Origin of the sequence: Paenibacillus sp. cl141a (assembly GCF_900109305.1) — a bacterium.
In the GTDB taxonomy this organism is placed as follows: domain Bacteria; phylum Bacillota; class Bacilli; order Paenibacillales; family Paenibacillaceae; genus Paenibacillus_AQ; species Paenibacillus_AQ lautus_A.
Genome location: NZ_FNZO01000002.1, coordinates 918,612 through 975,711 on the forward strand (window position 1 = coordinate 918,612; position 57,100 = coordinate 975,711).

Sequence of the window (57,100 nt, forward strand, 5' to 3'; positions counted from 1 at the left end):
TATGGATATTCGCCATAGATGGCGGTATTTTTAGGAGGTTGTTCATTTGAAAGGTACAGTTAAATGGTTTAACGCAGAAAAAGGTTACGGCTTCATTTCCGTTGAAGGTGGCGAGGATGTATTCGTACACTTCTCCGCAATTCAAGAAGAAGGCTTCAAGAGTTTGGAAGAAGGTCAAGCGGTTGAGTTCGACATCACAGAAGGTAACCGTGGTCCTCAAGCAGCCAACGTAACAAAACTGTAAGCTAACTCCCGATACGGAGATCTTATAGAATTACCAAGGCATGAAGCACAGTTCTCTACCGAGAACTGTGCTTTTTTGTGTTCCTTTGGGTCAAGCAGGTCTGGTCATGATCAATAAAAGGCAAGTACGGATCGATACCCGGTCCGTGCTTGCCTTTGTTGTTCTATATCGAGGGGTGTTTCGCGCAGTATTCTAGGCGCCGAATCCAGAGGCATGCATCTCCTCCGGCTTGGCGAAGAGGTGCCGGTAGATAAAGCCGAGGCAGGCAGCAAAGGACAGGAGGGCCGCAAGCAGGTAGAAGGTGGATCTACCCGCGGCTTCGAACAGCAAACCGCCGAAAGCTCCACTGAGAAGCCCTGAGACGCTGGACCAGAAAATAATGAAGAGCGCCATCCCGGTGGCCCGGTACTGCCACGGAATGATCCTGGTAATATAACGGACTGCGGTTACATAAAACACGCCGAAGGTAATGCTGTGAAGCGACTGGACGGCGAGCACCGACAACGGATCGGATGCCAGCGCCATGAGCAGGAAGCGGAGCGCAAACATCAGGCTTGCAAAGCCGAGCAGCGGCAGCTCCTTCATTTTGTCGCCATACTTGCTCAGCAGGAAAAAAATCGGGATCTCGCTGGCAGCCGAGATCATCAAGGACCACCCGATGAGACCCTCGCCCGCACCAAGCCCCGATAAGGTGAGCGTCAGAAAGGCTTCATTCATGCGGTGGGCGATGGCAAGACAGAAGGTGCAGCCGAAGAACCACAATATTTCTTTCGAACGCAATATTTTGAGCAGGGCTGCCAGTTCCACAGGCTCTGACTTGGCCGCGACCCCATCGCGGATAAGAAAGGAGCATATGAGCGTAAACACGCCGATTCCGATGCCGATCGACAGCGCAGCCGAAGCGCCCGCCGCACCAATGGCATATCCAATGCCAAGCGCGAAGAACGCGTAGCCGAGCGAGCCGAATACCCGGATGACGGTAAAGCTGCGCCCGTACCGCTGCGCCGTCTGGATGGCCATCGTATCCGCCAACGGATAGACCGGGTAGTAGAAGAAATAAAACAAGCTGATCGTAATCAAAACAACGCCGAAGCTTGCAACCTGCCATAGGATGAGCATCGTGACAAGCTGCCCGATAATCAGAATGTTCATGATGCGCTTGATGGTCCGGTATTTGTCGCTCGTGTAGCTCCAAATCATGTTGGAGAACATGGATATCAGCGGGCCGATGGCATACAGATAGCCGATCTGCGCGCTGCTGAAGCCGATTTCTTTGTAATAAAGCGGAAAATAAGAAATGACAAGGGCTGTCGTGCCGAATATCGTAAACATAAAGGCGCGGAGCCAATTTTGATCCGGTCTGGACGAAGCTGGAAGTTTCATGCTGGGGATCTCCGTTCTTTCATGAACCCGTGGACCGGTGGATGAAACGGCATTCGCGAAGTTCATGGTCTGTAGTTCAACTCCGACTAGTATATAACATATCGCTGATTGGAGATAGATGGATAATAGAATGCGTTAATGGCCCACCCCGTCAATGATTTGTGTTATTTGTGCAAAATGGGCGATCATATTATAATAGGTTTGATTTGGATAGGTATAAAAAGACAACCATGTGGAGGCAGAGTTCATTGAATAATCAAGAGCTAAGCCGTAAGGTTCCGCGCAGTCCGGTCGGACTGATGAGCCGGGTGTACAAATTCATACTCCCGGAAGTGCGGAGCGAATTGGAGAAGTGGCGCCGGGAGGCTGAGCAAATTCCGGATGAGGAGCTACGAAGGCAGGCACTGGCCAGTATAGATACCAAAAGATTTCACTGCCAGGGCGGTGCGGTGTATGCCGCAGCCAATTTGCCGGAAAAGCACGTTCTCATTCCATTGATTGTAGCTTACCAGACAATTAGCGATTATCTCGATAATTTATGTGACCGCAGTACTTCGCTGGATCCAGCGGATTTCAGACAGCTCCATCAGTCGATGCTGGATGCCGTTACACCTGAAATGGAGCCGGCTGATTATTACGCGCTCCGGTCCGAAAGGGAGGACGGAGGTTATCTTCTCCGCCTTGTTCAGACATGCCGCGATTGCATCGGGCAATTATCAGGATATGAAGCGGCAAAGCCCTACATAAGGGATTTGGCTGGGCTTTATACCGATTTGCAGGTATACAAGCACATCCATCCGGATAAGAGAGAAGCGGCATTGCTTGAATGGTGGTCCCGGCATGCACACCGGACACCGCATCTGCGGTGGAACGAGTTTGCGGCTGCAACGGGATCAACCTTGGGGGTGTTCATGCTGTTCTTGGCTGCAACCGATCCGTTTCTGGATGACGAGGATGCATCGTCCATTCATGCGTCTTATTTTCCGAATGTATGCAGTCTCCACATTATGCTGGATTATCTTATTGATCAAGACGAAGACAGGCTGGGCGGCGATCTGAACTTTTGTAATTATTACGAAGATGCCGATACGATGCTGAACCGTATAGCTTCCATTGTTGAGTGGGCCCGGAAGGATGTCAGAACGATCCCCTCGACCCCTTTTCATCGTATGATCATTGAGGGGTTACTGGCGTTATATTTATCCGATCCAAAAGTCAGCGAGCAGCAACTGGTTCGCACCGTATCCAAACGTTTGATGAAGAAGAGCCCGATGACCCGGATTTTTTTCTACGTCAACAGCCGATGGATTCGTAAGCATAAGCATGAGTGACATTGAAGGAGGAAAAGAGACATGGCAGAGGTTAAAAAAATTGCAGTTCTTACAAGTGGTGGCGATTCCCAAGGGATGAACGCGGCGCTGCGCGCCGTTGTACGGAGCGGTTTGTATTATGGACTAGAGGTATATGGGATTCAACGCGGTTACCAAGGTCTTCTGGAAAACGACATTATCAAAATGGACCTTCGCAGCGTAGGGGATATCATCCAGCGCGGAGGCACGATTCTTCGTTCTGCCCGTTGTGAGGAGTTCAAGACGGCGGAAGGGCAGCAGAAAGGCGCCGACATTCTGAATCAGCACGGCATCGACGGTTTGGTCGTCATCGGCGGAGACGGCTCGTACCAAGGCGCGAACAAGCTGAGCAAGCTCGGAATCAAAACGATGGGTCTTCCGGGCACGATTGATAATGATATTTCCTTTACCGACTATACGATCGGTTTTGATACAGCGGTCAGCGTCGTTGTAGACGCTGTAAACAAATTGCGCGATACGATGTCTTCCCATGCCCGCTCGTCGGTTGTAGAAGTTATGGGACGCCACTGCGGCGACATCGCCCTTCACGCGGGCCTGGCTTCTGGGGCGGAGACCATCCTGGTGCCGGAAGTGGAGTACAATCTCGATGAAGTGGCGACGCGCCTTCGCGAGAATTTTGCCAAAGGCAAGCGCCACAGCATCATTATCGTAGCGGAAGGCGTCGGACGCGGCGAGGATGTCGTCCACGATCTGAAAGAGTGCCATGCGTCAATCGATGCCCGCGTAACCGTGCTTGGTCATATCCAGCGCGGCGGAGCTCCGACTCCGTTTGACCGCAATTTGGCAAGCCGTCTCGGCGATTTTGCGGTTCGCAGCCTGATTGATGGCCAATCCGACAAAGGTTGCGGCATCATCAAAGGCGAACTGGTCCTTACGGATATTGACAAGGTCGTTAACACCAAGAAGGAGTTTGACCGGGATCTTTACGATCTGGCATTGCGATTGTCCCAATAAGTCCGTTTTGACGATAACGAAAAAGACCGTCTCCATGGCAGAGTCCATTCTGCTTGGAGACGGTCTTTTTTTAGTATAAATGTTAGACCATCCTTATGTCGCAATAACAACTTCCGCGATAAGCGGTCCGTTGTCTTATGATGCGGATAAGGACGTTGTCTTTGCCTGGCCAGCGAACTTGCGTTGGACTTTGACCAGACGCATAAGCATCAGGGCCGCGCCTACCCCAAGTCCCGTGATCAAACCGATCCAGTAGCCGAAGGCTTGCCAATCGGTATAGTTGGCGAGCACGTATCCTACAGGCAGGCCAATGACCCAGAACGATAGAAAAGCGAGCATAAAAGCGACGTTAACGTCTTTGTAGCCTCGCAGCGCTCCTTGGGTCGGCGTGGCGATCGCGTCCGAGATCTGGAAGAAAATCGCGAACAGCAGAAAATGCTGGATCAACGCAACGACCTCAGGCTCGTTGGAATATAAACCGGCAACCTGGCGGCCGGCCATAAACAGGACGACAGCGGTGATCAGCGACAGGATGACGGCCGTGCCGATGCCGAGCTTGGCGTACTTCCAGGCATCCTTCATCCGGCCCGAGCCGGCTTCAAAGCCCACAAGAATGGTTAAGCTCATGCATATGCTTAACGGCAGCATGTACAGTGTCGTAGCGAAATTCAAGGCAGCTTGATGTGCGGCAATGGTCGCCGTGTCAAAGCTGCTCATGAGCAAAGTCACCGCGGCGAAGACTGCGGTCTCGAGAAAAATCGAGAACCCGATCGGCACGCCGATTTTTAACAGGCCCTTCCAAGCGTTCAGGGATACTCCCCGAAGCTGCCTGAAAATACCGAATGGAGAGAACGGGTGATTTCTATGGATGATGACGATGGCGATCACCAGGACCGTCCAATAGGTAATGGCGGACGCCAGGCCGGCACCTACGCCTCCCAATCGGGGAAAGCCCCAGAAACCATAGATCAACAGGGCATTCAAGCCTACGTTCACCGGGAGGGTGATCAGCGTGATGACCATCGAAATTTTCGTTTGCCCGAGTGCATCGATGAAGCTGCGAAGCACGGTGTAGGCAAACAACGGAATGATGCCGATCGAGATGGCGGCGAGAAAATGGGAAGCAATCCGCCGAACCTCAGGCTCCAGGTTCATGGCACCAAGAATGCTCGGTACGACGGCATACCCGATCGCAAGGACGACGATGGCCAGTAAAACGGACAGCCAGAGCGCCTGGTTGACCTGATAGGCGACTTTTTGTTCCTGTCGTCCGCCGACGAGCTGCGAAACGATGGGGGTGATCCCCATGAGAATTCCGCTGAGTCCGGTTTGGACCGGAATCCAAATGCTTGTAGCGATGGCTACGCCTGCCAAGTCGACCGAGCTGAATTTTCCCGACATGTTGGTGTCAAAAAAAGTAATGGCCGATAAAGCAAGCTGCGTTACGAGAATGGGGATGAGAATGATTGCGAATTGTTTCAGCTTTCCCCGTGTTGTAGTGGTCGGTTGCATTGTGATTTGCCTTTCTTTCGTTGAAGTTTTATGATGCTGTCCCTAATATTGTAGAACCCTGCCCTGAGCGGGTACAATAACGGGCTTATTGAGCGGCAAGCCGTAACTCAACCAGCGATTGAATCGGGGTGCCTCAGCTTGCTTGTTCAGGGCCGGAAGTCCGGCCCTGATCTTCATCATAGCATTGGCTGTCAAGAGAGGGTTCAGCATCGTTCAAACGAAAGAAAGGGCCGGCCATATTGATGGCCGACCCTTACCAAACGGATGAGTGATTATTTATGAGTGACGCCTTCCGTATAACGGTTGGAAGCATTCCAGAGTAAATATTCATCGACGTTCGTGTCTTTGAGGGCGCGAATCTGCTCCTCGATTTCCTTTTTGCCGTATTTGGCATAATTTCCGCTTCCGAGCCAGCTGGCGGTAAAGTCCTGAATCCAAGGCCGGATGATCGGCTTCTGCTCTCCCAGCTCATCGAGCTTTTTGTGGGTATCTTCCATGGATCCCTTGATGGTCTGGTAAGGAGCCTTGTCCGGAACGGGGGAGCCGAACCAGCCCGCCGTGTAATGGCTCGGGTACACCATCGGACTGATGATATCGACGTTTTTGGAGATTTTGACGAAGTCCTGCCCGATGCCTTCTGCCGCAGGCACCGAGGCCGCATAGCCGAAGATGTCAACGGATACGCGGATGCCGAGCGGCGCGAGCTCTTCCCGGGCATACTGCACAAAATCGGATACCACGTCCACGCGCGATTGATCCGTTTTGGTATATTTCAGGGAATCGGCCCGTTTCTCGAAACCTTCCGGAAAACGAACATAATCGAACTGGATTTCCTTGAATCCGAGTTTGGCGGCTTCTTTGGCGATCTCGATGTTGTAATCCCATACCTCTTTGCTGTACGGGTTGACGAAGCTGTCGCCGCCGCCGTTGGTCCATACGGTGCCATCGCTTTTACGGAAGGAAAGCTCCGGGTTTTTCTTGGCAAGAATGGTATCCTTGAACACAACCACCCTGGCGATCGGATAGATATCGTGTTTCTCCAGCCGCTTCATCAGCTGCTTCATGTCTTTGATGAACGGCTGGGATTTGCCGAGCTCCTTCAGTTTAGGATTATCGGTCTTGTACGTTATGTATCCTTCATCATCCTTGATGTCGATGACCATGGCATTGAGATCGGTGTTGTCCAAAAGATCCACCAGCTGATTCATTCTCGAGCCGCCTGCGCTATAAGCCGTTACATAAATGCCCTTGACTTTAGGCGCGTCAACCTGCGGATCGATTGCCGTCGTGTTCGGCTTGATGCCGCTTTGCCCCTGGCCTTTGCCCTCGGTTTGACCGTGGCCTTGGCTGTTGTTTTGGTGCATGCCCTGGATCATGGCGGTGTTTAACGAGGCCTGAAGTTTGGCGGTAAGATTGCCTTCCTGCGGACTGGAACCGCCTAAACCCGCGGATGCCAAGATGAATAAAGCCAAGATGATATTCATAATTACTCTCTCCCTTGTGTACATTCACATCATGATTATAAAGGAACGGTTGCCTTCAAAAAGAACAGGATTGTTACAATCGACAATAAATTGGAAACGGTGGGCGAGCGTACCTAGTTCATTAAACGGGTGAAGGGCGTTTTAAACGCTAAAGTTCGACATTAGCGGCAAGTTTACCGTGAACAACGTGTGAACATGGGGAGTGACAAGTCGGATTAGAAACACAAAGAAGGTAGATAGCGGTTACATGCGGCATTATACCGCTTAACGGGAAATGACGTGCTTATAGAATTCACATTTTCTCATAAAAAAATGCCGTTTTTCACCGGTGGATTTTACCTGAACCGGAGAAGAACGGCATTTGTCGTGCAATGATCGCGTGTTGCTTTAAAATTAATGAAGCGGAGTTTGATTCTGATGCTCGCAAATGCTGAACTGAATGATCTCAAGAGCGTCCTCCTGCTCCAGAATACTCAGCCCGTCCCTAAGAACGATCATGGAATTCAATTCGTTCTGTCTAAAGAACGGTATCATTTCCGGGAACCACTTCATGACGATTTGTGACAATTTTACCGTTTCCATTTCCATAAAAATCACCCTTTCCTTCCGAATTGGTTAGGCAGGACGTTCTTTTGTAAAACGGAAAAACAATTAAAATTGGGCCTGAGTGTATGCCCGGGAATCGGATCTCATGAATATTGTAGGAACCGCGCACAAATATTATACCACAAATTTACCGCTCCCTCACACCTGGTAAATATTTAGTTCTTGCGGAATTGCCCGATCACGGCCGTCGTTTCCACGATATTGACGAAAGCCTCGGGGTCGGTTTCCGTAATGATTTGCTTCAGCTCGGCCAGTTCATACCGCGTCGTGACGGTCATGAGCATATCCTTCTCTTTATGGCTGAAAGCCCCCTGGGTTTTGATCTTGGTTATGCCGCGGGGGCGCTTGAGCAGCTTCTCCAGCAAGGCCTCCGTCCGGTGCGTGACGATAAAGACGGTCACCTTGATGTGGCTGACGTGAAGCATATCCACCATTTTTCCGGCAACATAGATGGAGGCCATGGAAGCGAGCGCCAGGTTCCAATCCTGCTCCAGATAAGCTACCGCCATGATGACGATGGCATTCAGCGTCACTAGCACGCTGCCGACGGGGAAGTCCCGATATTTCGTGACCAAGGAGCCGATGATATCAAAGCCCCCGGTCGAACCGCCGACCCGAAAGGAGAGGCCGGTGCCGAACCCGACAAGCACGCCGCCGAAAACCGAAGACAGCAGCATGTCGGTTGCGACCGAGTTCACCGGGATGAGCTCCAGAAACAAGGTAGTGACGATAACCGAGAGGATGCTGAGACCGACGAACTTTTTGCCCAGCTTGAACCAGCCGGTGATCAGGATCGGAATGTTAAGCACGAAATACATGATGCTGATATTAAGCGGCGTGAAATAACCGATCACGAGGGCCACGCCGGATACGCCGCCGCTGAGCAGATGATGGGGAATCAGAAACAGATTGAATCCGGCGGCGATAATCATGCCCCCGAATACGATCGAGAAATAGGTCCATAGACGCTTCAACATAGGAATCACCTCCCGGTTATTATGACTTCTTTAAGCTTGCTGGTATTCCAGAATTGTTTTGTGATATAATGTATTGGATATTCTTGAGTAGTCCGTTACATTGATAACTTTGCAAGCTTATCAGGATGATTATACATTAACCAGTTCTTACACTGGTGATAAGAGAAATATACCGGTTCACCTCATGCAGAAAATCCTGCTGGCCGGGAAAGCCTATAAACGTTACCACTACTTAAGAATACAGAGAAGAAAGTGGATGTCCACAGATAGAAGGAGTATGAACCTATTGAAAAATTTTGCAGATTTTGGCTTGGAGCCGCGCGTGCTGCAAGCAATCACTGAGCTTGGCTTCGAGGAAGCCACACCGATTCAATCCCAATCGATTCCGATTGCACTCACCGGAAAAGACATGATTGGACAAGCACAGACCGGTACAGGTAAGACAGCAGCATTCGGCCTACCTCTTATCCACAAAATCGCCAAAGAAGAAGAGCGTATCGTCGCTCTCGTCATGACCCCAACCCGCGAGCTTGCCATTCAGGTTGCGGAAGAAATCGGCAAGCTGTCCCGTTTCAAAGGAATCCGTTCCTTGGCCATTTACGGCGGACAGGATATCGGTCGTCAAATCCGTGCGTTGAAAAGAAAGCCTCAGATTATTATCGGTACACCGGGGCGATTACTTGACCACATCAACAGAAAAACCATCCGTCTTGATGACGTACAAACCGTTGTACTGGACGAAGCGGATGAAATGCTGGACATGGGCTTCATGGACGACATCCAGTCGATCCTCAAGCTGGTTCCAGAAGAACGTCAAACCTTGCTGTTCTCCGCAACTATGCCGCCTAACATTCAGAAGCTGGCATCCCAGTTCCTGAACGAACCTGAGCATGTATCTGTTATTCCTAAGCACGTAAGTGCTCCACTGATCGACCAAGCATATATCGAAGTTCCTGAACGTCAAAAATTCGAAGCCTTGAGCCGCCTTCTGGATATGGAGTCGCCTGAGCTTGCGATTGTCTTCGGACGTACCAAGCGCCGTGTCGACGAATTGGCGGAAGCCCTGCAAAAACGCGGATATTCGGCAGATGGCCTCCATGGCGACCTGTCCCAGCATCAACGTGATACCGTCATGCGCAAATTCCGCGACGGCAGCATCGATGTGCTCGTGGCGACAGACGTGGCAGCGCGCGGTCTCGACGTATCCGGCGTTACCCATGTCGTAAACTTTGACTTGCCGCAAGATCCGGAAAGCTATGTACACCGTATCGGACGTACGGGCCGTGCGGGCAAGGAAGGTACAGCCTGGTCCTTCGTCACGCCGCGTGAAATGGATCATCTGTATTTCATCGAGCGTGTGACGCGCCACCGTATTCCGCGCAAGCCGCTGCCAACGATTGCCGAAGCGATCGAAGGTAAACAGCGCATCATCGCTGAGCGCGTGCTTGAAATCATTGAGCAAGGGGAATTGACCGAGTACAAAGGTCTTGCCATTCAATTGCTGGAGCAGTACGATTCCGTACAATTGCTTGCAGCTGCAATGAAAATCCTGACAGGCGACAAGAAGGAAGCATCCGATATTCACCTTACGCCTGAGGATCCGATCCGCGCCAAACGCCGGAAGCCGGATATTCGTAACGGCCGCAAGCCTAGCGGCGGTTATAGCGGACGCGGCAACAGCGGCGGATATCGCCGTGACGGCGGAAGCGGCGGCGGTAACCGTGGCGGTTACTCCAAAGGCGGATACAACCGTGACGGTAGTGGTTATAACCGTGACCGCGATGGCGGTGGATACAACCGTGACCGCAATAACAGCGGTGATCGCAAACCGCGTTCCTACAGCGGCGGCGAGCGTCGTCCTAACCGGAGCGGGGACGAATAATAACGGCTAACTTCCTTTACAGGAAGTAACCTGCCGAAACACCAAAAGACGAAGCAGCAGCCCACGCCAAGTGGAGCCGCGCTTCGTCTTTTTGTTCATGGTTAAAGAAGATGCACCCTGAGTGCATCTCCATTAACCGCGCAGTTTGAACCCACAATCAGCCCATCTGTTTCACGATAATGACTAAGGAGACATTAGATATAGAATGTGCTGAGAATAATTACAAGCAGAATGAACAGAACCAGGACAATACCAACATTATTTCCGTAGCCGTAACCTCCGCCTTCACAAGACATACATAATCCCTCCTCTTTAAATTTGGAAAATCAAGCTTGTTGAATGGATTACGTGATATCGTATGGAGAAACAGGGTCACTGGATTGGATATACACCCAGGACCGTATAAATTAGGCTCTGGCAATGCATGTACAAAATAAGGTATATTAATAGATACATGCATGATTTGAGTGAGGAGGAAACGGATTTGGAAATGAAAGGAGCCATGGGTGGCTTATATAAGCTCACCGAGTGGATTACCCGTATTGCTTTTTCGAACATCTTGTGGGTTATTTGTACATCGCCTTTCCTGTTTATCGTTCTAACCAAATTCCTGATGGCCGTTCAGACCCCGGAAGCGCATAACGAGCAGCTGCTGTCGAACTGGATCCTGGGAATATTATCACCCTTTGTTTTATTTCCGGCTACGGCGGCTTTATTTACCGTTGTTCGGAAATGGGTAATGGGCAATCCGGACGTGTCCGTGTTCAAAACGTTCTTTAAGGGTTATAAGGAAAATTACAAGCAGAGCATGATCGGCGGTATTTTTTATACGCTGCTGTTCGTGATTATGTACGTGGATTACACGGTTTATATGACGCAGCTCGATGGTTTCCAGCTTGTCGGCATCGTGATGCTGGTGCTGCTCATTGTACTGTTTGTCTCCCTGTTTAATTTTTTCTCCATGACCGTTCATTATGAGATGAAAACGACCCAGCTCCTAAAAAATGCGGTGCTGCTGACTCTGATTCGTCCGTTCCGCGTATTTTCGACTTTGATCGGAAGCGCTGTCTTGGCGTATATCGGCACGCAAATGCCGGTGCTGTTCGTGTTCTTCCTGTTCTGCCTGATGGCCTTGTTCGCGTTCTTTAACTTCTATGCGACCTTTACCAAAATGCAGGAGCAGCAGGAAAGAATGAAGAAGGCCGAGGAAGAGGAGTCGGAAACCGAGCAAGCTCTTCTGGAAAGCATGGATTCTGCCAAAAAGGGAGAGAACGGATCGAAACCTTAAATTACGGGAGGTTTACTTTTCCGGCAAAACCCCCTATAATAAGACTACATCCTGCGATGTTCGTTTCGGTTTTCCGTTGTTTTGAACCAATGACGATGTCTAGGGAGATCTATACGTAATCGTGGCTGAAATGCCCTGTCTATATGACAAGGGGAATTCATAAGCGGTTCTGCGGTCACCCACCTGCTATAGCAGGTTCGAAGACAATGTTTACCGGACGGCATAGGCGGGTTTCGTCAAGCCAATGAATAGGCACCTCTTTTATTTCGAATTCGAAGTGAAAGAGGTGCCTTTTTGCTGTATATAAAGGTTTGCTGAAAGCATAAACAATGTTAAACTAGAGTATGGAAAGGAACGGTCATTTATAAAGGAGGAACGGTCTTTGTCATTAAAACGAGTTCTAATCGGTATCGTGCGCAGCTATGACGGCACAAGCGACCGTGCTAAAGATCCCAAGCTGAAGACGCGTTATTACAATCTTTCAAAAGAAAAGTGTTTTGAAGAGGTTTCCTCGACACTGAAAAAAATTCCGGGTTACAAAGTTCTGCATGAGGTAAAATCCGTGGGAGAAATCACGTTAGAGAAAAGAACCTCCTTTGGACGTACACTGGACATTACCGTATCCGTGCTCGGCATCAGTCCGGTTCGCAGCGCAGTTGATATGTATTCGGCATCCCGCGGTTCCCTTGGGGATCTGGGGGCGAACTACCGGGTCATCTTGAACCTGTACGCTGTACTGGACAAAAAACTGAGCAAGTATAAAGTGGATGCTTAGTAGAATAAGAAAAAGCGGGAGAGCTGCTCTCCCGCTTTTTAAAAGTGTGCCGCATATGTAGCCTTTGGCGTGTTAACGCAGAGATTTCACGGCATCGATGGCAGCTTCGTAATTCGGGTGCTCCGTCATTTCGCCAAGGTATTCTACGTAGGTGATGGTATCGTTAGCATCCACGACGAAGATCGAACGCATGTCGAGCTGGAACTCCTTGATGAGCACGCCATACGCTTCACCGAAAGAACGCGATTTATAGTCGGACAGCGTAATGACCCGGTCAACGCCTGCAGCTCCGCACCAGCGGGCCTGGGCGAACGGAAGGTCGGCACTGATCGTAAGGATCACGACATCGTCGCCGAGTCCGGCCGCCTCTTCGTTGAAACGGCGCGTCTGTGCGTCGCATACCCCGGTGTCGAGGGAAGGAACGACGCTGATCAGCTTGATTTTACCTGCATAATCTTTAAGAGATACGTCTTCGAGCAGGTTCTTGCTCACGGTAAAATCCGGCGCGGCATCACCAGCCTTGAGCTGTGGTCCGATGAGTGTAATAGGATTGCCCTTGAAAGTGGCAGCTCCTGAACGTTCTTGAGCCATGAGAAATCTCCTCCTTGGATATCAAAGTTTGGTGATCAGGTTCATGGTACATTATAATCTTTTTAAAAAGGGAATGTCCACTAAAGGGCACCCCTGGCCTGGTTTAGGATGAGGAGGATGCTATGATATTCGTACGTTATGAGAATTGGAAAAGTTATTTGCGTTATTATCCCGTTACATCGCTGCTGCTTGTGATCAACCTGGTGATGTTTGTGATCACATCCATTGACGGCGGTTCCAGAAATCCGATGACGCTGCTGAAATATGGAGCTTTGTCGGATTTGCCGCAGTTCGTCGACCAGGCGTGGAGATACTTTACGGCGATGTTCCTCCATAACGGATTTGACCATTTGTTGTTCAACAGCTTCGCACTGCTGGTATTTGTTCCCCCGCTGGAGAGAATCATGGGGAGCTGGAAATTTGCCATTCTGTATCTGCTCAGCGGTGTTCTCGGTAATGTAATCGGATTGGCTTATTATGAGCGCATGGAGGGCTATACCTTCCTTGTAGGCGCCTCAGGAGCCATATACGGAGCTTATGGCGCTTATCTGTACATCGCCTTGTTCCAGCAGCAAGTCATTGATGAGTCGTCCCGCAAGACGCTGTTCACCCTGCTTATATTGGGGATCTTGTTCTCGTTTACCCCAGGGGTCAGCCTTGTAGCCCATGTCGGCGGATTGGTAGGCGGATTTTTCCTCTACGGTCTCATGATTCGATTATTCAAACGTCGAACATAATCGGACCTAAGAGGGTCTGTTATAATAGAATTGGATGATTTGGATAAAGTCTTCAAGTCTTCTAGGGAATAAGAATGGAGCGATAAAAGGCGTGGAATTACGACAGTTGCAATACTTTGTAAAGGTTGCGCAAAAGGAACACGTTACCCAAGCGGCAGAAGAGCTTCATGTGGCTCAGTCGGCCGTCAGCCGTCAAATACATCAGTTGGAAGAAGAACTGGGTGTTAATTTGTTCATGCAAAAGGGCCGGAATCTGCAGTTAACCCCGGTTGGCCAGCTTTTTTGCAAACGGGTGGAGAGCATTATGAAGGATTTGGACCGTGCGGTCGTCGAGATACATGAATTCCTGGACCCGGAGCAGGGGGAGATTCGCATCGGTTTCCCTCACAGCCTGGGCATACATTTGATTCCGTCCATCGTGGCTGAATTTCGGAAGAAGTACCCGAACGTGAAGTTCCGGTTTAAGCAGGGCATGTTCCCGACTTTGATCCGGGACGTCGTCGGGGCTGAAGTGGATTTGGCATTTGTGTCTCCGTTTCCGGATCGCCACGATCAAGTGGACGGAGATATCGTGTTGACAGAGGAGCTGTTTGCGATCCTGCCGCCGAATCACCCGCTTGCGGGGGAGCAGTCCATCAAGCTGGAGCAATTGAAGGAGGAGCGCTTTGTGCTGTTCAGCAAGGGCTACTCCTTGCGCCCGATTGTATGGCATGCCTGCCTGGAAGCCGGATTCACGCCGAAAATTGCTTTTGAAGGCGAGGAGACGGATACGATCCGCGGACTGGTTGCTGCCGGCATGGGGGTCAGCCTGCTACCTGAAATGGCGCTGTTCCAGACGAATCCGCTTCAGCCGGCACGCGTCCGAATCTCGGAGCCGAAGGTAACGCGTTCCATCGGTCTGATTCACCGCGCGGACGAGAAGCTGCCACCGGTCGCGCAAGCCTTCCGTGCGTTTCTGCTTCAATATTTTGGCATTGATCCGTCGCCGAAAAAGGAAGAGAAAGCGGAATGACGCTTCTCTTCTCCTAATAGTCAAGCTTCATGTATTCAAGCTGGACATTATCAAGTGATTATAAAAAAGAGGGCTTTCCGTCTCCGCCAATCAAGGTAGAGAGGAAAGCCCTTTATTGTTGTTCTTCATGTTAAACAGGTTTATTCCCGGTTGCTCGTAAAGATCATGATGTAACGGATCAGCTCGAGCAGCGAGATCAAAGCTGCAGCGACGTAAGTCAGGGCCGCAGCGTTCAATACCTTAGCGACTCCGCGTTCTTCGTCATTGGCAATATAGCCTTCTTGAACCATCAGCTGACGGGCGCGGTTGCTTGCGTTAAACTCGACCGGCAGCGTGACAAGCTGGAAGGCAACGGCGCAAGAGAAGAAGATAATGCCGAGACCGACCAGGTTCATGGCTTGGAACAGGAATCCGGCAATCAAGAGAAACGGAGCGATACCGGACGCAAAGTTAACAACCGGGAACATCTTGTGACGGGCTACGAGCATCGGATAGTGCTCCGCATGCTGGATCGCATGGCCGACCTCGTGACAAGCGACGGAGACGGCCGAGATGGTACGTTCGTAATAAACAGGCTCCGACAACCGGACAACGCGTTTGGTCGGGTCATAGTGGTCAGAGAGCGTGCCTGGCACCGGTTCAATCGGTACGTCATGGAGTCCGTTGGCATCCAGCATATGACGCGCTGCATCGTATCCGGTCATGCCGGTGCTGTTTTCAACCTTGGCCCATTTGTTGAACGTGCCTTTGACCCGGAACTGAGCCCAGAGAGAGAATATAAACGCAATAATAATGAGTATAAACATCCAGTCAGAATACATTTATCATACCCCCATACAAAGTTGTCAATTTGGTGTTGCATCACTACATCGAAGTGAACTGGTTCAGCAAAATTTGCAGCGACTCGATACAGGCAGCTCCCTTGGGAAGGATGTTAGCGAGCACCTCCCGTGCTTGACTGGGTTTTAATTCGCTAAGAAGCGGGTTGAGCTCCTTGACATCCCGTTCGAGCTGTTTCATCTGTATTTCGAGTTTGGTTAGCTTTTCCGTCATTTCGGAATCATCGGCAACCGACTTCCAGCGATCCAGTCTCTCCTTAATCTCATCGAGAGTATATTTCTCTTGCTTCAACTGATTAATACGTTCGAGAGTGCTTAAGGTTTCAGAACTGTACAGCCGGTAGTTTTTTAACGTCCGTTTTTCAGGGGAGATCAAACCCAGCTTCGTATAGTAGTCAATGGTTCTTTCGCTGATTCCGGCAGCCCTGGCCAGCTCACCGATCCGGAAAAGGTTTCCGCTCGTGATCCCCATCATTCATCACCTCACAAGCCTTCATTGAATTGGACATTAATGAATGCATTTATATTTTCATTTTAATAGAAATATGATACATGATCTTCAACCATACAGTCAAACGTCATAGTTGTGACAAAAATAGTTGTGACAAAAAACCTTGAAGCCTAGTTTTTCTTCACTGAGCATCATGTTAAACGATTTGCACTGTATGCACTTAATGTTAGATTTTATTACACAAAGGAAGTTTTTTTTGAAAAAAACCGTTGCGGTTTTTTAATCGTCCCCCTATAATGACAATAAGAATTCAAGGCGATGTCATATTAGTTAACACAAAGGGGAGTGTAAAACATGAAAAAAAGATGGCTAGGTTTAATGGCGGGAGTAATCGCACTACTCGCATTCCCGGCGAGCGCGTTCGCCGCTGATGGGGGAGCCACGAACGTTGAATTAACGGCTGGTCTGAACTCCGTATTCGTATTCTTGGCAGCGCTGCTCGTATTTTTCATGCAAGCAGGGTTTGCTCTGCTGGAGGCCGGTTCGGTTCGCATGAAAAATGCGGGGCACGTTGCAGGCAAGACCTTTCTGACCTTCGGCATTTCGATCGTAGCCTTCTGGGCGCTAGGCTTTGGTCTAGCCTTCGGTAACGGCAACAGCTTTTTCGGATTTGAAGGCTTTTTCTTAAGCGGCGACAATGCAGCAGGCTCATTTGATTCCCTGTCCGCATATGATGTGCCGACGACCATCATGTTCCTGTTCCATCTGTCCTTTGCAGCCGTATCCTTGGCGATCGCTTGCGGCGGTATGGCAGAACGGGCAAAACTCAGCGTTTACATCGTGTTTGGATTGCTCTTCACCATCGTGATTTACCCGATCGTTGCTCACTGGGTGTGGGGCGGCGGCTGGCTCGGCGCTCTGGGCATGCAGGACTTTGCCGGATCGACGGTCGTTCACTTGACAGGCGCAACAGCAGCACTGGTGGCTACCATTCTTCTGAAGCCTCGACTTGGCAAATATAATAAAGACGGGAAGCCTAACAGCATACCGGGTCATAACCAAGTTTTATCCGTACTCGGCGTATTCATCATCTGGATCGGCTGGTTCGGGTTTAACCCGGGCAGCACCATCTCGGCACTCACAGACGGTTTCTTCGGTTTCGTGGCATTGAATACGAATATCGCGGCGGCGGCAGGCGCACTGGCCGCATTGCTGATCTCTTGGGCGGTTCTTGGCAAAGCGGATATTCCCAGCATGCTGAACGGTATTCTCGCTGCATTCGTTGCCATCACAGGCGCTTGTGCTTTCGTGGAGCCTTGGGCGGCCGTCGTGATCGGCGCCGTAGCGGGTACGATTACGTTCTTTACGGCGCAATGGTTTGACCGCAAAGGTATCGATGATCCTGTATATGCATTCTCCGTACACGGCATTGCCGGTATGTGGGGTGCCGTGTCCACCGGATTGTTCGCGGCTCCTAGGCTTGTTGAAATCACGGGCGTAGGCAAGGAAGGATTGTTCTACGGCGGGGGCTTCGGCCAGCTCGGCGTTCAGCTTCTGGGTCTGGTCGGCACGTTTGCATTCGTGCTGGTGATCTCGTTCATCATTCTGTATATCATGAAAGTTACGATGGGCATCCGCGTAACGGAGGAAGAGGAATTGATGGGTCTTGATATCAGTGAACATGGAACCTACGGATATCCGGAGCAAATGAAACTTTTGGTGGAATCCGAAGGGAAGTCTCCCGAGTTTCGTTCCGGAAGCAAGGCGGTTCCCGGTAGCGACACGGCTTTATAAGAAGCTCACCATTATCATTGTTCATGAAACAAGTCAGAAGGAGGCCGCGGCATGAAACCTCTGAAATCCGTAAATCTGTTTCCGGCATTGTCGGAAATTCGGAAAGCAGCAACAGCCCAGCATTTACGAGATCAACGGATCGCTTGTCAGAACCATCTCATCGAGATGCGCAGTAACATGGAGCTGAGAGAGTGGATCGCATCCGTGAATACGATGCACGATCTGATTGGACAGCGTGCCGCGGCAATCTGTGAGCAGGACATGTGGGAGGCTGGCTTTGGCCGGCCTCCTGCGCGTTATGCGTTTGTAGCTTTTGGCAGCTGCGGAAGGCAGGAAGCTACGCTGTGGAGCGATCAGGACAACGGTTTGATCATTGGCGATGAGCTGGAAGAGGAGGCGCTCCCCTTCTTTCGGGAATTTGGGCTTCGGCTGGCGAATCTGCTGGAATATCTCGGGTACCCGAAATGCTCCGGAAAAGTGATGTGTTCCGAGCCATTATGGAGCAAGCGGCTTGGCGATTGGAAGAATCAGATCAGCGAATGGTGCGGAGACCGGCAGTGGGAACCGATACGAAACTTCATCATCGCCTCGGATCTGCGCCATATATCGGGGGATACCGAGCTTTCGGAGGCGTGGGTGGACCATTTCCGCAGCTCCGTCGAGCAGCATCCGGACATCGGCCATGCCGTGCTGCGGAACACGGTCAAGCATAAGGCAACGCTGAATGTCATGGGGCAAATCGTGACGGAGCGGTTTGGAGAGCATGCCGGCGAGTTTGACGTGAAATATGGCGTTTATATTCCGCTGGTGAACAGCATACGCACTATGGCGCTGCAGCGGGGGATCATCGAAACCTCGACGCAAAAACGCATGGAGAAGGTGATGCTGCTTGAAGGCGGGAATCTGCTGCTGGAAAGCGTGCAGCGCGCTTTTTTGACGGCGCTTCGGCTGAGGAACGATACGCCCTTTATAGTGGAGGACGGGCTGATTACGAGCAGCGGGTATATCCCGCAGGAGCAGCTCAAGAACAAAACCATGCAGTACGAGCTTCGCGATACGCTTGGAGTGGTGAGACGGATACACCGGTCATTGCAGCGCGAACATCGTTTTGCGGAGAGGAGAAGCCCATGACTGAACCGGTACAATCGAACGGCGGTTTCTGGAGATCGCTTCGTTCGGGTAACATCAATTCCGCCATCGCCTCCATGCGCGGGGCGCAGACAGCGCAGCAGCTGGCATTCATCCGATCCCAGATGAAGGATAACCGGAGACCGGAGGTTCTGGGCACCCCGCTGGACGAGCTGGAGGTTGTGGTATTCGATCTGGAGACCACGGGGTTCAATCACCAGCACGGCGATGAAATATTGTCTTTCGGTGCGATTCGGGTCATCGGGGAGCAGGTGATCGAGAATGAAACCTTTCATATGATCGTGAACAGCGGTGCTCCGGTGTCTCCATTCATTGCCGAGCTTACGGGTATCACGCAGCAAATGGTTGATGCAGCCCCGCCTTTAATGGAGGGGCTGCATGATTTCATGGCCTTTATTGGGGGGAGGGTGCTTGTTGCCCATGCAGCCGCGCATGACCGGGGATTCTTGAATGCAGCCTTGTGGAAGACCTCCAAGGTTCGATTAACGCATCGGCTGCTCGATACGATGATGCTCGCGCAGAGGTTATATCCCGAACAGAAGGATTACAGTCTGGATGAGCTGCTGCGAAGCAGCGGCATTCCGGTGGAGGGAAGGCACCATGCTCTTTCCGATGCGCGCATGACCGCCCGGCTGTGGGCGGATTACATGAAAGACATTCAGGCGCGCGGCCAGGCTACCACGCTAGGTGATTTATACGTCTATCTAAGCGAGGGGTAGCATTGGGATTGGAGATTGGAGGTGTCTCCTAGTTCGTCATTCCTTTAGGATTGCGAAAGGGATCGGGGCAAGGGTATAAAATGCCTTTCCCGGAAGCGACCAGGAGCTTGGCGGCAGCTGGTTGAAGGATTCGCGATCTTCCTCACTCCGGATAATTTTGTAGGCATGGAGCTGCAATGCGTTTAAGCCGGAGGCGCCGGGAACTGCAGGAGAAGCAATAGCATACACCCGGAGCAACCCGCCGAAGGATTGGAGCTGAAGCAGATCCTCGCCCGAGGGGTCAGGCGTGGTATGCGGGTGACTGTGAAACAAACCGACGATGCCTTTTTCAGCCAATACCAAGCGAGTCCACTGAACGGGGTCCAGATGAAAAGAATGCAGCGGAAATTCCGCTGTATTTTTTACGGGAATAAATTGCGTAACGGATATGGACCGGCTTGCTTCATCGGCATGCCCGATAAGGACGCCGCAAGCTTCCTCCGGCAAACGATGATGCATATGGTCCGACATATGCTCTTTGACGGCCTCGCGCAGCAGAAGCCGCTCCAGGGACGTGTGAGACGGGTTCATGTATAATCCTCCTGGATCATATAATTGGTCCGATCTTATGATGGTGTCGATCGCGTGTTTGAAAGATCGGGGTTTCAGGGTACAATAGGGACTATAACTAAGTTTAGCAAAGGAACCTATACCTATGAAACGTAACATCATCATTATCGTCCTGCTTCTTATCGCAGCAGGCGCTGTTGTCTATAATCAAGCCGGCGACGATATCCAGGCCGTCTTCATGCAGGAGAAGCCGCTTCCGACGGAGACGGGGGCCAAAGCGGGCCTGCTTGCCCCGACCTTTACCTTGAAGGGGATGGACGATAAGTCCTATTCCGGCGGCGGAGCACGCGATAAAGCAATGGTTGTCAATTTCTGGGCATCCTGGTGCGAGCCGTGCAAGCAGGAGGCACCGGAGCTCGACAAGTTGGCTGCAGAGTATGCAAGTGAGCTCGAAATCTACGGCGTGAACGTGTCCAAGTATGACAATGCGAAGAAAGCGCGTCAATTTGTTCAGGATTATAACCTTCAATACCCGATCCTTCTCGATACGAAAGGAGATGTGTTCGAGGAACTGTATAAAGGGCAGGTTTTCCCGACAAACGTGCTGATCGATCGTAACGGCGTGATTCAGGAAATCATTCTGGGCGCTCCCGATCCTAAGGACCTTCGTAAAAAGGTGGCCAAGCTGATAAATTAATCGTTTGCTTAGCCAGCTGACAAAACCAAAAAAAAGCGCGGCCGCCATGTCCTGAACATGGTGGATACGCGCTTTTTGTATTGGACATCACCTAATGATTTACCAAGCCTTGCCTTGCCGCAGACTCATGCACCTGCTCCGGGGAAATCTGACCGAGCAGCGCATAACGCATACTGTCCACCAGCGCTTCCCAGCTGGCCTCGATGACATTGCTGGATACCCCGACGGTGTTCCAGGCATTCTCGAAGTTCTTGGATTCGATCAGCACCCGGACCTTGGCTGCCGTTGCATCCTTGTCATCCAGCACCCGTACCTTATAGTCGGCAAGATGCATTTCCTTGAGCGTTGGGAAGTATTGGACGAGCGCTTTACGCAGCGCATTATCGAGTGCATTGACCGGACCGTTGCCTTCCGCAGCGGTATAAATGCTCTCGCCGGCGACGTTGACTTTGACGAAAGCTTCGGAGACGACCGGCTGTCCGGCCGACTTCTCGACCAGCATCTTGAAGGATTCGAAGGTAAACAGCTCCTTGAGCTCTCCGTTCGCTTCCCGAAGAAGCAGCTCCAGGGAAGCGTCTGCGCCCTCGAATTGATACCCTTCATGCTCGAGATCCTTGATCTTTCCGATAATATGCTTGGATTGCTCGCTTGCCGGATCAAAGTCAAGCCCCATGTCCTGCGCCTTCGATACGATATTGCTCTGCCCCGCGAGCTCGGAGACCAGCACGCGCTGTTTGTTTCCGACCTTCTCCGGTTCGATATGCTCGTACGTTCTGGAATCGCGAAGGATCGCGGATACGTGGATGCCTCCCTTATGGGCGAAGGCGGCGTTGCCGACATACGGCTGGTTAACCGGCATGTTAACGTTGGCGATTTCGCTGATATACCGTGCGGTATTCGTCAGCGTGCGGAGGTTGTCGTCACCGATGCACTCATACCCGAGCTTCAGCTGCAGATTCGGAATGATGGAGCACAGGTTGGCGTTCCCGCATCGTTCCCCGTATCCGTTCATCGTCCCCTGCACATGCCGGACACCGGCCTGCACGGCGCTCAGGGTGTTGGCAACGGCAAGCTCGCAGTCGTTGTGCGTATGAATGCCGAGCGGAGCGCCAGGCAATGGCCCCGTCAGCGACGTGACAATGTCCGAAATCTCGTGCGGGAGACTGCCGCCGTTCGTATCGCACATGACAAGCCAGTCGGCGCCTGCTTCCCGTGCCTTGGACAATACGGCAACAGCATATTCCGGATTGTTCTTGAAACCGTCAAAAAAGTGCTCGGCATCAAAAATGACCTCGAGGCCTTTCCGCTTCAGGAAAGCGATGGAATCATAAATCATGGCCAAATTCTCTTCGAGTGTCGTTTGAAGCGCCGTATGGACGTGGAAGTCCCAAGACTTCCCGACCAAGGTAGCGGCAGAAACGCCGGATTCCAGAATGCGAAGCAGATTGGCATCCTGGTCGGCAATGGAACCTTTGCGCCGGGTGCTGCCAAAAGCGGTTACTTTGGAGGTTAAGCCGAGATCCTGGACTCTTTTGAAAAATTCGATGTCCTTGCTGTTGCTTCCCGGGATACCGCCTTCAATATAATGAACACCAAGAGCATCGAGCTTCTTGGCGATTTTGACCTTGTCGTCCGCTGACAAGCTGATTCCTTCGCCCTGGGTTCCGTCGCGAAGTGTCGTATCAAAGATGGAAATGGACTTAGACATGATGTCCTCCTTTGGGTGTCCGGGATTGGACCGCATTGTTTATAATTTTGTATTATAGCATTTCTTTGCGGGAAAGTAACAGAGTAAAACAAACTTTTCCCGCAAGGGGCCCATCCTTGACCCTTGCGAAGGGGGACGGTATGCTGGAGGCGTTAAATCGGGGCCAGCCGTGCGTACATGATTCGCTTAGCGGACAAGATCATACAGGCATCGATCTCTAAAAACGGTATAATGGAAGAGGCGCCATTTGCCTCAAGTACCGTAACCATCATTCAGACCGAACCCTAAATAATGGGGCGACCCTATTCCCTATAGATTATGAAGAACCGTACCGAAGAAAGAAGGAATTCTGCGTGGGACCAATCGACGATTATTATCCGGCCAGCGGCCGCGTTATCCTGCATGTGGATATGAATGCTTTTTACTGCTCCGTGCACGAGGCGGAGGAGCCGGAGCTCTATCGCGGCAAAGCCACGGCCGTCGCAGGCAGCATCGAGCTGCGCAAAGGCGTCATCGTCACCTGCTCCTACGCGGCGAGGTCGCTGGGGATCCGCACCGGCATGAACGTGAGGCAGGCGCTGCGAATCTACCCCGACCTGATGATCATCCAGCCGGATTTCCATCTGTACCGCAAGTATTCCAATGCATTCATGAACATAGCTTATGCTTATACGCCGCTGCTGGAAGCGACTTCGATCGATGAATGTTACCTGGATATTACCGGCTCGAAGCAGTTCGGCACCCCTCTGGATATCGCTCGGGAAATCCAGGAGCGCATCCGCGAGGAGCTGTCGCTTCCGTGCTCGGTCGGCATTGCTCCCAATAAATTGCTGGCCAAGATGGCCTCGGACATGAAAAAGCCCAACGGGCTGTCCGTGCTGCGAATTCGGGACGTCCCGCAGGTGCTTTGGAACAAACCCTGCGCGGAGCTGTTCGGCATCGGGAGCAAGACGGCCGACAAGCTGCGCAAGCTGAACATCCAGACCATCGGGCAGCTGGCTGCCGCCGATGAAAGCCTGCTGACCTCGACCTTTGGCGTGATGGGGTCATGGATGAAACGGGCGGCCAGCGGCATCGATCATGCCCCGGTTGTCGCGGAGCGGGAACAAAGCAAGTCCATCGGACACACGACCACGCTCCCGCAGGATGTTACCTCGGCTGAGGAGGCCAGAAGGGTGCTGCTGAACTTAAGCGATCAGGTAGCGCGCCGTCTCCGCAGGCAGGGCTTGGTGACCAGCGGCATTCAAATTACGCTGCGCACACCGGACATGAAGACGATCACCAGGTCTAGGCATCTTGCCATTCCGACGGAAAATACCGAGGACATCTACCGGGAAGCATGCGAGCTGTATAACCGGCATTGGAAGCAGGACAAGCCGCTCCGTCTGCTCGGCGTCACGCTGCAGCAGCTCACGGCGAAGGAGGAATCCGCCATTCAGCTGGACCTGTTCGACTACGAGAAGCAGCCCAAGAAAGAGTCGCTGACCCGGGTGATGGACGAGCTGCGCAATAAATTCGGCGAGAGCGCGGTGCTGACCGCCGGCATGCTGGGCGATGACCCATCGTCCTTAATCCGCAATCATAAGCGGAGAGGTACATCTTTACAGATGGATTTTGTAAGGGAACTGGGGAACGATAATAAAAAAGCCGATCGTCCAACCACGAAGGACCCTAACCGCGATTAGCCGTTTTTTTTGTTCGTCACAGAACAGCTCATTGGCCTGCAAGTACAGCCGATTTTTGTCGGAAAATGTTAGGAAATTTATTTGTATTCCTAAAACAATTGTATTAATATATGTAGATGGTGGCGGCAGAACCGTCAGCTTATACTATGTTTATAGAGATGTTTATAGATATACAGGAGGAAGAGAGACTATGGCGAAGTTTACTTGGGTAGATAAAGATACCTGCATCGCATGCGGCGCATGCGGCGCAACGGCACCCGACATTTACGATTACGACGACGAAGGCCTGGCAGAAGTTATTTTCGACGGGGACAACAACCGCGGGGTAACGGAAATTCCGGAAGATATGCATGACGACATGCTGGATGCTTGCGACGGCTGCCCAACAGATTCAATTCGGATTGCAGACGAGCCGTTTAACGCAGAATAACAAATTCCGCTCGATCCCTGATATTCCATCTTGAACTTATACCGACGTCCTCTGCCCGACCAAGGCAGGGGGCGTTTTTTCATATCCGGGGACTCATACATAATCGGAGCGTTTATTCCGATATACAGGATAATAGAGGTAAAAATGTCATAATAGGAGGCTCTCGAATGAACAATTCGCTGTACCTCAAAAGATATGTGGAGACGCATCCCGATAATAAAATGGCCTGGTACCTGCTGGGCAAGGAGTATGAGCAGGCCGGCGAGCAGGGCAAGGCGAACTACTGCTACAACAAGGCCGAAGGGGTCTACGAAGCCTTTGAGCTGAGTCAGGTCCCTTCCGACATATGGAAAAATTACGAGCAGCGCTTATTGGAGATGGAGAAGGACAAGGAGCGCAAGCGAAAGAGGACCCGACGTTTGCTAGCGGCGCTGGTGCTGCTCCTGCTGGTTTTCCTTCCGCCCGCCCAGGCGCCGGGCTCCGCTACAGGGAATGTTGCGGAAGATTTGTTCCCGCCGCATGAGCCGGCGTCCGCCAATGCGCTCAACAAAGAGAAGCCGGATTCGCGCAAGGAACCGCTGTACACAGCCGTTGCTTCCGGCCAAGGCAAGGATTCTGCCGGTGCGCTGTCCTCATTGCTTCAGCATCCGCAGCAGCTCCCGAATTGGTCGGTTGCGTTGGGGATGAAGCGTTCGGGCAAATGGCTGCTGTGGAGCCGGGACATGGAACGGTTATACGGCCTGCATCGGAATGATCAAGGCGCAATCGCTATTCAGCCTTACGAGGGAGCAGCCGGAGAGTGCGATTGCGAGCCTGCGGACAGTTCGAGGCTGAAGCGGAGCGCGGGGCAGTGGGCCGATCTGCAGGTTGAGACGGCCGTTCTGCAGGAAGCGGCCAAACAGTATAAGGCTCGGCACGGCCGCCTGCCCAAAAAATTGGATGAATTGACGCAGCCGTATCCGAACAATTGGCTGTCCGGCCGCTCGAAAGCGATGGAGCAGATGTTCGAAACGTTAATGCGTCAGCAATCCCAATCCCAAGGAGCTGGCGGTCAAGGGCAACCGGGGCAGCAGCCGAGGAACAGCTTGGAGGAACCTGGATATTGGGGGACTTCGCCGAACGGAGATCCCTTTTTCGAACAGCCGCTTCAGGTCATCATTGACCGGAAACGGCATCGGCTGGCCGTCGTAAGCGGCGGCATCCTGCTGCGTAATTATGCGGTCGGGCTCGGCGGAGCGAAGACGCCGCTGGGTGATTTTCATATCAACGATAAGGTAGTCAATCCGAACGGAACCACGAAGGGTCCCTACGGCACGAGGGGGATGCAGCTTTCCGATACGCTGTACGCGATACACGGGACGCTGGACGAGGAGAGCATCGGCGCGAACGAATCCGAGGGCTGCATCCGTATGCTGACTGAGGATGTGGAGGAGCTGTTTGACCTGGTTCCGATGGGAACCGTCGTGAAAATACGGGAAGGGGTCCTGCCCGAGGACCTGTGGACGCCGAAAGAGCGTTTTAAGCTCAAGCATGCCCAGGGTCAGACCAACCCGGGCAAGGTGTATCACTGGCTGGATTAAGGCTGGGCGATCACAATCAGAACGATAATCAGGATAATCAGAAGAGCGATGCCGGAGCTGATCCATAGTAGGGCCTTCTTATTCACCTCTTCTTTTTTCTGCTGCAAGGTCGGAGGCTTACGTTTGGCTGACATGTCTTTCCCCTCTTTCTCTCATGATCGTGAAATGATTTGTACAATCTTCCTTTATTGTAAGGGGTTTGTCCTAAAATTGCCATATCGCTTTCAAGCCGGGACGATCGCTCAGTTTATGCCGAAGAACTTTCTTTTTGGTGAAGAAACGGATAAACTGAAGGGTAGAGAAATAACTGGATGAGAGGAAGAGTGGATGTGCTGTACCGCAACATAGGCAAACCTATATTTTTTAGACTGGACCCCGAAAAAGCCCACCACCTTGTGGTTGGCGGCCTTGGACGTGCCTCCGGCGTGGTCGGCGCAGACGCTGTCATGCGGGGAATGTACGGTGTAAACGAAACGCCGGATTTGGCAGTGGACCTGTTCGGGCTTCATTTCCCGACGCCGGTCGGACTTGCCGCCGGGTTGGACAAAAACGCTCACGCCGTCAAAGGCTTCTCCTCCATCGGCTTCGGATTTATGGAAGTAGGCACGGTAACCCCGAAGGGACAACCGGGCAATGAACAGCCGCGATTGTTCCGGCTTCCTCCGGATGAGGCGCTCATCAACCGGATGGGCTTCAATAACGAAGGGGCCGAGGCCATGGCCAAAAGGCTGTCCGCACTCAAGGAACGCCGCATTCCGGTTGCCGTCAACATCGGGAAGAACAAGGCGACGCCAAACGAGAAAGCCAACGAAGATTATGAAGCTTGCATTCAAGCTTTATTTCCGTATGGCGACTTTTTTGTTGTCAACATCAGCTCGCCGAACACGCCGGATTTGCGCAGCCTTCAGCATGGAAGCGAATTGTCATCCCTGCTGGAAGCCGTCATGAACGAAATGTCGCGGCAGGCGAAGATCCATGGGGGCGAGAAGGCCGTTCTGGTGAAGATTGCGCCGGACGTGAGCGATGAGGAGCTGGAATTCATGGTGGATACGATCAGCGCCAGCGGTGTTTCCGGCATTATCGCCACGAATACGACGCTTTCGCGGGACGGCCTGACGCACAGCAACGCCAAGGAAACCGGAGGCCTGAGCGGCAAGCCGCTGCGGAACCGCTCGACGGAGATCGTGTCGCGGATCTACAAGCAAACCGGCGGTTCGCTTCCGATTATCGGATCCGGGGGGATTTTTACGGCAAGGGACGCTTATGACAAAATACGCGCAGGCGCAAGCCTGGTGGAAATTTATACAGCACTTATCTATGAAGGGCCGGAGGTGAACCGCAAGCTTCATTCCGGTCTCCGGGAGCTGCTTGCACGGGATGGCTTCAGCCATATTTCCGAAGCCGTCGGCGCTAATCATCGGTAAAGGGGTAAAGACAGGAGGCAAGGCGATGGACGTTAGAGACTGGGGGACATTTTTGCTTCCGTATGAGCAGACCGTTGAGGAATTGAAGGTCAAATTCAAGACGATGCGTTCCGAACTGAAAAAAAGGGAGGAATACGCACCCATCGAATTCGTAACGGGTCGGGTCAAACGGATCTCGAGCATACTGGACAAGGCGAAACGCCTCAATGTGCCGATGGACCAGTTGGAAACCGGGATTGAGGATATCGCAGGCATTCGCATTATGTGTCAATTCGTGGAGGATATTCGGCGGGTGGCCGAATATATCCGGGCGCGGAAAGACCTGACTGTGCTATATGAGAAGGATTACATTACCAATTTCAAAGAGAGCGGCTATCGGAGCTTTCATATGATCATTGAATATCCGGTGCAAACGGCTTTGGGGCAAAAGAAAGTACTTGCCGAAATTCAGATCCGCACGCTGGCCATGAATTTCTGGGCTACGATTGAGCATTCCCTTAGCTACAAGTACCGTGAAAGCCTGCCGGATGACATTCGGGCGCGGCTGAAGAAGGCCGGAGAAGCGGCCAATACGCTGGATACGGAAATGTCGAGCATCCGTGAGGATATTTTGGAGGCGCAGCGGAAGTTCGAGGACGATTCCAATATTACGACGCAGGTGCTGAACGCCATACACAAGCTGTACTTTTTCCATCTGGTCAATGAAGCGATCGCATTCCAGAGCCGCTTTAATGCGATATGGCAGGATCATGACATGGATGAGATGAAGGTGCTTCTGGACGAAGTGAAGGAGCTGCTGGCGGCAGCCAAGAAGAAAGTAAATGAAGATGAGCTATGAGCCGCTATATGTCGCTTACCTCGTCTATTTCAACCGGGACCGGGACTACTTCGAATGCCATGAGGTGTTGGAGGAGCTATGGCTGGAGCGGGATCGCGATCCCAGGTACAAGGGGCTGCTGCAAGTGGCAGTCGGGCTCTTTCACTTCCGGAACAACAACGTACGAGGAGCATACAAGATGTTCACAAGCGCCGCCTCCCGGCTCGAAAGCTATCCCCGGGATGAACTCGGGATCTCGATGGGGAAGCTGGTGGGCGAGGTGCGGGACTACGCCAAGCAGCTGTTATCGTATGACGTTCATCCGTTTCCCTATAGGGATCTGACGATCGAAATTGGGGATACGGAGCTGAAGCGGGCGGTTTTGCTGGCATCGGAGCGGATCAAGCCGAACATACCGCAGCGGCGCAAGCCGGAGCGGGCACATGCCAAGTAGCGCCGAGAGAATAAGTGAAAAAAGAGCTGCCCGTCTGTAGAAGGATCTACGTGTGGGCAGCTCTTTTTTTGTATGATCATGCGATGGATCAGGACTCGGTGCCTTTATATTTGTCATCGATGAACTGTTTGATTTCCTCAACGGATTTTCCTTCGTCATGGAGCCGTTTGGCATCCTGCAGCTCGGTCAGGCAGATGCCGCACTGGGCACCATGGTCCGTCCATTTGACTTCGCCGTCCTTGCTCTCGGCGATGAAGCAGCGGTGAAGGGAATCGTGATAGCCGGTCTCCTCGTCCATGCAGCCGCAGTAGCATTTGATTTCCTTGATAATGTCCTCAAGTTCTCCGACCGTGGCATAGGTTGCTTGCGTATTGTCGGTATAATTGGACAGAAACTCCGGCATCACCGTCAGGCTGGCCGTTGTCTCGTATCGTTCGGAAGCGGCGCCGTGCTGATGGCTTGCAGCGGATTCTTTGCCGCCGCATGCGGTCAGCAGCATGCCCGATATGACGAAGGTAAAGAGAATGGCGCGGGTGCGGTTCATTTCGTCACGCTCCCTTTGTATTTATCCAGGAATTGCTTGAAGTCGTCGATAGAGTAGCCTTCGCTGGAACCTTCCGGTTTCAATCCGCCGACCATGCGTTCCTTCTCTACGCCGTTCTCGAAATAAACGAGCGTCGGGGTGAACTCGATGTTGTATTCTCTCCAGCCCTCCTGATACTCGCGGAGATTGTACTGGTGCATCGTAATGCCGGCGTCATCGGCCAATGGCATCAATTCCGGGGTTGTCGCCCGGCAGTGCGGACAATCGGAAGCAAAGAAGTATACGAAGAAGTTCTCTTTGTTGTCGACCTTGCTCTTCAGCTGATCCGGCAAAACGATTTGCTGATAATTCGGATCATTAAGGAGCTCCTGTGTAGCCGGGTTCAGGCTGGAGACCTTCTTGCCGCCGTATAAATCGCTTGCTTCGCCTTGACCGTTCAAGAAAACGAGTGCGGCAACCAGCAGTACGAAGACCCCCCCGAAGGCGTATAACGCGGTGTATTTATTCTTTTTTTTGCGGTTCATGGATCCACCCCCTAATGAGTAATAATAAACAAGGACTTGTCCTTTTTAATGTAGTTTATTATACAATATTAAAAGTCGCAGCGGAACATGCGAAAGTTCGCTTCGGCTGTGCGAACATACACTTCAAACCGATACGATACAGAACAGGTAGGTACTTAGTATGGCATTACGTCTGCCTTCGCCGTTTCTGGCGAAGATGAAATCGCTGCTCGGCGAAAACTATGACAATTTTATGAAGTCTTATGAACAACCCCCGTTTGCCGGCATTCGGGTGAACACGCTGAAGATCGGCAAGGCCGATTTCTTGGAAATATCCCCTTTTGCCCTTGCGCCCATCCCCTGGTGTCCAACCGGTTACTATATTCAGGAGGGGGAGCGCCCGGGGCGGCACCCTTACTATCATGCAGGGCTTTATTATATCCAGGAGCCGAGCGCCATGGCTCCCGTCGAGCTGCTTGATGTTACGCCGGGCGACCGGGTACTGGATTTGTGCGCCGCTCCCGGGGGCAAATCCACGCAGATTGCGGCGAAGCTGAAGGGGCAGGGGATGCTGATCAGCAATGATCTGCATCCGGACCGCACCAAAGCGCTGGCCAAAAATTTGGAGATGTACGGCGTGCGGAATGCCGTGGTGCTGAATGAAGAGCCGGAGCGGATTGCCGGGGCTTTTCCCGAATTTTTCACGAAAATATTGATAGATGCTCCATGCTCCGGCGAAGGGATGTTCCGCAAAGACGAATCCATGCTGAAGTACTGGGAGGAATCGTCTCCGCTCAAGTTTGCGGAGATGCAGCGGGACATCCTGAAATCGGCGGCAGCCATGCTCTGCCCGGGAGGCCGGCTCGTGTATTCCACCTGCACCTTCTCGCCGGAAGAGAATGAAGGGATGGTGGCAGAGTTTCTGAGCGAACATCCGGATTTTCGCGTGGTTCCGGTGGATCATTCGGAATTCTTTTCCCCGGGAGAAACGGACTGGATGGCGGGCCAAGGAAACGTGAAGGACGATGTGCTGGGACAGCTTGCCGGTACCGCCCGATTATGGCCGCATAAGGTCAGAGGCGAAGGGCATTTCATGGCCGTGCTTCAGCGGGAAGGCGAGCTGGACCTTCGGGAGGCCGAGAAAGACCAAGCTCCTTGGATCCAGACAGGCAGGCTGGGCCACGGTTCGCTTGCTGTCTCCCCGCGGACCGACACAACCCGAGAGCGTAAAGGGAAATCCGCTCTCCGGGAAGAGCGGCCGGGAAAACTCGGGAGGGGCAGCAACGGCGCTTCGCGTCAGCAGGCATCCCGCCGAAGCGGAGGAGATCGTCAGTCCAATCCGATTTCGCTCGACCCGTTCCAGGCCTTTATCCAAGAGCTGTACGTAAAGCTGCAGGGATATCCCGTTGTCTACGGCAGCCATGTGTACGTATCTCCACTGCCGGAGGAGCGTCTGAAGCAGCTGAAGGCCATCCGTCCCGGATGGTACATGGGACAGCTGAAGAATGAACGGTTCGTGCCAGGGCATCCTTTGGCCACGGCGCTGCAAGCGGATGAGGCCGCCCGGCATGTGAGCCTGTCTTCCCAAGACGGCGAAGCGGTTCGGTATTTGAAAGGGGAAACCTTGTCGATTCCGGAGGAACGCGTGATGTGCCGGTCGGGTGCTGAAGCGAAGGGTTATGTGTTAGTGTGTATAGACGGGTATTCGGCCGGCTGGGGCAAATGGCAGTCGGGCATGTTAAAGAACGAGTATCCGGCAGGATGGAGGTGGACATCGGTATGAGTGGCAAAGGCAGGACAACGCAAAGATTGGACAAGGTGCTGTCCAATCTGGGATTCGGCTCGAGGGCCGAATTAAAGAAAAAAGCGAAGCAGGGGAGCATCGTCGTCAACGGAACGGTTACGAAGGATCCGGGAAAACATGTGGATCCCTACACGGATATCATTGAGTTTGAAGGGGAAACCATTCAATACCGGGAGTACGTGTATCTCATGCTGCATAAACCTCCGGGCGTCGTCTCGGCAACCGAGGATCTGCGCGATCGTACGGTGCTGGATCTGCTGGATGCGGAATATCGGGTCTTCGAGCCGTTTCCGGTGGGCAGGCTGGATAAAGACACGGAAGGACTGCTGCTGCTTACGAATGACGGCAAATTGGCCCATGAGCTGTTGTCGCCACGGAAGCATATTCCCAAGACCTATGAAGCGACCGTAGAGGGCCGCGTGGACGAAGAGGATGTGCGCCGGTTTGCCGCAGGAGTCACATTGGATGACGGTTACGTAACCTTGCCCGGAGAACTGGCGATCCATTCCCATGAGGAAGGGGAGGACGGGGTCCAGTTGTCCCGCATCTCGCTGACCATCCATGAAGGCAAATTTCATCAGGTCAAGCGGATGTTTGAGGCGGTAGGCAAAAGAGTCGTGTATCTCAAAAGAATCAGCATGGGCGAACTTCGATTGGATGAACATCTCGAGATCGGAACTTACCGGGAGCTGACCGAGCAAGAACTGGCTTTGATCGGAAGAGCCGGATCAGAATAGAGAAATAGAGACTTAAAGGATGGATGGAGAATGGGATACAAATTGGTTGCGCTTGACGTAGACGGAACGTTGCTGAATGATCATCATGAAATTACGGAGAAGACCAGGAATTCCGTGATGGAAGCCGCAAAACAAGGGGTAGAGATCGTGCTGTGCACGGGCAGAGGGCCGCTGAATTCGATTCCTTTCATGAAAAGCATGGGTCTTGGCGGTTATGTCATCAGTCATAACGGCGCGGCAACGGTCGAAGTGGAGACCCATCACATCGTGCATCAGTTCGGCATGGACCCGGGTCAGCTGGAACCCTTCATGCAATATTGCCGTGAGCACGGGGTGCATTTTGACGTGAATACCGCCTTTGAGATGTACGTGGACCAGGTGGAGGAACTTGCCGGACCGGTACGTTCGATGTACGAAAACTATTTGATGCTGCCAAGCAACCTGCCGTCATGGGAGGAGCTGTCGGACCCGGTCGTGAAATTCACGGTATTCGGCGAATCCGCCGATATCGACCGCGTTTATGCGGATTGGAGCAAGTGGACCCTGCCCTTCAACATGCTGCGAAGCGGCGAGTTCTTTATCGACCTGATGCACAGCCAAGCATCCAAGGGAAATGCGCTGAAGCAGCTGGCAGCCAAAAGAGGCTATCGGCCGGACGAAGTGCTGGCCATCGGCAATTACTTCAACGATATTACGATGTTCACCTACGCAGGCATGGGCATTGCGATGGATAATTCGCCGGTAGAGGTCAAGGCCGCCGCCAATGCGGTAACGGCTTCGAATAACGAGGATGGCGTACACGAGGCGCTGGTGAAATACTGCTTGTCGTAAAATGAAAAAGGGGCTGTACTCCTGCATGCTGGTGCAGAAGAGTACAGTCCCTTTTTACGAAATGAATCAGCAAGCACGCAATCGTCTGCTAATTTGATCCATTGACCTTATCGTAGGCCGAATGTAATTTAAAATCGTATCCGCTGTAACGACAGTCTTTCACCGTTCGCCACTTTAGGGGGGTTAGAGAGGGGCGCTACTTGGGATTGCGCAGGCCCTTGGGCAGGTGATTCTTGAGCTGGCCGCCGCTGGCTTTGCCCCAGCCGAGGGGGAGCCCGTCCGTGGTCACCAAAGTCCAGCCCCGATATTCGGAAGGAATGGTGAGCACCTCTCCCCGCAAATAAGCAGCCGTTTCGGCAGAATCTGAAGGCAGGTCCCAGCTTCTGGCAGCTTGGCCTGGATTCAAGGACATGGCGAGGGCGTGAGCCGGCTCGATCCGATTCTTCTTCAGATGGGCCAGATGAAGGCCGGCGCGCGGCATCTTCAGCCCCTTCAGCTGATTGTCGTGCCAAGGGACGCTCTCGCTGACCGGCAGCCAATATAATTCTTCGCCGAACAATATCGGCGTGCCGCCGCCAAGCTCAAAGCCGGGGAGGTCCTGCTTCGCCCAGTCTTGAAAGTCGGCCAGGGCGGAAAGCGCAGGAACCTGTTTGCCGCCCCGGTTTGATTTGGCCTGAGCCTTGCCGCTGTTGGTAAAGGTTTCCTGATCGTCGCTGTAAGCCTCGGCCGCCGGCGTCTTGACCAAGATGGCAACAAAATGCCCTTCGCCCCGTTCCAAATGTGGCCACAAGCGCTTCATTTGCTGCAGCTCCAAGTCGGGATACTGCAAGAGCATGCGCTCGATCATTTCCTCATTTTCCGCCGTGTTGAACGTACAGGTGGAATACGCCAACGTTCCGCCTGGCTTGAGCATCCGGTAAGCCTCCTGGACAATGTCCCACTGCCGCGCAACACACAGATCCACGTGTTCGGGCGACCATTCGGCAATCGCAGCGGCATCCTTTCGAAACATGCCTTCACCGGAGCATGGCGCATCTAGCATGATCCGGTCAAAGCAGGCAACGAAACGGCGGGATAGCTGATCCGGTGCCGCACTCGTAACGACGGTATTCGTTATTCCCATACGTTCCACGTTCTCGGCCAGAATGCGCGCCCGTTCGGGGTGGATCTCGTTGGAGACGAGCAGTCCCCGGCCCATCATGTTCGAGGCGATATGGCTTGTCTTGCCGCCGGGAGCGGCCGCGAGATCCAGGATGGTCTCCCCGGGCTGAGGATTCAGCAGTTCCACCGCGGACATTGCCGAGGGCTCCTGAATATAATATAGTCCGGCGGCATGATAAGGATGCTTGCCTGGACGAACGCTCTCATCATAATAGTATCCGGTATCACACCAGGGCACAGGCGTCAGCCGGAAGTCCCGGATGAGTTTTTTGACGTTGTCTGCGGCATGAGCCGCTTTCAGCCCGTTAAGACGCAGCCCATGGGTGCGGGGCGAATCGTAGCTGTCCCAAAAGTCACACGAGGCATCCCCAAGAATTTCGTTTATGCTGGCGACGAAACCGACAGGCAATAGTTCCTTTCCCATTCGTTAATAGCTCCTTCTTTAGAAATAAGGTTCATGTTGCTGCGTTAAGGCAGTTAATCCCTGTTCAGAGCTAAAATATCTTCTTTTGTCTCTAAGGAATCGGTCATTAGTTTATCACGTTGCCGCAGGGGGAGTAAAGAAATGTCAAGCAAAAAAAAAAGACCGCCCTTTCATATCGTGGGCAGTCTGCACCAGGGTTACCCGGCGGATTCCGTTGGTTCGGTGGATGCGGTTTTGAGGGACCGGTAATCGGATACCTTGTTTTTGCCGGTCGTCTTGGAATGATACATGGCTTTGTCCGCTTGTTTCATCAGTTCATCGCCCCGAACGCCTTTGCGCAGCACGCTGTATCCGATGCTGATGGTTACGATGCTCTCGCTCGCCACTCGGGCTCGGATCTTCTCGGCGACCTGCGCGGGTTTGGCTTTGCGGTCAACGACCAAGGCGACCAATTCCTCGCCGCCATACCGGCCCGTAATTCCGATGCCTTCAAGCTCTTCCTCCATGATGGCGGCGACCTGCTTCAGCACTTCATCGGCTCTGGCGTGCCCCTGGGTATCATTCAGCTTCTTGAAATTGTCGATGTCGCAGAAGATGGCGGATATCTTCAGCTCCTGCGCCGCGTAATGGTCCAAATGCTTCATAAAGTGCCTGCGGTTGTAAAGCCCGGTTAATCCGTCCGTAATGGCGGACCGGTAAATGGACTGCATCAGCTCCACGATGCGCCTGAACAGAATGAAGAACACGATGCTGTAAAAGAGCACAGGCAGCGCGAGCGCCAGTCCCTGAAGCGCAGGCGACAGGCTGCCGGAATAGGTATGTACCGCTTGCAGAATCGTCCAGATGACGTAAACGGCAAGCCCGAGCGCGTATTTGATCGGTTGTCCGATCCTCGGGGTTACTTGGGTGTAGGCCAGGTAGAGCGCAGCGAGCTGCAGCACGTCAAAATATATGCTTTGCCATATCGGGTCTAGGGTGTATGGAAGGAATGAGGGAAGCATGAATGGAAGCATAAGCAGTGCGGCCGACAACAAGGGAAGCCAATAATGCATGGTTTTGATTTTGCGGTACAGCATGACGACCGAGATGTTCAGCAGAACGAACGAAAAAAGCTGGATGAAACGCAGAACGTCCGACTCCGGTGAGAAAACAGGTTTTCCCGTCCATGCCGAATGGATGTTCAGACCCTCGTATGTCATAATGAAGAAGAAAGCTGCCGCCATATATAGGTAAGCATTCTTGCGTTGCTTGCTGTACATAAAGAGACACATGATCAGCATCATGAGAGCGATATAAGCTCCGCACACGGCAAATATGGTGGGTAGTGGAGAAGTGGACCAGTAGTTCAATTCATAGGACAAATCGATTCACTCCTGAATAGGGATAGGTTTCCTTTGCATGAAACATATGTTCTAATATATCATATCGAAAAAGAATCTGAAAAGAGATTTAGAGAAAGGGGGATTCCCCATGAAACTTCTTCAGGCATTATTCTTCCCTCCTGAACAGCCGGGCGGCGTCTCGTCCATGATTCCATATTTGCAGGAGCGCTTTCATTCCTCCCGGTGGGAGATGGAGATGTTCTGGCTGCCTAAGCGGATCCGCAACAAAGGCCAGGAGGATCCGATATTCCACACGTTTGATTGGAGAGAGTTCGAAGGGAGCCCGATCGTGGCCAAATACCTTCAAACCTACCGGGATTATCTGTGGTGGACCCGTCTGCGCATTCAAAAGCCTTATGATCTTATCCATAGTCATCATCCGATCGCAGGCATGTCGATGAAAGCCGTATTCCCCGAGGTGCCGCTCATCCAAACCGTGCACTCCAGTTACGAGCGCGAGCTGATCCTCAACGGAAGAATCAAGGAGGGAGGGCTGGAACACCGGTTCCTGGTGTCTTTGTACAAGGAACTTGAGCATATCAGCGACCGGCTGCTGACCGTGTCGAACTCCTTCAAGGCGTATATGTCTCCCTACGTGAACACGCCCGAATCGATCGGCGTCATCCATAACGGATTCGATGATAAGAGATTCAAGCCCGTTCCCCATGAAAATGCGGTGCCTCAGCTGATTACGGTATGCCGTCTGGTGCCTGCAAAAGGATTGGATATTCTGCTCCAGGCCTGCGCGGAACTGAAACGGAAGGGATATGATTACGTCCTTCATATTATCGGCGACGGACCTTCCCGCCAGGAGCTCGAGGAGATGGCCAAAACGCTGGATATCTACCAGGAGACGATTTTTTACGGCTATACGCTGCATCCGGAGGAGTTCATGCCGTTCTTTGACATCTTTGTCCTGCCTTCGAGAGCAGAGGCGTTCGGATCGGTGTTCGCGGAAGCGGCGCTCAGCTGTCTCGCCCTGGTAGGGACCGACGTCGGCGGCATCGCCGAGCAGATTGAGGACGGGGTCAACGGTTTGCTTGTACCGCCTGAAGATCCGATGGCGCTCAGCGTGGCGCTCGAGAAGGTTATCAGCGATCCGCTCTATCGTTACGAGCTGGCCCGGACCGCTTCGGATAAGGCAAAGAACCAATACTCCTTGTCCAGATCGGTGAACGAACTTAAAAAAATGTATTTGAAATTTCAACCCCAGATAGAGAGTTAGGGATCAGTTATGGCTTCTTTTCGATTTATTCACGCTGCGGATTTGCATCTGGACAGTCCGTTCATCGGAATCAGCGGACTCGATGAGGATCTGCGGTCATTCGTTCAGGAATCGACCTTCCGTGCGCTGGAGCGGCTTGTGCAGCTCGCCATCGGGGAGCAGGTTGATTTTATCGTCATCAGCGGAGACGTCTACGACAGCTCCAACATTTCGCTGCGGGCCCAGCTTCGCTTCCTGGATTCCCTCAACCGCTTGGGGCGGGAAGGGATCGCGGTTTATGTGATCCACGGCAATCATGATCCGCTCGACAGCACGAAGCTGTCCATGACGCTTCCCTCCCATGTCCATGTGTTTGGGGCGGAGCCTGCAGCCGCAACGGCTGTTCGCCGTTCGGACCATCAAGAAGTGGCGGTCATCGCCGGCATGTCGTATCCGACCTCGAAGGTCACGGATAATATTGCGATCCGCTATCCTGCTCCTACACCGGGGCTCTATCATATCGGACTTCTGCATGCGAACGTGGACGGAGATCCCCAGCACGAAACCTATGCTCCCTGTACGAAAAGGGAGCTGGTTCAGGCCGGATTCCACTACTGGGCGCTCGGGCATATCCACTCCCGCCGCACCCTGCAGGAATCTCCTTATATCGTATACCCGGGCAATATCCAGGGACGCCATGTCCGGGAGACGGGCCCGAAGGGGTGTTATGTCGTCGATGTGGATGGCAGCTTCAACACGAAGCTTAGCTTCCATGCGCTCGATTCGATGCGATGGAACATCGTTGAAGCGCCTATCGATGCTTGCCGGGATGTCGACGAATGGCGACACTCCCTGGAGTCCATCCTCACCGAAACAGCCAGAGCGAACACGGATCGGCTAAGCATGATCCGCGTTCGGATCACGGGACGAAGTCCGGTTCATCGTCAGCTAGAGGGCGGATACGTGCTGGACGAGCTGCTGACCGATCTGCGGAGAAGAGAGGCCGCAAAGGGCAAGACATGCGGCTATCGGGGCTGCGTCTGGATCGAGAGCTTCTCGCTTCAATCCGGGGATGCGATCGATACGGAGAGGCTGTTGGCGGAAGACAGCTTTACGGGGGATTTGCTTCGTCTTATCCGGAAGGAGCAGGAACGAATTCATGATTCGGAAGGGGTTGTTGCCAAGGGTTTGGAGCCTCTTATGGAACATGCGGAGATCCGCTCGTTGCTTGATGAGACGAGTCCGGAGGAAATGCTGGATTGGGTTCGCAGGGCGGAGGAACTGACCTTAGGGTTATTGCTGCGAGACCGTTCGCGAGAGGAAGGTGCCGGAAGATGAGGCTGGAACGGATGAACATACAAGGTTTCGGAGCCGTCCGGGACATGAGCATTTCCATCGATGCCCCTGTAACCGTGCTGTATGGACCGAATGAAGCGGGGAAGAGCACCGTCCTGCATTTTATCAGCGCCATGCTCTACGGGTTTCCGGGCAAGGGCTCGCCGGCGGAGCGCGGAGAGCCCTCCGGTGAAGGCGTTCACGGAGGCGAGCTGCGTTTTCTTGATAAGGAGGGGATACCCTGGGTAGTCCGGCGCTATAACCGGTCCAGGGAAGGGAATGCCGCCTCCGGCAAGGGCGAACGTGTACATATTCATAAACAAGGGGATAACGGGCTCGTGATTGAGCTCGGGCAGCAGGAGCTGGAACAATACGCCTTGGGCGGTGTGTCCAGGGACATGTTTCGCCAGCTGTTTGCCATCTCGTTAAGCGAACTGCAGGAAATCCGCAGTCTGCAGTCCGCCGAGATGAGCGGCTACCTGTTCCATGCCGGGATCGGCGGCGGAGCCAACATCCTGGAGGCCGAACGCAAGCTGTCCCAAGAGATGGATAAGCTGTATAAGCCTCGCGGGAAGGTACAGCAGACCGCCAAGCTGCTGCAATCCATCGAGGATTTAAGAACCCGGGTCGCAGACAGCCGGGCTTACGTATCCCGCTATAACGAGGTCGTAAGCTCCATTCTGGAAATAGAGCGCCGTTTAAACTTGCTGGAACAGGAACGTGCCAGGACTGGCGAGGATTTATCGCTGCTTCGCAAAGCGCTGGACATCCGTCCGGCTTGGCTGGAATGGCAAGAGGCCGGGGTGGAATTGAAGGATCTGATGGACAGCAGCCATTTTCCCCCGGATGGAATGCCCCGTTATGAAAAGATGCTGGAGGAAGAGCGGGTCCTTCTTGCCCAGTCCATCCGCGTTGAGCAGGCGATCGAGGATGCGGAGGATAAGCTGGAGGCTCTACCCGTTAACGATTTCTTGGAACAATACGGTGGGCGGATGGAGGAGCTGTGGGCAAAACGAAGTCTACATGAAGCCGGGAACCGCGAGCTTGCCGAGCTTACGGCCGAATATAAAGCTCAGGAAAACCGGCTGGAGCAACTGCTCCGGGATATCGATCCGGCATGGACCCGGCAAGAGCTGCTGTCGTTGCCGGTGTCCGCCTCAGACCGTGAGGAGGTAAGGCGGATCGGTGCTGCCTTTGCCGGATACGATCGCCGGATGGAGGCGCTGTTCATTGAACAGCGCGGGGCCCAGCGCTCGGCGGCTGCAGCCGAATCGGCGCTGCGGGAAGCAAGGCGGCAGCTGCGCGAGGAGTCGGAGCGGGGCCGGGAGGCCTTTGCGATGATTAAGCCTGCTGCGCCGCAGGAGACGGCTGCGCTGTGGAATCAGCTGCAGCTGGAAATTGAACGTTGGCGCGAGCGCAGACTGTCCGGTGCCGGGCCCGTCTCTGTTTCGACAGGCCGGCCGGGGAAAGGACGCCTCCCCCGGGTGTATGCAAGGCTGCTCTCGGGCATGGCGGTCATGACGCTGCTCCTTGCTGCCGTGTTGTTATGGACGGGAGCCGCGGAAGCCGCCGTGGTCTCGGGCATCGTGATGCTGCTTGGGATGGGATATATATACTGGAGCGCTCAACGCGGGCGCGAGATTCAGGATGAAGCTTCGGAAGGCACTTCCATGCTGGACGGGCAGGGAACGGAACATGTGGACCATCTATACTCCAGTCTGGTCTCCGCTCCCTATGCCGCGGCAACAGGGAGCTCCATTCCGGGCAGCCGAAGGGATCGAAACGCTGTTTTGACTCGTGACCCCCTCATGGTGGAGGCGAGAATGCGCGAGCTTCGGTCCGTGATGGAGGGCTGGCAAGCCTGGCGGCAGCGGCTCGATCGATTGACGTCAGATTGTGCGGCGGCTGAGGAGAAGTCTGCCCTGCAGGAGGCCGAATTAAAAACGATCCATAGCGCCATCGAGCAGGAAGAGAAGCGGTATTTGGAGCTGGAACGGCAGTGGGAGTCCTGGCTGGTGTCCCGGTCACTCCCGCAGAGTCTGTCGCCTGACGTGATGCTGGATGTATTCGTGAAGGTTGAGCAGGGCCAGGAGCTGATCCGGCAGCAAAAATCGCTTGGTCTGAAAATGGATGTCCTGTTAAGAGAGGCCGAGGATTATATCGTCCAATGCCATGAGATCCTTGCGGCGGATCCCGAAGCCGACCCTGACGGCAACCGAAATCCGGGCGTGGCTGAGCTTAGCGGCATCCATTCCCGATGGAAGGCGTACCAAGAGGATTCCAGGCAGCGTAAAGTGCTATCCGAGCGCATCCAGGAGCTGCGCAAAGAGGCGGCAGCGATGGAAGAGGAGCGGGAAGGGCTGCGGCAGCGCAAAGCGGCATTACTCGCATCGTCCCGATCGGCGGACGAGGAGACCTTTCTTCGCATGGGAGCTGCCGCCAAGCGCAGGGAGGAGCTTGTCCGAACGATTCGCCATCATGAAATTACCATGTTCAGCGGATGGGATGAAACGGGCCGCAGGCGGCTGGTGCAGCTGCTTGAGCTCACCGACGCTGCCGAGCTCGAAGCTCAGTGCGTCGAGAAGGAGGAGGCCGCATCGGCCGCGCACAGCCTAAGGGACGAGCTGCAGGAACGGCGCGGGCGGCTGCTTCAGGAGAGGGAGTCGCTGGAATCGGCGGGCAATCAGGATTCGGCCCTGCAGCAACTGGAGGAGCATCGATCCGCCCTGCGGGAAATCGTGTCCCAATATGCGGTGCGTTCGATGGCCTCCGAGTTTATCAAACGAACGAGGAGGATATACGAGGAAGAGAAACAACCGCAGGTGCTGCAGCTGGCTTCCCGGTTCTTCTCGATGCTGACCGGCGGTGTGTACAGCAGGGTTGTGATGCGCTTGGGAGACCAGAGCCTGTTGGCTGAACGCCCGACGGGTGAGCTGGTGGAGAGCAGCCGATTGAGCCGGGGAACGGCGGAGCAGCTATATTTGGCCATGCGGCTCGGGTTGATCCAATCGATGCCGCATGCGGCGGGTCTGCCGCTGCTGCTTGATGATCTGTTCGTTAATTTTGACGGCGATCGGCTGCGGCATGCGCTCGGGGCTATCTCGGAACTGTCCCGTAACCGGCAGGTTGTCATGATGACGTGTCATCGACATGTCGCCGAGCAGACGATGGAACTCATACCGGATGCACGGCTCATTCCGATGCAGCCATAAGATAGGGCTCCCCAAAGGAGGCGTTACGACCTTTGGGAGAGCCCTTTTATTTCCCCCTGATTTCAGGTGTTCCGAATAAAGTCAGCCGGAGCACCCAGAGCAGGCACAATCCCCCGAACATCGGATAGAGCAGAGAGAGCAGGGAGCTGAAGCCGAACTGGCTGAAGAAATAACAGAACACCATGATGCCAAGGGTGATCACTCTCGGGGAGAGCGAGGTTCGCTGCTGAACCTGCAGGGTGATGCCGTAAATATTGGCAACGAAGGTGCTGAAAATTTCAAGGAAGATCAGGATGAGATAGATGATCTGTACAAACCAGCCCAGCTGGTTGGCGATGCTGCCCATCGGAATCTCGTACTGGCTTATGCCGGGCATATAGGCGGACATCGCAAAATGCGCCGCCATCAGCATAAACCCTACGCCCGTCCCTCCAATGATGCCCCCCCAGGTTACGGTTCGCGCGCTTTCGGTCTGGCTGCCGAGCGGGACCAGCACCGGCATGGCCATCACCAGGTTAAAGGCGGTGTAGAGCAGCGGCGCAAGCCAAACCGAAGGCAAGCTGTGGTCGGTGGTCAAGGTTAAGAAACGGGTGGCGCCCGGGGACTGAAGCGTTTGAGAGATCACCGCCACCGATAAGGTCAGCATCATGGGCACGACGAGACTGTTCATCGTCATGATGGACTGGATGCCTTTTCTGAGAATAAAAAAAGTCCCGATCATCGTGACAAACAATCCGGTCTGATAACTCAAATTCAGGTGCTCCACAAACACGGAACCGGCACCGGCAAGCATGATGCTGTTCACCCCGAGCAGAATGACAAACATGAAGAGGCTGATCCAGACGCCGGCTTTCTCGCCAAACAGGAATTTGTTCAAATCCTCAAAGGATTTGGCTCCGATCCGCCTCGATATCGTCATGATTTTCGTGCCGAGCCAGATGAATAATCCCGTCGTAAGCACAATGGTCAGTGTAGCCCAGTGGCCGTACTGGGTAAAGAATTGAAGGATTTCACGGCCGGTAGCAAAGCCCGCGCCAACGACGGTTCCGATATATGTAAAGGCGATCTGTAAAACACGTATAAAATTACGCAAGCCTCGCGTCCCCCTTGAAAGTTAATCGTTCTGCATAGTACAAGGTATGCTTGGCTGAGCCGGGACATGACTTCTACCTGTCCAAGGCCTGCTACTGGAGGGGATTTGGAGGCATAGCGCCAAACAGCGGAAAGCTATGTCAGGAATTATGACGGGAACTAGCAAGTTAAATGACGGAGCATCCGTTTGTACTTGCCGTATAGGGAGGAATATGTTACTTTTACGACAAAGGAATCATGGGAGGTCTTTGGGATGGATTGGTTAAAGGAGCGGATTGTTAAAGAAGGCGTCGTGTTGTCGGATCAGGTGCTGAAGCTGGATGCCCTGCTGACGCATCAGGTTGATCCGGCATTGATTATGGATATGGGCCGGGAATTTGCTGCGAGATTTAAAGAGAGCGGCGTGACCAAGGTCGTTACGCTGGAATCTTCGGGCATATCGGTTGCCTTTGCCGCAGCGCTTGAATTGGGAGTCCCCATGGTATTCGCCCGTCGCAAAAAAACGCTGCTCGCCGATCCAGACGCCTTATGCGAGCGGGTGCCGTCTTTCACCAAAGGCATTGTCACGGATATCATGGTGTCGCGCCAGTTTATCGGCGAGGGCGATAAAGTGCTCTTCATCGATGACATTATTGCAAACGGGGACGCCGCGAGAGGGCTGATCAAAATCATTGATCGGGCCGGGGCGGAATTAATCGGGCTTGGCGTCGTGATCGAAAAGAGCTTCCAAGCCGGGGCGAGAACGCTGCGCGAACAGCATGTTCACGTGGAATCGCTTGTCACCATATCGTCGCTTGAGGATGGGAAGATTTCGTTCAGCTAAAACTTAGGGTCTCCTTAGGCTTGTCTTCGACCGATTGTCACGGGCTGGGTCTTAGGTCATGAACGGTTGTACCCTACTCTAAACGAAGAGAAAAAATGGTAAATTGAAGTAAATGATAATGCGATTTCCGCCTAAAATCTCAACTAAATCTTTTCGCCTCCGTGATTTTCGCTTATAATAAAGAGGTAGGCAAGAGAGAGGAGGCAGCAACATGGGGAAACAACCTGTAACCGAGCCGTTTTTGATTGAGAAGCTGAATGAAGCGAAGGTACATTTTGAACGTGCTTTGGATTGTAAACATACGGAGTTTGATGATCTATATCCCTATATGATTGAACATCCTCAGTTCTTCTGGTACAAACGCTATGTTGCCTGGTCAGAACTGCTGACGATTGCCGGATTGTGCGAGGAGGTTTCCTTCGAATGGAAGGACCAGTTTACGCCTCAGCAGGTCGAATATATCGAGAAGCGCGTCATGTCTTCCACCGTGCTGGATTATTGGTACGAGAAGAATGATAGCATCGAGCCGGCTCAGCGTTAATGGGTATATAGAACATCTCTTAATCGGGGTGTTTATCGATATCGCAACGCATTCAAAAGACCTAAATGATCTCATTTAGGTCTTTTTTTGCACAGTAAGTGATGAAGGAGGAATGGCGATGATCAGTGATGAAAGACTCGATGAACTGCGGCTCTCCGGCGAGCTGGTCCGGGTTGTGCGGGATGGGCTGGAGACCAATGATATTATAGGGTTCGTCGTAGCCTGGGACCCGGAGCAGGTTATCATCCGCCGCAGAAACCGGCGGGTCGTTAAACTGGATCGGCGCTACAGCTACCAGCTCAAAAAAGAGCCAAGAGTCAGCCCGGTCGAAGAATAAGCATAGATCTCGAATTCGTAGGACAACTTAACCTCGGAACTATTTTTACGGGAAGAGGTGCTTTTGGTTATGGAAATGTCCAATGACAAGGTCTCGGCATACAAGAATGAAATTCTGAATTTGAAGCAGAGCATGCCGGACATGGCAGAAGCGTATCATCAGTTCACCGGCGTTTGCTTTCAGGATGGCGAGCTGGATGCGAGAACGAAGCAACTGATCGCGCTCGGGATCGGATTGTTTGCCAACAATGAGCTGTGTACCTTCTACCATATGGAGGAAGCCCGTGCCAAGGGAGCCTCGGATGCTCAGATCATGGAGGCCGTAGCCGTGGCGTCTGCCGCCAGCGCGGGACATGCTCTCTCGCAGGGACTGACCCGCGTGCAGCATAACCTTCATTGATCTGTGATAAAAAATAACCGTCTCTCCCGCAACGCTTGTACAGCCGGGGAGGCGGTTATTCTTTCGTTTAAGGAACGGCGATGTTAGCGCGCGAAAGCAGCGGCGGGAGGATGGGCTTGCTCGGAGGAATCGCTCTCGGGCGGAACCAGTCCGAGATACGCTCGCATGCGATCCATCATCTCCTCACGGAAGGATGGCCATAGAATGTTCATCGATCCGATGTACCCCCGGCAAGCATATCGTGCCTGAATCCCGTCTTGGCTTTGACCGATGTCATATACCTTGATCGCCCGCTTGGTGAATTCCTGCTTCACCTCGCGAAGAAGCACTGCAGCACGTTTGGCGCCGTTGCCCACAACCTCTACGTACAATTGAGGAGTTTTGAAAACCCCGCTCTCCTGAATGATCCGGCAATCCCGTTCAAACACCTTATGAATGAACATCAGCAGCAGGTAACTCTTGATCAACGCCCGTTCTTCCGTTGTAACAGCCTGTATGGCCATCAACATCACCGCCTTTATATAGAAAATGGATATCGAATGGGAACTTATGTTCTTATTTTAACCGAAAACAAGGTTTTTAATCAAGTTCAAAAAAAGTGTTGACTCGATTTATTTAGCGTGATATTATATATCTTGTCGCCGCTGATAAGAGCTTGGCTCAAAGGTGAACAACATATATGCGGTCGTGGCGGAATTGGCAGACGCGCACGGTTCAGGTCCGTGTGGGCTTACCCCCGTGGAGGTTCGAGTCCTCTCGACCGCATCTAATGAGAGAGCTCGTAAACTGTTCTTGCAGTTTACGAGCTTTTTTGCTTTGGAATTCTTGGGACAGTGCGATGCAATCGATAGTCAATGCGGCACAGGCCGAAAGTACTGCGCAGCTCCCGGCGCTGCAACGAATAAGAAAGCCCAACGGTCTTACCGTGGCCGGCAATTCTCTGCAATTCGTCGGAAATGCGCTGCAGGTGATTGCGGGAGCGGAGGGTTCCATCGGAATGCGAACAAGACGTTTTCCTGCGATGCGAAAGCGTTTGTTTCTATTTTCTGGCGCTTTAGAAAACTCTTGTGCCGGTCCATGCCGAATACAATCATTTATGCTTGTACTTACATATTTGAATGGATTTTCTCAAACAATACGGATAGGTAAGGCTATCCTGAGAATGAGTGGAAAGGGGCGTAACAATGCGGAAAAGATATAGAATATCGGTCGTCTTGCTGTGCATGGTATGGGGGATCGCGAACGGAGCACAGATCGGTTACGGGGCGGGGGTGGTTAGTGCAGCTGATTCGTTCAACCAAAACCCAGAACCCCAAAACGTGCACGAAGAATCCGGTCGCAGCAGATCCGTCCAGGAAAAGAAGCCGAATAAGCTGGCCGTCATTATCGATGATTTTGGCAATGATCAGAAAGGGACCGAGGAGATGCTCAATCTGCCTGTCAAAATCACGGTAGCCGTTATGCCGTTTTTGCCGACGAGCAAGAAAGATGCCGAGGCCGCGCACCGTCAGGGGCATGACGTCATTATTCATATGCCCATGGAGCCTAAGCAGGGCCGGTCTTCTTGGCTTGGACCGGGTGCTATCTTAAGTTCGCTCACCGATGAGGAAATTCGCAAACGCATGGAAGAGGCAATTGATTCGGTTCCTTATGCCGTTGGGATTAATAATCACATGGGCTCCAAGGTTACCGGGGATGAACGGGTCATGTCCATCGTGCTCGACGTCTGTAGGGAGAGAGGACTGTTTTTCGTCGACAGCAAAACGAATTACTACAGCGTGGTCGGCAAACTGGCAGCATCGAGGGGAATGCCTTCCATCGCCAACGATATCTTCCTGGATGACGTTCATACCGTACAGCATGTAAGCAAGCAGCTGCAGACCGCGGCGAAGCATGCGGAGGAGAGAACTTCCTGCATTGCAATCGGCCATGTTGGTGTATATGGAATCCGGACGGCAGAGGCGCTAAAAGGCGCGATCCCGGAACTGCAAAAGAAGGTGGAGTTCGTCGGGATCAGCGATCTCGTCAGGGAGCGCTCGAGCTGGCGGCCTGATCCGTTGGGCTCGTATTAGATTTCCATGAGCTCCCGAAACAGGTGCGCAATCGTGGAGTAACGAGTGAAGGTCCAACCGTTGAGATCATCCGAGACCGGGTATAAGTATAAAAAGAACGGCCTTCCGCGCAAGAGTCCCGGTGATTCCGAGATTCATGCTTGGAAGGCTGTATATATGTTGCATTTCGCTGTTTTACCGGATGCGGGCATCGGTGAGTTTGAATTGACCTACTAACTGCTGCATCGATTTCGCTATGGCTTCGACATTGCCGGAGGTGTACCTTACGCTTTCAATTTCCTGCGACAGCTCCTGCACTTTGCTCTCCACATCCTTGGAAATCTTTCGGTTCTCCTTGCTGACCGAAGCGATTTTCTCCATCAGCTGAACCACTTCATCCACGGCCTGATGCTTGCGCAGATCGTCTTCGGCTGCGGCGGCAAGCAGCTCGGAAGCCGCGGAAACCAGCAGGTTTCCTTCTTCCACGACCCGGGTCCCTTCCTTCATCGATAGCACGGCGTGCTGGGCGTCCTGATAGATATGGCCGATAATCCGGTGGACCTCTTCCGTGGACTGTCTGGTCAGTTCGGACAGCTTGCGGATTTCGGTTGCAACGACGGAAAAACCTTGTCCGTGTTCTCCAACCCGTGCGGCTTCAATGGAAGCATTCAGAGCCAGCAAATGGGTTTGGGAGGATATTTGTTCGATCGCGTGCAGCACGCTTGTAACTTCCTGAACAGTTCCCATGAACGTGCGAATGGTCTGATTCGTTTCCTCGACTTTTGCAGAAATATGAGACATCTTATCTCCGATCCGGACGACTTCGTTCTTTGCCACATCAATCTGCTCATTCGCTTGGCGTTCCAGCTGGCGGAGCGTCTCCCGCATCCGTTCCGCGCTGTCCTTAACGGCATCGATATCCTGCAGCTGGCTGCGCATGCTGCGGATCATCTCGCTAATGTTGCTGCTTACACGCTGTGCGGAAATAACGGTGACGGCGGTGGTGTCGTTCATTACCTGTTGGCTGGAGGATACATCGCCTGCCGTTAACTTCACCTGCATCATGATGCTTTCCAGCGAATCGATCATATTGTTGATCCATTTGGCTAATTCGCGCGTTTCATCCTGATCGAATTGGCGGGGGTCCAGCCGCTGCGTCAGATCTCCGCTGCCTTCGGCATTCATGCGGATGAAGCGGTTGAGGCTGCGTAGACGATCCGCGATTCGCCCGATTTCTTTACGGCCGACCAGGGAAGAGGTGAGAAGGCCGGTGACCAAGCAGGTTAACCCTCCGGCCGTGGCTGCCAATGCAGGAGATAAATAAACAGCCGTAATAAAAACAATGACTGCCGTCAGGAGGCTCGAGACAAGGGTAGACAAGCCATGGAGTTTGGCATGTCTGAAGCGGATGCCGCGAATCCGGTAAACCTCTTCGAGATCCCCTTCGCACATCATCCCCCAAACATCCGGACAATGGGGCAGGCGGAACGTCACGCCTTTGCCGATCACCGGAATGTGGCGGTAATCGGAATAACCGGGGAAGTCCACGAACAGATTGCTTCCGTTTGCGATGGTGTTGGCTACGCCTGGATGAAGCTGACCCGTTGCCGGGTCGGTGAACATCAGCTCCAGCTCCGTATGTTCGTGAACCGATACGGTCCCCCAGTCTGTCGTGATGCCGTCCTTCAGGTTCTCGCCGTGCGTGAAGGTCCGGTCTTCAAACCGGCTTCTGGAAAGGGCCGTGCCCGGAGCAATATGTCGATTCATCTCGGGCTTGGCCATGAATATATAGTTGTCGCCGGAATCGGGATAGACGTGGCCGGATTCCCTCTGAATTAAATCCCCGATCACGTCGTTTGGCACCCGGCCGCAAAGGATACCAGCGAACGTATCGTTCACGTAAATGGCATTCATGAACAGCAGCGTCATTTTGTCGTGAAAAGCAGAGGAGCGGGGACCGATAGTGAACGTGACGGAATCCGCATACGGCCCGAAGAGCAATTTGCCGGTATCCGAGCCGGCGAGATGAATGATTGCGTGCCCCAATGGACTGCTCTTGCTGTAGCGGGTTCCAACATGCGAAGCGTATGTAGAGTGCGTGACCTCACCCGAAGGGTTCAGCAAGAATAATTCCGTGAAATCGGCAGCGCGCGAATACAAAGCGGAGAAGAGCTGCTCCTGGTTCAACGGGGCACTTGTAGAGAAGGGATGAGGATGCTTGCCGCCGACTGTTGAACCATGGGGCTTGTCCTTGTTCAACTGCTCCTTCAGTCGGTCCAGATGCCCCCAATATTCATGGCTCCAGGAGAACAGCAGCTCTTTGCGCGTCTCGGCAATGCCTTCGAATATGTCTTCGATGTCTTCCTTCAATTTACGATTCAGACGCCATGAAATCCAAAGCGGAAGTCCTTGGCGATACCCAAGCCAGTCAAACATAGCGATCTCCCCCAATTCCCATTCGATTCATCTATCTTCAAGTATATGTTAGATATACTAGCATAATTTTCGGGAAATTTGACTAAAAATTTTGAAAAAAATGATGCTTTTTTCATATTGATGTTAGTTTTTATGACATAAATATGGGTTTAAAGGCCTGGAATCAAGATTCTGTAGCCAGACACCCAATAAAAAAACAGCTCCTATTTAAAGAGCTGTTAAATAACTTATAATCCCGTCAGCAATGGCTTCGGCAATCATCATTTGGCCGTTCCGGCTGGTCAACAATTCCCTGTCCTCGATATTGCTGAGGAAGCCGGTTTCTACGATGACGGCAGGTACTTGAGTTTGATTGAGCAGATAATAAGGCTTGCCTAACATGATGCCATTGTTGCTGTGATATACCAAATTTAACTGTTCCTGAATGGTTTCCGCGAGCAGGGTGCTGCGCCCCTCGGATTGGTGAAGAACAATCCCCCCTCGCCTGGAGGCCTTTTTCCCCCAATTCACGTGAACGCTGACCACCAGCTTGGTCGGGATTTCGCTGCTGAGCTGCTTGCGCTGCGACAGATCGCGGAGATGCCTGGAGGAGCTTCGATGCCAGCGGTTATCGTCGCTTAGCGCGTAATCGGCGTCGCGATTCAGCACGGCATGATACCCTTCCTTGCGTAGCAGCATGAACAGTCTGCGTGAAATGGCCAGATTGATATCTTTTTCGAGAATGTCCCCATACGACGTTCCGCCGTCGATTCCGCCATGGCCCACATCGATCAGCACGACATCATGTGCAAATGGGTGGAGGTGTCTAAGTTGTGATTGGTCGATTTCCCGTCCAGAGGAATGGGTTGATTCCGGCGTTTCGGACATAAGCTGGGCTGCCGGCATCACATTCGGATGAACGGCTCGAGCTGGGAGCTTTAGGTCTTGCTTCTTCGCTGGGCTTGCTTCCGTGACAGAACCGGGGAGTACCAGCGTCAAGAGAAGCAAACATACCCCTGCTGACTTAATCATGATGGATTCCTTCTTTCACGTAAAAATTTCGGCTTTATTAGAATGTGCATTAGACGGAAAAATCATGCCGTTAAACAGGAGTCTAGAATCGGCCGGAATGGAGCACACTGATACTGGGATGGATAAACCATAAGGAGTTGATTCGTATGGCAAGCGGAGATGAATTGATCAAATATATAACCGAACGCGTGGTTAACTATATAGATACACCTAGGGAAATTCGGCGCAAGGCGAAGGTGAAGGAATCCTGGACCACTAGGTGGTTTGGCATGATTCCGTTCTCCATGTCGCTGTGGAAAGACGACGTATCCTCCAAGCGCAAAAAAAGGCGAAACTAAAGCCGTTGCTTATTTGCTGTTTGTTTCCTTAATGGAGCCAGCGATTGGACACAAGAACCCTCTGGAGAGAGCGGCCAGACTTGAGCATGTTTTTGCATTGTATTGGCTGGCAGTTGACGCTTGGAAGTACGGAAGCACGCACTGAATAAAAGACGTAAAACAACGAAGGACGCGGGCCCTGAAAAAGGGGCCGCGTCCTTTTGTCCGTCATGGGAGCTGAATAAATGAGACCTTATGGTTTGTTTCGCATGAATGACGGACTTGTTATCCTATTTACTTTCGCTTTCGCGTCATTTGGGTTGGGCATAGAACTGGCCTTGTCCGATCAAGCGGGATGCCGGCAGGAAGCGGAGGGTATCCGTGTCCCGCAATGGAACCGACACATAGAGTGCATCCGGATGCCTCTGAACCTCAGTCGACCACCGATGCCACCCGTTTAAGGTAAAAGGAGCTCCGTAAGCGGCGTTGCTTTTTTTGGACTTGAAGATCAGGCTGGAATGATCCTGCAGTAGATTACGCAGATCGGCACTGCTGTGGGCCGTTAGATTGCTTGAGGTCAACCACAGCAGATTATCGTAAGGATCCCGGGAATCGCCGGCTGCAATAGTTGGCGCTCCGGCAATCCAGCGAGCGGATGAAGCCACCAATCCCTTGCTTGCCGCCGGCATTGAAGCCGATACCGGCTTGACCGCCTTCGTTGTATGCTTGAATTCATCGGGAAGAACTTCGCTATTCAGTGCACTGATATAAACCGGTTTCTTGCCCGGCAGCTGAACCTGCCAAACAGGGGATATGTCATACAGTTTGCGCACGCTGCTTCCCTTCGGCAAAGATCCGCCAGCCTTCAGAAGTCCCTCGGCCGCAAGCCGTTCATTCAGCAGTGCTTGACTGTAGGGAAGGGTGGAGCCGATCCCGTATTCGCTCAAGATATATCCACCGTCTTCTCCTGCGCTGATAATCATGTAGCCCTGAGGCAGTCCCTGATCGGAAATCGTGACCAGCCAGCCGTGCGTGCCCGGACCTAGTGGGGTGAATTCCAGCTCTGCCCCGTCCCAGCCAGTAAATGGCACATGCACCGACAGTTGATCCACGGTCTGTTCTGTAAAGTCTACCAAACTTTCCGGCACTTGAGCGTGGGTAATGCTGTGAGCGAGGCTGGATGCAGGTTGGACTGCAGGCAGAGAGTTTGCCGCAAAGACGGTGCTCGCTGGAGTGGGGTTGCCTGCTTCACGAGCCGCAGCCATGCCTGCCTGCGGGTGGATCGTGCTGAACCACAGGAGGGCCGTTACGATGACGGAGGCAGACCACCTTCGATATTGGATAAAGCGTTTGTTGCCGATTGATTTAGGTTTGCGCATATTGTCCTTGTCATCCCGGTAATGGGGTTCCATGTTCCACAGCTTCAAATCGCTAACCGCCTTTCCTTGGCCCTTACGCGCCATGGATGTGATGGAATCATCATATCGGACAAGCTCTGCAAAGGCTGTTGCAAGCTGTCGCGGCAGGGGAAGGGAGAATGGTTCTTTTTTTGCCTGCTTTTGTAGAGAGGCGTCATGAAGACGCGCCCGCGGGCGAGCACAGATGAAACAGACCGCAGGTTATGGCGGACAGGCTCACTTTCGGCTCGTACTGCCACTGCATTTCCGACCGGCGGTTCTTGTACTGCTCCTCGATTTGCGCCTTTTTCTCTTCGTCCTGCTCTTTGAGCAAATCCTCGTAGTAGCCGTCGATGACCATGAGTTCATCTTCGAGGCGTTCCTTAGCCTTCGCCGCCCAATCGTAATCCAGCTTGCTCAGCTTGTTGATCAGATGATTCTCCAGGGCAGCTACGGCCTGATCTAGGGTAAGAGCCGCCGGTCTGACGTGAACGCTCTCCGGCAGGCGTGGAGTCAATTCGCGCCCATGCAGAATGGCGGGGAAATCTTCGGTGATCGCGCGGCTGGACAGCGAGATTCCGAGAAAAAATAATTCCTCCCGCTTCAGATCGCAGCTGAACTCCACCTTGAAACAGACGCCCAGCCACTGCTCATAAGGCGTGGAACGGCCCCTGGGACGCGGTTCGGAATCCCGCTGCTGGAACAGATACACGCATTTGCCCTCTTCGCGGGAAGCATTCCAAATCTGGGCGAGCCGGCTGCTGCCGTAACCGATATTCTCCCGCTGAATGCGGCCTGGCCCCAAGATCGGCAGCACCGGGGCGTTCCCGTAATAGCGCGCCAGCAGCGGATCCTGCACAGGTGCGTTGAGCTGAGTTTTGGCTTTGGCTTCTTCGGCCTTGGCGAGCCGTTCGTCGTATTTTTCCGGATCAAACACGAAGTTGAACGACAGCGTTTCGGCGGGAGCCCCGGTACGTTCCACGAACCCCCAGTAATAGGGGCGGTTGGTGAGCATTTTGTCGGCCTGCGGCGACAATTTCACGGTGACATGCTCGGGCGATTTTTCGATGACGGTGCATTCGGTGGCTTCCAAATAGGCCATGAAGTGCTGCTGCACCTCCTGCGGCGTCATGGTCATATTAGGCTTCTTCCTCTCTGAGAGTTTCTTCGGCCGTGCTTTCCAGCTCGATGTCCTGCTTGATATGGTGAATGGAGTCGCCCAATGTGCTGATGCGCTGGCGGATTTCATCATCATTGCCGGACTCCAGCATGATTTTGTACAGGCTCTTCTCGATCGATTCCTTCTTCTCGAAGCGCTCCAGGATAACGTCTAGCCCGCCGATGACCATCTCGAACATGTTGATCTTCTCGTGCAGCAGGTTCAGAATATGCTCCTCGATGGTTCCCGAAGTCGACAGGTTGTAGATCTTCACGTCATTGGTTTGGCCGAGACGATGCACGCGTCCGATCCGCTGCTCGACCCGCATCGGATTCCAGGGCAGGTCAAAGTTGATCATATGGTGGCAGAATTGCAGGTTGATGCCTTCGCCGCCGGCTTCCGTCGCGATCATGACCTGCGCCTTGCCGCGGAAAAGATCCATCATCCAGTCCTTCTTGCCGCGGTTCATGCCCCCCCGGTACGGGACGGAGATCAGCCCGTGATCGCGGAAATAATTGAGCAAGTATTCCTGCGTGGCCCGATATTCCGTGAACACGATGACCTTCTCGTTCATTTGCTGAATGAGCTCGATGGCTTTTTCCGCCTTGGTGTTTGCTTTGATGGCCTTGATGAGATAGACCAGCTCCCAAATTTTATCGCGCAGCGGAGAGTCCTCCGGCAGCTTCTTGGACAGATTAACAAGGGTCACGAAGACGGCATCCCGGCTGCTGCATACTTCCCGCTGCAGGGTGACGAGCGACAGCATACTGCTTAAATTTCCCCCAGCTGCCTGATACTGATCTTTGACGAAGGACGTAACGCCGTCGTATAATGACTGTTCTTCAGGCGAAAGGCTGAGTCCCACGTTGCGGACGGACCGCTTCGTGAACTTCACTTCGCCCTCGCCCCGGCGGTTGCGGATCATGACCTTGGACAGCTCATCCTTGAGCTGGTCCTGGTTCTTCGGTCTTCGTTTGTCCACGACAAAATTAGCGGCAAACTGTCCCTGGCCGCCAAGCTGGCCCGGTTTCAGCAGCGTGATGAGATTGAAGAGCTCGCTGAGATCGTTCTGCACCGGCGTGGCGGTGAGCAGGAGACAGTATTTTTTGCGCAGCTTTTGGATGAATTGATAATTGGATGTTTTCTTGTTCTTGAGCTTGTGCGCTTCATCGATGATGAGCATGTCGTATTCCTGGTTCAGCAGAAGCTCCTGATGCGGATCGCGCTTGGCCGTATCCATGGAGGCGACAACGATGTCATTGCCCCAGGAGTACGCTTTTTTCTGCGCGACCGCGGGAATGCCGAACTTGGAGTTCAGCTCGCGAACCCATTGCAGCACCAGGGAAGCAGGTACGAGAATCAGCACTTTGGATACCAGTCCGCGCACGATGTATTCTTTTAAAATAAGACCGGCTTCAATCGTCTTGCCAAGTCCCACCTCATCCGCCAGAATGGCTCTGCCCGACATCTCGAACAAAACGCGTCTTGCGGTATCGGTCTGATGGGGGAGCGGGGATAAACCGCCAAGGTGCTTGAGGCACTGCAGTTCTTCAAAGCTTGTAACGAGGCGCGATTTCTCGCCCTCAACGGCAAGCTGGGCCAGACGATAGTCACCCCAAGGGCCTCCTTTGTCCAGTCGGCCAGAGAGATCGTCAAACCAAGAACGGTCGATCTGCAATGGAACGGGAAGGCGCGGGTCGATAATCTTGCCTGAGTCGGCAGATGGCTGTTGGTTCATGTCGATCTCCTCCTGTGATGAAAGATTCCGGGCCAGCGGTGTATATGTAGTATGGACGAAAAAAGAAGTCTTCATAACCTTGCACGGATTCGGGAGCCGCGGAATACCCTATAGAGCGCACAGCTGCTGGAATTGGGGATTTTCATTCCTTTTTTTCATAGGGATCAGCGAAAAAGAGAGCGAGAGGAAGAAAGCGGAAGCTTGCGCGCGGGAGCTTGGAACTGTCGGCTTAATTTTCACATTATCGGCATAGTTAACCTATATATAGTGTAGTATAATGAATAAATAGCACTATATGTGGTGTATATAGTGGTTTTGGATGTTTGACCGGCTACATAACAGGTTATGTTGTTGGTGAGCACATACTTGGGAATCTTTTAAATTTTATATCTTAATATAGGAGGTAGTTGCACTTGAGTACGATGCAGAATCAGCGGCTGGAAGGTTTAAGCGAGAAGATCTTTTTGGACCGGTATGCCTGGAAGGATGCGGACACCAACAACGCCAAGGTCGGCGATGTGGTGCTCGTGCTGACGAAGGATGATCCTAAATTTCCGACCAAGGAAGTTGGCGAAATCGTGAAACGCGAAGGCCGCAAGGTCACCGTGAAGACACGGAAGGGCGAGCTTGTGGAGTCGGATGTGGAGAAGTTGACGTTAACCATCGAGAAAACGCCGGAAGAAATGTGGGATCGACTCGCGGCCGCCATGTCATCGGTTGAGGCAACGCCGGAACTGCAGGAAGAGTGGCGCGGGAAATTCCGCGAGATTCTGGATGATTGGAAGCTGGTGCCGGGCGGACGGATTGCGGCCGGAGCGGGTGCAAGCGATGAATTGACGCTGTTCAACTGCTACGTCATTCCTTCCCCGAAGGACAGTCGGGGCGGCATCATGGAAACCCTGAGCGAGATGACCGAGATTATGGCGCGCGGCGGCGGTGTCGGCATCAACTTGTCTTCCCTTCGTCCTCGGCGCGCGATCGTGAGAGGCGTGAACGGATCCTCCAGCGGTGCCGTATCGTGGGGTGGATTGTTCAGTTATACGACAGGCCTGATCGAGCAGGGCGGAAGCCGCCGCGGTGCGCTCATGCTGATGATGAACGATTGGCACCCGGACGTGGAGGATTTCATTACGGTGAAGCAGACGATGGGACAAGTCACGAACGCGAACCTGTCGGTATGCGTCAGCAACGATTTCATGAAAGCCGTGAAGGAAGATCTGGACTGGGAGCTCGTGTTCCCGGATACCACCGATCCCGATTACGATGAGCTGTGGGACGGCGATTTGGATAAATGGAAGAAAGCCGGACGCAGCATCATTCCATATAAAACGGTTAAAGCACGCGAGGTATGGCACACCATTATCGAATCCGCATGGAAATCGGCAGAGCCGGGCGTGGTCTTCATGGAATACTACAACCAGATGTCCAACAGCTGGTATTTCAACCCGATCATCTGTACCAACCCTTGCGGCGAGCAGGGACTTCCGGGCTGGGGCGTATGCAACCTGTCCGCGATGAACCTGTCGAAGTTCTACGATGAAACGAATCATG

General features: G+C 53.0%; 54 protein-coding genes, 1 tRNA gene and 1 other RNA gene (1 of these 56 running past the window's edge). 33 read left to right on the plus strand and 23 right to left on the minus strand.

From position 1 onward, the window contains the following. Positions 1–46: 46 nt before the first annotated feature. On the plus strand, positions 47–244 hold the full coding sequence (locus tag BMX45_RS09340; protein ID WP_006211711.1) for a cold shock domain-containing protein: 198 nt from the start codon (positions 47–49) through the stop codon (positions 242–244). A gap of 192 nt (positions 245–436) precedes the next feature. On the opposite strand, the gene BMX45_RS09345 is transcribed toward BMX45_RS09340, so the two are convergent. After that, positions 437–1,627: an MFS transporter gene (locus BMX45_RS09345; RefSeq protein WP_090909552.1), complete on the minus strand. Its 1,191-nt coding sequence runs from the start codon at positions 1,625–1,627 to the stop codon at positions 437–439. Between the two features lie 248 nt (positions 1,628–1,875). On the opposite strand from BMX45_RS09345, the gene BMX45_RS09350 reads away from it, so the two are divergent. Together BMX45_RS09350 and pfkA are read left to right on the plus strand one after the other, a co-directional pair. Then, positions 1,876–2,958, plus strand: a complete 1,083-nt coding sequence (locus BMX45_RS09350; protein ID WP_090909418.1) for a tetraprenyl-beta-curcumene synthase family protein — start codon at positions 1,876–1,878, stop codon at positions 2,956–2,958. Between the two features lie 21 nt (positions 2,959–2,979). Beyond that, entirely contained in the window at positions 2,980–3,951 is a 972-nt protein-coding gene (gene pfkA / locus BMX45_RS09355) for a 6-phosphofructokinase (RefSeq protein ID WP_009594803.1), read from the plus strand. A gap of 135 nt (positions 3,952–4,086) precedes the next feature. Here pfkA and BMX45_RS09360 read toward each other — a convergent pair whose 3' ends face one another. The 4 genes from BMX45_RS09360 to BMX45_RS09375 all read right to left on the minus strand — a co-directional run bounded on the left by BMX45_RS09360 (position 4,087) and on the right by BMX45_RS09375 (position 8,530). After that, the gene (locus tag BMX45_RS09360) at positions 4,087–5,469 is read right to left on the minus strand and encodes an MATE family efflux transporter (protein ID WP_302847883.1); all 1,383 of its coding nucleotides are present in this window, start codon (positions 5,467–5,469) and stop codon (positions 4,087–4,089) included. 266 nt (positions 5,470–5,735) lie between these two features. Next, a complete protein-coding gene (locus tag BMX45_RS09365) occupies positions 5,736–6,947 on the minus strand; it encodes a putative glycoside hydrolase (protein WP_090909420.1) in 1,212 nt (403 codons plus the stop codon). A 393-nt stretch (positions 6,948–7,340) separates the two neighbouring features. Next, on the minus strand, positions 7,341–7,535 hold the full coding sequence (locus tag BMX45_RS09370; protein WP_006211704.1) for a hypothetical protein: 195 nt from the start codon (positions 7,533–7,535) through the stop codon (positions 7,341–7,343). A gap of 173 nt (positions 7,536–7,708) precedes the next feature. Next, positions 7,709–8,530 carry a YitT family protein gene (locus BMX45_RS09375; protein WP_090909421.1) on the minus strand — a complete coding sequence of 274 codons (822 nt, stop codon included), beginning with the start codon at positions 8,528–8,530 and terminating at the stop codon, positions 7,709–7,711. 286 nt (positions 8,531–8,816) lie between these two features. Between BMX45_RS09375 and BMX45_RS09380 the strand changes: the two genes are divergently transcribed. Then, on the plus strand, positions 8,817–10,412 hold the full coding sequence (locus BMX45_RS09380; protein ID WP_090909422.1) for a degradosome RNA helicase CshA: 1,596 nt from the start codon (positions 8,817–8,819) through the stop codon (positions 10,410–10,412). Between the two features lie 194 nt (positions 10,413–10,606). Here BMX45_RS09380 and BMX45_RS31580 read toward each other — a convergent pair whose 3' ends face one another. Beyond that, positions 10,607–10,708 carry a hypothetical protein gene (locus BMX45_RS31580; protein ID WP_015736696.1) on the minus strand — a complete coding sequence of 34 codons (102 nt, stop codon included), beginning with the start codon at positions 10,706–10,708 and terminating at the stop codon, positions 10,607–10,609. A gap of 188 nt (positions 10,709–10,896) precedes the next feature. Here BMX45_RS31580 and BMX45_RS09385 point away from each other — a divergent pair, with 188 nt between their 5' ends. From BMX45_RS09385 to BMX45_RS09395, 3 genes are all read left to right on the plus strand, one after another. Beyond that, positions 10,897–11,700: a YesL family protein gene (locus BMX45_RS09385; protein WP_090909423.1), complete on the plus strand. Its 804-nt coding sequence runs from the start codon at positions 10,897–10,899 to the stop codon at positions 11,698–11,700. A 45-nt stretch (positions 11,701–11,745) separates the two neighbouring features. Further along, a non-coding RNA gene (gene ssrS, locus BMX45_RS09390) (6S RNA) lies at positions 11,746–11,937 on the plus strand. Between the two features lie 145 nt (positions 11,938–12,082). Further along, positions 12,083–12,475: a DUF1499 domain-containing protein gene (locus BMX45_RS09395; RefSeq protein WP_006211699.1), complete on the plus strand. Its 393-nt coding sequence runs from the start codon at positions 12,083–12,085 to the stop codon at positions 12,473–12,475. Positions 12,476–12,547: 72 nt separating this feature from the next. Here the strand turns inward: BMX45_RS09395 and tpx are convergent, their stop codons facing one another. Continuing rightward, positions 12,548–13,066 (minus strand): thiol peroxidase, encoded by a 519-nt coding sequence (gene tpx / locus BMX45_RS09400; protein ID WP_009594784.1) that lies wholly within the window; start codon positions 13,064–13,066, stop codon positions 12,548–12,550. A gap of 122 nt (positions 13,067–13,188) precedes the next feature. Here tpx and BMX45_RS09405 point away from each other — a divergent pair, with 122 nt between their 5' ends. Further along, positions 13,189–13,803 carry a rhomboid family intramembrane serine protease gene (locus BMX45_RS09405; RefSeq protein ID WP_090909424.1) on the plus strand — a complete coding sequence of 205 codons (615 nt, stop codon included), beginning with the start codon at positions 13,189–13,191 and terminating at the stop codon, positions 13,801–13,803. A gap of 91 nt (positions 13,804–13,894) precedes the next feature. Beyond that, on the plus strand, positions 13,895–14,815 hold the full coding sequence (locus BMX45_RS09410) for a glutamate biosynthesis transcriptional regulator GltC (protein ID WP_009594790.1): 921 nt from the start codon (positions 13,895–13,897) through the stop codon (positions 14,813–14,815). Between the two features lie 140 nt (positions 14,816–14,955). On the opposite strand, the gene BMX45_RS09415 is transcribed toward BMX45_RS09410, so the two are convergent. Further along, entirely contained in the window at positions 14,956–15,636 is a 681-nt protein-coding gene (locus BMX45_RS09415) for a zinc metallopeptidase (protein WP_009594846.1), read from the minus strand. A 43-nt stretch (positions 15,637–15,679) separates the two neighbouring features. After that, a complete protein-coding gene (locus BMX45_RS09420; protein WP_090909425.1) occupies positions 15,680–16,129 on the minus strand; it encodes a MerR family transcriptional regulator in 450 nt (149 codons plus the stop codon). A 330-nt stretch (positions 16,130–16,459) separates the two neighbouring features. Here BMX45_RS09420 and BMX45_RS09425 point away from each other — a divergent pair, with 330 nt between their 5' ends. From BMX45_RS09425 to BMX45_RS09435, 3 genes are read left to right on the plus strand one after another with little or no spacing between them, the layout of a single operon-like run. Next, positions 16,460–17,899 carry an ammonium transporter gene (locus BMX45_RS09425; protein WP_090909426.1) on the plus strand — a complete coding sequence of 480 codons (1,440 nt, stop codon included), beginning with the start codon at positions 16,460–16,462 and terminating at the stop codon, positions 17,897–17,899. A gap of 51 nt (positions 17,900–17,950) precedes the next feature. After that, positions 17,951–19,030, plus strand: coding sequence for a DUF294 nucleotidyltransferase-like domain-containing protein (locus tag BMX45_RS09430; protein WP_090909427.1), 1,080 nt, complete (start codon positions 17,951–17,953; stop codon positions 19,028–19,030). After that, a complete protein-coding gene (locus tag BMX45_RS09435; protein WP_015736691.1) occupies positions 19,027–19,767 on the plus strand; it encodes a 3'-5' exonuclease in 741 nt (246 codons plus the stop codon). Before BMX45_RS09430 ends, BMX45_RS09435 begins: the two co-directional genes overlap by 4 nt. 36 nt (positions 19,768–19,803) lie before the next feature. Here the strand turns inward: BMX45_RS09435 and BMX45_RS09440 are convergent, their stop codons facing one another. Then, positions 19,804–20,337, minus strand: a complete 534-nt coding sequence (locus tag BMX45_RS09440; RefSeq protein ID WP_090909428.1) for a M67 family metallopeptidase — start codon at positions 20,335–20,337, stop codon at positions 19,804–19,806. A gap of 124 nt (positions 20,338–20,461) precedes the next feature. Between BMX45_RS09440 and BMX45_RS09445 the strand changes: the two genes are divergently transcribed. Then, complete coding sequence (locus BMX45_RS09445; protein ID WP_090909429.1) at positions 20,462–21,013, plus strand: TlpA family protein disulfide reductase; 552 nt, start codon at positions 20,462–20,464, stop codon at positions 21,011–21,013. 91 nt (positions 21,014–21,104) lie between these two features. Here the strand turns inward: BMX45_RS09445 and cimA are convergent, their stop codons facing one another. After that, positions 21,105–22,721, minus strand: coding sequence for a citramalate synthase (gene cimA / locus BMX45_RS09450; protein WP_015736688.1), 1,617 nt, complete (start codon positions 22,719–22,721; stop codon positions 21,105–21,107). 353 nt (positions 22,722–23,074) lie between these two features. Here cimA and BMX45_RS09455 point away from each other — a divergent pair, with 353 nt between their 5' ends. The 3 genes from BMX45_RS09455 to BMX45_RS09465 all read left to right on the plus strand — a co-directional run bounded on the left by BMX45_RS09455 (position 23,075) and on the right by BMX45_RS09465 (position 26,416). Continuing rightward, positions 23,075–24,406, plus strand: coding sequence for a DNA polymerase IV (locus BMX45_RS09455; RefSeq protein ID WP_090909430.1), 1,332 nt, complete (start codon positions 23,075–23,077; stop codon positions 24,404–24,406). Between the two features lie 190 nt (positions 24,407–24,596). Continuing rightward, positions 24,597–24,836 (plus strand): ferredoxin, encoded by a 240-nt coding sequence (locus tag BMX45_RS09460; protein WP_009594795.1) that lies wholly within the window; start codon positions 24,597–24,599, stop codon positions 24,834–24,836. A 167-nt stretch (positions 24,837–25,003) separates the two neighbouring features. Continuing rightward, positions 25,004–26,416, plus strand: coding sequence for a L,D-transpeptidase (locus tag BMX45_RS09465; RefSeq protein WP_090909431.1), 1,413 nt, complete (start codon positions 25,004–25,006; stop codon positions 26,414–26,416). Here BMX45_RS09465 and BMX45_RS31275 read toward each other — a convergent pair. After that, positions 26,413–26,550 (minus strand): hypothetical protein, encoded by a 138-nt coding sequence (locus tag BMX45_RS31275; protein ID WP_175495068.1) that lies wholly within the window; start codon positions 26,548–26,550, stop codon positions 26,413–26,415. The genes BMX45_RS09465 and BMX45_RS31275 overlap by 4 nt on opposite strands. Before the next feature lie 195 nt (positions 26,551–26,745). Here BMX45_RS31275 and BMX45_RS09475 point away from each other — a divergent pair, with 195 nt between their 5' ends. Genes BMX45_RS09475 through BMX45_RS09485 form a run of 3 tightly spaced genes read left to right on the plus strand, consistent with a single transcriptional unit; the run spans position 26,746 to position 29,111 of the window. Then, positions 26,746–27,840 carry a quinone-dependent dihydroorotate dehydrogenase gene (locus tag BMX45_RS09475; protein ID WP_175495077.1) on the plus strand — a complete coding sequence of 365 codons (1,095 nt, stop codon included), beginning with the start codon at positions 26,746–26,748 and terminating at the stop codon, positions 27,838–27,840. A gap of 25 nt (positions 27,841–27,865) precedes the next feature. After that, positions 27,866–28,678, plus strand: a complete 813-nt coding sequence (locus BMX45_RS09480) for a GTP diphosphokinase (RefSeq protein ID WP_090909434.1) — start codon at positions 27,866–27,868, stop codon at positions 28,676–28,678. Beyond that, positions 28,668–29,111, plus strand: a complete 444-nt coding sequence (locus BMX45_RS09485; protein ID WP_090909553.1) for a DUF309 domain-containing protein — start codon at positions 28,668–28,670, stop codon at positions 29,109–29,111. Before BMX45_RS09480 ends, BMX45_RS09485 begins: the two co-directional genes overlap by 11 nt. Before the next feature lie 88 nt (positions 29,112–29,199). Here the strand turns inward: BMX45_RS09485 and BMX45_RS09490 are convergent, their stop codons facing one another. Together BMX45_RS09490 and BMX45_RS09495 are read right to left on the minus strand one after the other, a co-directional pair. Then, positions 29,200–29,655, minus strand: coding sequence for a PCYCGC motif-containing (lipo)protein (locus BMX45_RS09490; RefSeq protein ID WP_090909435.1), 456 nt, complete (start codon positions 29,653–29,655; stop codon positions 29,200–29,202). Then, a complete protein-coding gene (locus BMX45_RS09495) occupies positions 29,652–30,179 on the minus strand; it encodes a thioredoxin family protein (protein WP_009594843.1) in 528 nt (175 codons plus the stop codon). Before BMX45_RS09495 ends, BMX45_RS09490 begins: the two co-directional genes overlap by 4 nt. Positions 30,180–30,339: 160 nt before the next feature. On the opposite strand from BMX45_RS09495, the gene BMX45_RS09500 reads away from it, so the two are divergent. Genes BMX45_RS09500 through BMX45_RS09510 form a run of 3 tightly spaced genes read left to right on the plus strand, consistent with a single transcriptional unit; the run spans position 30,340 to position 33,530 of the window. Next, positions 30,340–31,941, plus strand: coding sequence for an RsmB/NOP family class I SAM-dependent RNA methyltransferase (locus BMX45_RS09500; protein WP_090909436.1), 1,602 nt, complete (start codon positions 30,340–30,342; stop codon positions 31,939–31,941). Continuing rightward, a complete protein-coding gene (locus tag BMX45_RS09505; RefSeq protein WP_090909437.1) occupies positions 31,938–32,699 on the plus strand; it encodes a pseudouridine synthase in 762 nt (253 codons plus the stop codon). Before BMX45_RS09500 ends, BMX45_RS09505 begins: the two co-directional genes overlap by 4 nt. A gap of 30 nt (positions 32,700–32,729) precedes the next feature. Next, positions 32,730–33,530 (plus strand): Cof-type HAD-IIB family hydrolase, encoded by an 801-nt coding sequence (locus BMX45_RS09510; protein WP_090909438.1) that lies wholly within the window; start codon positions 32,730–32,732, stop codon positions 33,528–33,530. Positions 33,531–33,726: 196 nt separating this feature from the next. Here the strand turns inward: BMX45_RS09510 and BMX45_RS09515 are convergent, their stop codons facing one another. Both BMX45_RS09515 and BMX45_RS09520 read right to left on the minus strand, forming a co-directional pair. Continuing rightward, entirely contained in the window at positions 33,727–35,115 is a 1,389-nt protein-coding gene (locus BMX45_RS09515; protein ID WP_090909439.1) for an RsmB/NOP family class I SAM-dependent RNA methyltransferase, read from the minus strand. A 197-nt stretch (positions 35,116–35,312) separates the two neighbouring features. Further along, positions 35,313–36,476: a GGDEF domain-containing protein gene (locus BMX45_RS09520; RefSeq protein WP_015736666.1), complete on the minus strand. Its 1,164-nt coding sequence runs from the start codon at positions 36,474–36,476 to the stop codon at positions 35,313–35,315. Positions 36,477–36,585: 109 nt separating this feature from the next. On the opposite strand from BMX45_RS09520, the gene BMX45_RS09525 reads away from it, so the two are divergent. The 3 genes from BMX45_RS09525 to BMX45_RS09535 are packed head-to-tail and all read left to right on the plus strand — an operon-like array spanning position 36,586 to position 42,248. Continuing rightward, on the plus strand, positions 36,586–37,722 hold the full coding sequence (locus BMX45_RS09525; protein WP_090909440.1) for a glycosyltransferase family 4 protein: 1,137 nt from the start codon (positions 36,586–36,588) through the stop codon (positions 37,720–37,722). A 9-nt stretch (positions 37,723–37,731) separates the two neighbouring features. Next, a complete protein-coding gene (locus BMX45_RS09530; RefSeq protein WP_090909441.1) occupies positions 37,732–39,039 on the plus strand; it encodes a metallophosphoesterase family protein in 1,308 nt (435 codons plus the stop codon). 11 nt (positions 39,040–39,050) lie between these two features. Continuing rightward, complete coding sequence (locus BMX45_RS09535) at positions 39,051–42,248, plus strand: AAA family ATPase (protein ID WP_254778003.1); 3,198 nt, start codon at positions 39,051–39,053, stop codon at positions 42,246–42,248. Positions 42,249–42,294: 46 nt separating this feature from the next. Here BMX45_RS09535 and BMX45_RS09540 read toward each other — a convergent pair whose 3' ends face one another. Then, positions 42,295–43,341 (minus strand): YkvI family membrane protein, encoded by a 1,047-nt coding sequence (locus BMX45_RS09540; protein ID WP_090909443.1) that lies wholly within the window; start codon positions 43,339–43,341, stop codon positions 42,295–42,297. Between the two features lie 252 nt (positions 43,342–43,593). Here BMX45_RS09540 and BMX45_RS09545 point away from each other — a divergent pair, with 252 nt between their 5' ends. The 4 genes from BMX45_RS09545 to BMX45_RS09560 all read left to right on the plus strand — a co-directional run bounded on the left by BMX45_RS09545 (position 43,594) and on the right by BMX45_RS09560 (position 45,440). Continuing rightward, positions 43,594–44,163, plus strand: coding sequence for a xanthine phosphoribosyltransferase (locus tag BMX45_RS09545; protein WP_090909444.1), 570 nt, complete (start codon positions 43,594–43,596; stop codon positions 44,161–44,163). Between the two features lie 211 nt (positions 44,164–44,374). Continuing rightward, entirely contained in the window at positions 44,375–44,704 is a 330-nt protein-coding gene (locus BMX45_RS09550; RefSeq protein ID WP_090909445.1) for a hypothetical protein, read from the plus strand. A gap of 118 nt (positions 44,705–44,822) precedes the next feature. Continuing rightward, positions 44,823–45,041 (plus strand): hypothetical protein, encoded by a 219-nt coding sequence (locus BMX45_RS09555; protein WP_090909446.1) that lies wholly within the window; start codon positions 44,823–44,825, stop codon positions 45,039–45,041. A gap of 69 nt (positions 45,042–45,110) precedes the next feature. Then, positions 45,111–45,440: a carboxymuconolactone decarboxylase family protein gene (locus BMX45_RS09560; protein WP_090909447.1), complete on the plus strand. Its 330-nt coding sequence runs from the start codon at positions 45,111–45,113 to the stop codon at positions 45,438–45,440. Between the two features lie 83 nt (positions 45,441–45,523). Here the strand turns inward: BMX45_RS09560 and BMX45_RS09565 are convergent, their stop codons facing one another. Continuing rightward, complete coding sequence (locus BMX45_RS09565) at positions 45,524–45,943, minus strand: YhjD family protein (protein WP_090909448.1); 420 nt, start codon at positions 45,941–45,943, stop codon at positions 45,524–45,526. Positions 45,944–46,121: 178 nt separating this feature from the next. Between BMX45_RS09565 and BMX45_RS09570 the strand changes: the two genes are divergently transcribed. Then, a tRNA-Leu gene (locus BMX45_RS09570) sits at positions 46,122–46,205 on the plus strand. Positions 46,206–46,624: 419 nt separating this feature from the next. Continuing rightward, positions 46,625–47,512, plus strand: a complete 888-nt coding sequence (locus BMX45_RS09580; RefSeq protein ID WP_090909450.1) for a divergent polysaccharide deacetylase family protein — start codon at positions 46,625–46,627, stop codon at positions 47,510–47,512. A gap of 174 nt (positions 47,513–47,686) precedes the next feature. Here the strand turns inward: BMX45_RS09580 and BMX45_RS09585 are convergent, their stop codons facing one another. Together BMX45_RS09585 and BMX45_RS09590 are read right to left on the minus strand one after the other, a co-directional pair. Beyond that, on the minus strand, positions 47,687–49,927 hold the full coding sequence (locus BMX45_RS09585) for a methyl-accepting chemotaxis protein (RefSeq protein ID WP_090909451.1): 2,241 nt from the start codon (positions 49,925–49,927) through the stop codon (positions 47,687–47,689). Positions 49,928–50,134: 207 nt separating this feature from the next. Continuing rightward, entirely contained in the window at positions 50,135–50,938 is an 804-nt protein-coding gene (locus tag BMX45_RS09590; RefSeq protein ID WP_090909452.1) for an N-acetylmuramoyl-L-alanine amidase, read from the minus strand. Positions 50,939–51,084: 146 nt separating this feature from the next. On the opposite strand from BMX45_RS09590, the gene BMX45_RS09595 reads away from it, so the two are divergent. Then, positions 51,085–51,276: a YqzE family protein gene (locus tag BMX45_RS09595; protein ID WP_090909453.1), complete on the plus strand. Its 192-nt coding sequence runs from the start codon at positions 51,085–51,087 to the stop codon at positions 51,274–51,276. A gap of 290 nt (positions 51,277–51,566) precedes the next feature. Here BMX45_RS09595 and BMX45_RS09600 read toward each other — a convergent pair whose 3' ends face one another. From BMX45_RS09600 to BMX45_RS09610, 3 genes are all read right to left on the minus strand, one after another. Beyond that, positions 51,567–52,718 carry a hypothetical protein gene (locus BMX45_RS09600; protein ID WP_090909454.1) on the minus strand — a complete coding sequence of 384 codons (1,152 nt, stop codon included), beginning with the start codon at positions 52,716–52,718 and terminating at the stop codon, positions 51,567–51,569. 109 nt (positions 52,719–52,827) lie between these two features. Continuing rightward, positions 52,828–53,790, minus strand: a complete 963-nt coding sequence (locus BMX45_RS09605; RefSeq protein ID WP_090909455.1) for a YqhG family protein — start codon at positions 53,788–53,790, stop codon at positions 52,828–52,830. Between the two features lies 1 nt (position 53,791). After that, complete coding sequence (locus BMX45_RS09610; RefSeq protein WP_090909456.1) at positions 53,792–55,549, minus strand: DEAD/DEAH box helicase; 1,758 nt, start codon at positions 55,547–55,549, stop codon at positions 53,792–53,794. Between the two features lie 413 nt (positions 55,550–55,962). On the opposite strand from BMX45_RS09610, the gene BMX45_RS09620 reads away from it, so the two are divergent. Further along, on the plus strand, positions 55,963–57,100 hold the beginning of the coding sequence (locus tag BMX45_RS09620; RefSeq protein ID WP_090909458.1) for an adenosylcobalamin-dependent ribonucleoside-diphosphate reductase. The gene runs 1,514 nt beyond the window's last position; 1,138 of the gene's 2,652 nt are visible here — the first part of the coding sequence; the start codon lies at positions 55,963–55,965; its stop codon lies off the right edge, out of view.

Bases quoted from the DNA above. Each gene is read 5' to 3' on its own strand.
- BMX45_RS09530 (WP_090909441.1), top strand. From the start codon at position 37,732: ATGGCTTCTTTTCGATTTATTCACGCTGCGGATTTGCATCTGGACAGT.
- BMX45_RS31580 (WP_015736696.1), bottom strand. From the start codon at position 10,708: ATGTCTTGTGAAGGCGGAGGTTACGGCTACGGAAATAATGTTGGTATT.
- tpx (WP_009594784.1), bottom strand. From the start codon at position 13,066: ATGGCTCAAGAACGTTCAGGAGCTGCCACTTTCAAGGGCAATCCTATT.
- BMX45_RS09505 (WP_090909437.1), top strand. From the start codon at position 31,938: ATGAGTGGCAAAGGCAGGACAACGCAAAGATTGGACAAGGTGCTGTCC.
- BMX45_RS09485 (WP_090909553.1), top strand. From the start codon at position 28,668: ATGAGCTATGAGCCGCTATATGTCGCTTACCTCGTCTATTTCAACCGG.
- BMX45_RS09480 (WP_090909434.1), top strand. From the start codon at position 27,866: ATGGACGTTAGAGACTGGGGGACATTTTTGCTTCCGTATGAGCAGACC.
- BMX45_RS09445 (WP_090909429.1), top strand. From the start codon at position 20,462: ATGAAACGTAACATCATCATTATCGTCCTGCTTCTTATCGCAGCAGGC.
- BMX45_RS09430 (WP_090909427.1), top strand. From the start codon at position 17,951: ATGAAACCTCTGAAATCCGTAAATCTGTTTCCGGCATTGTCGGAAATT.
- BMX45_RS09425 (WP_090909426.1), top strand. From the start codon at position 16,460: ATGAAAAAAAGATGGCTAGGTTTAATGGCGGGAGTAATCGCACTACTC.
- BMX45_RS09545 (WP_090909444.1), top strand. From the start codon at position 43,594: ATGGATTGGTTAAAGGAGCGGATTGTTAAAGAAGGCGTCGTGTTGTCG.
- BMX45_RS09550 (WP_090909445.1), top strand. From the start codon at position 44,375: ATGGGGAAACAACCTGTAACCGAGCCGTTTTTGATTGAGAAGCTGAAT.
- BMX45_RS09565 (WP_090909448.1), bottom strand. From the start codon at position 45,943: ATGGCCATACAGGCTGTTACAACGGAAGAACGGGCGTTGATCAAGAGT.
- BMX45_RS31275 (WP_175495068.1), bottom strand. From the start codon at position 26,550: ATGTCAGCCAAACGTAAGCCTCCGACCTTGCAGCAGAAAAAAGAAGAG.
- BMX45_RS09420 (WP_090909425.1), bottom strand. From the start codon at position 16,129: ATGATGGGGATCACGAGCGGAAACCTTTTCCGGATCGGTGAGCTGGCC.
- BMX45_RS09365 (WP_090909420.1), bottom strand. From the start codon at position 6,947: ATGAATATCATCTTGGCTTTATTCATCTTGGCATCCGCGGGTTTAGGC.
- BMX45_RS09585 (WP_090909451.1), bottom strand. From the start codon at position 49,927: ATGTTTGACTGGCTTGGGTATCGCCAAGGACTTCCGCTTTGGATTTCA.
- BMX45_RS09460 (WP_009594795.1), top strand. From the start codon at position 24,597: ATGGCGAAGTTTACTTGGGTAGATAAAGATACCTGCATCGCATGCGGC.
- BMX45_RS09345 (WP_090909552.1), bottom strand. From the start codon at position 1,627: ATGAAACTTCCAGCTTCGTCCAGACCGGATCAAAATTGGCTCCGCGCC.
- BMX45_RS09415 (WP_009594846.1), bottom strand. From the start codon at position 15,636: ATGTATTCTGACTGGATGTTTATACTCATTATTATTGCGTTTATATTC.
- BMX45_RS09555 (WP_090909446.1), top strand. From the start codon at position 44,823: ATGATCAGTGATGAAAGACTCGATGAACTGCGGCTCTCCGGCGAGCTG.
- BMX45_RS09510 (WP_090909438.1), top strand. From the start codon at position 32,730: ATGGGATACAAATTGGTTGCGCTTGACGTAGACGGAACGTTGCTGAAT.
- BMX45_RS09535 (WP_254778003.1), top strand. From the start codon at position 39,051: ATGAACATACAAGGTTTCGGAGCCGTCCGGGACATGAGCATTTCCATC.
- BMX45_RS09440 (WP_090909428.1), bottom strand. From the start codon at position 20,337: ATGAACCCGTCTCACACGTCCCTGGAGCGGCTTCTGCTGCGCGAGGCC.
- BMX45_RS09500 (WP_090909436.1), top strand. From the start codon at position 30,340: ATGGCATTACGTCTGCCTTCGCCGTTTCTGGCGAAGATGAAATCGCTG.
- BMX45_RS09525 (WP_090909440.1), top strand. From the start codon at position 36,586: ATGAAACTTCTTCAGGCATTATTCTTCCCTCCTGAACAGCCGGGCGGC.
- pfkA (WP_009594803.1), top strand. From the start codon at position 2,980: ATGGCAGAGGTTAAAAAAATTGCAGTTCTTACAAGTGGTGGCGATTCC.
- cimA (WP_015736688.1), bottom strand. From the start codon at position 22,721: ATGTCTAAGTCCATTTCCATCTTTGATACGACACTTCGCGACGGAACC.
- BMX45_RS09515 (WP_090909439.1), bottom strand. From the start codon at position 35,115: ATGGGAAAGGAACTATTGCCTGTCGGTTTCGTCGCCAGCATAAACGAA.
- BMX45_RS09590 (WP_090909452.1), bottom strand. From the start codon at position 50,938: ATGATTAAGTCAGCAGGGGTATGTTTGCTTCTCTTGACGCTGGTACTC.
- BMX45_RS09465 (WP_090909431.1), top strand. From the start codon at position 25,004: ATGAACAATTCGCTGTACCTCAAAAGATATGTGGAGACGCATCCCGAT.
- BMX45_RS09600 (WP_090909454.1), bottom strand. From the start codon at position 52,718: ATGGCGCGTAAGGGCCAAGGAAAGGCGGTTAGCGATTTGAAGCTGTGG.
- BMX45_RS09405 (WP_090909424.1), top strand. From the start codon at position 13,189: ATGATATTCGTACGTTATGAGAATTGGAAAAGTTATTTGCGTTATTAT.
- BMX45_RS09580 (WP_090909450.1), top strand. From the start codon at position 46,625: ATGCGGAAAAGATATAGAATATCGGTCGTCTTGCTGTGCATGGTATGG.
- BMX45_RS09610 (WP_090909456.1), bottom strand. From the start codon at position 55,549: ATGAACCAACAGCCATCTGCCGACTCAGGCAAGATTATCGACCCGCGC.
- BMX45_RS09370 (WP_006211704.1), bottom strand. From the start codon at position 7,535: ATGGAAATGGAAACGGTAAAATTGTCACAAATCGTCATGAAGTGGTTC.
- BMX45_RS09560 (WP_090909447.1), top strand. From the start codon at position 45,111: ATGGAAATGTCCAATGACAAGGTCTCGGCATACAAGAATGAAATTCTG.
- BMX45_RS09375 (WP_090909421.1), bottom strand. From the start codon at position 8,530: ATGTTGAAGCGTCTATGGACCTATTTCTCGATCGTATTCGGGGGCATG.
- BMX45_RS09605 (WP_090909455.1), bottom strand. From the start codon at position 53,790: ATGACCATGACGCCGCAGGAGGTGCAGCAGCACTTCATGGCCTATTTG.
- BMX45_RS09435 (WP_015736691.1), top strand. From the start codon at position 19,027: ATGACTGAACCGGTACAATCGAACGGCGGTTTCTGGAGATCGCTTCGT.
- BMX45_RS09490 (WP_090909435.1), bottom strand. From the start codon at position 29,655: ATGAACCGCACCCGCGCCATTCTCTTTACCTTCGTCATATCGGGCATG.
- BMX45_RS09595 (WP_090909453.1), top strand. From the start codon at position 51,085: ATGGCAAGCGGAGATGAATTGATCAAATATATAACCGAACGCGTGGTT.
- BMX45_RS09495 (WP_009594843.1), bottom strand. From the start codon at position 30,179: ATGAACCGCAAAAAAAAGAATAAATACACCGCGTTATACGCCTTCGGG.